Source organism: Alloacidobacterium sp. (assembly GCF_035631355.1).
Taxonomy (GTDB): Bacteria; Acidobacteriota; Terriglobia; order Terriglobales; family Acidobacteriaceae; genus Alloacidobacterium.
Map to the genome: position 1 here is coordinate 1 of NZ_DASQIX010000076.1, position 57,671 is coordinate 57,671.

49 protein-coding genes and 2 pseudogenes (1 of these 51 running past the window's edge) are annotated in these 57,671 nt (G+C 56.5%); 23 read left to right on the forward strand and 28 right to left on the reverse strand.

Features of this window, described 5'->3' with window-relative positions; genetic code table 11:
* Positions 1–625 (forward strand): TIGR00730 family Rossman fold protein (locus tag VEV40_RS14190; RefSeq protein ID WP_324833225.1); only part of this gene is annotated, 625 nt, incomplete at its 5' end.
* A gap of 165 nt (positions 626–790) precedes the next feature.
* A complete protein-coding gene (locus tag VEV40_RS14195) occupies positions 791–1,537 on the forward strand; it encodes an FkbM family methyltransferase (protein ID WP_324833227.1) in 747 nt (248 codons plus the stop codon).
* Between the two features lie 19 nt (positions 1,538–1,556).
* On the opposite strand, the gene VEV40_RS14200 is transcribed toward VEV40_RS14195, so the two are convergent.
* The 4 genes from VEV40_RS14200 to VEV40_RS14215 all read right to left on the reverse strand — a co-directional run bounded on the left by VEV40_RS14200 (position 1,557) and on the right by VEV40_RS14215 (position 3,910).
* Positions 1,557–1,976, reverse strand: a complete 420-nt coding sequence (locus VEV40_RS14200) for a gamma-butyrobetaine hydroxylase-like domain-containing protein (RefSeq protein WP_414637850.1) — start codon at positions 1,974–1,976, stop codon at positions 1,557–1,559.
* Positions 1,973–2,254 carry a SemiSWEET transporter gene (locus tag VEV40_RS14205; RefSeq protein WP_324833229.1) on the reverse strand — a complete coding sequence of 94 codons (282 nt, stop codon included), beginning with the start codon at positions 2,252–2,254 and terminating at the stop codon, positions 1,973–1,975. Before VEV40_RS14205 ends, VEV40_RS14200 begins: the two co-directional genes overlap by 4 nt.
* Before the next feature lie 22 nt (positions 2,255–2,276).
* Positions 2,277–3,059, reverse strand: a complete 783-nt coding sequence (locus VEV40_RS14210) for an ATP-binding cassette domain-containing protein (RefSeq protein ID WP_324833230.1) — start codon at positions 3,057–3,059, stop codon at positions 2,277–2,279.
* 104 nt (positions 3,060–3,163) lie between these two features.
* Complete coding sequence (locus VEV40_RS14215) at positions 3,164–3,910, reverse strand: RNA methyltransferase (protein ID WP_324833231.1); 747 nt, start codon at positions 3,908–3,910, stop codon at positions 3,164–3,166.
* Positions 3,911–3,935: 25 nt separating this feature from the next.
* Between VEV40_RS14215 and VEV40_RS14220 the strand changes: the two genes are divergently transcribed.
* Entirely contained in the window at positions 3,936–4,316 is a 381-nt protein-coding gene (locus VEV40_RS14220) for an RNA-binding S4 domain-containing protein (RefSeq protein ID WP_324833232.1), read from the forward strand.
* Positions 4,317–4,432: 116 nt separating this feature from the next.
* Here the strand turns inward: VEV40_RS14220 and VEV40_RS14225 are convergent, their stop codons facing one another.
* On the reverse strand, positions 4,433–4,873 hold the full coding sequence (locus tag VEV40_RS14225) for an SRPBCC domain-containing protein (protein WP_324833235.1): 441 nt from the start codon (positions 4,871–4,873) through the stop codon (positions 4,433–4,435).
* A gap of 251 nt (positions 4,874–5,124) precedes the next feature.
* Between VEV40_RS14225 and VEV40_RS14230 the strand changes: the two genes are divergently transcribed.
* Both VEV40_RS14230 and clpB read left to right on the forward strand, forming a co-directional pair.
* Positions 5,125–5,619, forward strand: coding sequence for an Hsp20/alpha crystallin family protein (locus VEV40_RS14230; protein WP_324833236.1), 495 nt, complete (start codon positions 5,125–5,127; stop codon positions 5,617–5,619).
* Between the two features lie 168 nt (positions 5,620–5,787).
* Positions 5,788–8,439 (forward strand): ATP-dependent chaperone ClpB, encoded by a 2,652-nt coding sequence (clpB, locus tag VEV40_RS14235; RefSeq protein ID WP_324833237.1) that lies wholly within the window; start codon positions 5,788–5,790, stop codon positions 8,437–8,439.
* A 99-nt stretch (positions 8,440–8,538) separates the two neighbouring features.
* On the opposite strand, the pseudogene VEV40_RS14240 reads toward clpB, so the two are convergent.
* The 3 genes and pseudogenes from VEV40_RS14240 to VEV40_RS14250 all read right to left on the reverse strand — a co-directional run.
* Positions 8,539–8,712, reverse strand: a pseudogene (locus tag VEV40_RS14240) (DDE-type integrase/transposase/recombinase); the annotation flags it as partial.
* Between the two features lie 167 nt (positions 8,713–8,879).
* Complete coding sequence (locus VEV40_RS14245; protein ID WP_324833238.1) at positions 8,880–10,739, reverse strand: amidase; 1,860 nt, start codon at positions 10,737–10,739, stop codon at positions 8,880–8,882.
* Between the two features lie 86 nt (positions 10,740–10,825).
* A complete protein-coding gene (locus VEV40_RS14250; RefSeq protein WP_324833240.1) occupies positions 10,826–12,325 on the reverse strand; it encodes a glycoside hydrolase family 32 protein in 1,500 nt (499 codons plus the stop codon).
* Between the two features lie 37 nt (positions 12,326–12,362).
* On the opposite strand from VEV40_RS14250, the gene VEV40_RS14255 reads away from it, so the two are divergent.
* From VEV40_RS14255 to VEV40_RS14290, 10 genes and pseudogenes are all read left to right on the forward strand, one after another.
* Entirely contained in the window at positions 12,363–12,809 is a 447-nt protein-coding gene (locus tag VEV40_RS14255; protein ID WP_324833241.1) for a GNAT family N-acetyltransferase, read from the forward strand.
* A 333-nt stretch (positions 12,810–13,142) separates the two neighbouring features.
* Positions 13,143–14,537 carry an alkaline phosphatase family protein gene (locus VEV40_RS14260; RefSeq protein WP_324833242.1) on the forward strand — a complete coding sequence of 465 codons (1,395 nt, stop codon included), beginning with the start codon at positions 13,143–13,145 and terminating at the stop codon, positions 14,535–14,537.
* Between the two features lie 307 nt (positions 14,538–14,844).
* Positions 14,845–16,467 (forward strand): PQQ-binding-like beta-propeller repeat protein, encoded by a 1,623-nt coding sequence (locus VEV40_RS14265; protein ID WP_324833244.1) that lies wholly within the window; start codon positions 14,845–14,847, stop codon positions 16,465–16,467.
* Positions 16,468–16,714: 247 nt separating this feature from the next.
* On the forward strand, positions 16,715–18,349 hold the full coding sequence (locus VEV40_RS14270; protein ID WP_324833245.1) for a PQQ-binding-like beta-propeller repeat protein: 1,635 nt from the start codon (positions 16,715–16,717) through the stop codon (positions 18,347–18,349).
* A 9-nt stretch (positions 18,350–18,358) separates the two neighbouring features.
* Positions 18,359–19,978 carry a PQQ-binding-like beta-propeller repeat protein gene (locus VEV40_RS14275; protein WP_324833247.1) on the forward strand — a complete coding sequence of 540 codons (1,620 nt, stop codon included), beginning with the start codon at positions 18,359–18,361 and terminating at the stop codon, positions 19,976–19,978.
* Between the two features lie 58 nt (positions 19,979–20,036).
* On the forward strand, positions 20,037–20,333 hold the full coding sequence (locus VEV40_RS14280) for a hypothetical protein (protein WP_324833249.1): 297 nt from the start codon (positions 20,037–20,039) through the stop codon (positions 20,331–20,333).
* 10 nt (positions 20,334–20,343) lie between these two features.
* A pseudogene (locus tag VEV40_RS20750) lies at positions 20,344–20,487 on the forward strand (PQQ-binding-like beta-propeller repeat protein); the annotation flags it as partial.
* Between the two features lie 16 nt (positions 20,488–20,503).
* Positions 20,504–20,626, forward strand: a complete 123-nt coding sequence (locus tag VEV40_RS20755; protein WP_414637851.1) for a PQQ-binding-like beta-propeller repeat protein — start codon at positions 20,504–20,506, stop codon at positions 20,624–20,626.
* Between the two features lie 510 nt (positions 20,627–21,136).
* Positions 21,137–22,702 carry a PQQ-binding-like beta-propeller repeat protein gene (locus tag VEV40_RS14285; protein ID WP_324833363.1) on the forward strand — a complete coding sequence of 522 codons (1,566 nt, stop codon included), beginning with the start codon at positions 21,137–21,139 and terminating at the stop codon, positions 22,700–22,702.
* 255 nt (positions 22,703–22,957) lie between these two features.
* Positions 22,958–24,607 carry a PQQ-binding-like beta-propeller repeat protein gene (locus VEV40_RS14290; protein ID WP_324833251.1) on the forward strand — a complete coding sequence of 550 codons (1,650 nt, stop codon included), beginning with the start codon at positions 22,958–22,960 and terminating at the stop codon, positions 24,605–24,607.
* A gap of 165 nt (positions 24,608–24,772) precedes the next feature.
* On the opposite strand, the gene gyrB is transcribed toward VEV40_RS14290, so the two are convergent.
* On the reverse strand, positions 24,773–27,430 hold the full coding sequence (gene gyrB, locus VEV40_RS14295) for a DNA topoisomerase (ATP-hydrolyzing) subunit B (protein WP_324833253.1): 2,658 nt from the start codon (positions 27,428–27,430) through the stop codon (positions 24,773–24,775).
* A 527-nt stretch (positions 27,431–27,957) separates the two neighbouring features.
* Here gyrB and VEV40_RS14300 point away from each other — a divergent pair.
* Complete coding sequence (locus VEV40_RS14300; RefSeq protein WP_324833255.1) at positions 27,958–28,812, forward strand: hypothetical protein; 855 nt, start codon at positions 27,958–27,960, stop codon at positions 28,810–28,812.
* A gap of 141 nt (positions 28,813–28,953) precedes the next feature.
* On the opposite strand, the gene VEV40_RS14305 is transcribed toward VEV40_RS14300, so the two are convergent.
* A complete protein-coding gene (locus VEV40_RS14305; RefSeq protein ID WP_324833257.1) occupies positions 28,954–31,377 on the reverse strand; it encodes an ABC transporter permease in 2,424 nt (807 codons plus the stop codon).
* 245 nt (positions 31,378–31,622) lie between these two features.
* A complete protein-coding gene (locus VEV40_RS14310) occupies positions 31,623–32,954 on the reverse strand; it encodes a metallophosphoesterase family protein (protein ID WP_324833259.1) in 1,332 nt (443 codons plus the stop codon).
* Positions 32,955–33,227: 273 nt separating this feature from the next.
* Here VEV40_RS14310 and VEV40_RS14315 point away from each other — a divergent pair, with 273 nt between their 5' ends.
* Entirely contained in the window at positions 33,228–33,779 is a 552-nt protein-coding gene (locus VEV40_RS14315; protein WP_324833261.1) for a hypothetical protein, read from the forward strand.
* 71 nt (positions 33,780–33,850) lie between these two features.
* Here VEV40_RS14315 and frr read toward each other — a convergent pair whose 3' ends face one another.
* The 8 genes from frr to dacB form a co-directional block, all read right to left on the reverse strand.
* A complete protein-coding gene (frr, locus tag VEV40_RS14320) occupies positions 33,851–34,438 on the reverse strand; it encodes a ribosome recycling factor (RefSeq protein ID WP_324833263.1) in 588 nt (195 codons plus the stop codon).
* A 75-nt stretch (positions 34,439–34,513) separates the two neighbouring features.
* Positions 34,514–35,107, reverse strand: a complete 594-nt coding sequence (locus VEV40_RS14325; RefSeq protein ID WP_324833265.1) for a hypothetical protein — start codon at positions 35,105–35,107, stop codon at positions 34,514–34,516.
* Positions 35,108–35,133: 26 nt separating this feature from the next.
* Positions 35,134–37,041: a DUF885 family protein gene (locus tag VEV40_RS14330; RefSeq protein WP_324833267.1), complete on the reverse strand. Its 1,908-nt coding sequence runs from the start codon at positions 37,039–37,041 to the stop codon at positions 35,134–35,136.
* Positions 37,042–37,110: 69 nt separating this feature from the next.
* Positions 37,111–38,028 carry a lipoyl synthase gene (gene lipA, locus VEV40_RS14335; RefSeq protein ID WP_324833268.1) on the reverse strand — a complete coding sequence of 306 codons (918 nt, stop codon included), beginning with the start codon at positions 38,026–38,028 and terminating at the stop codon, positions 37,111–37,113.
* A gap of 9 nt (positions 38,029–38,037) precedes the next feature.
* Positions 38,038–40,296 (reverse strand): CRTAC1 family protein, encoded by a 2,259-nt coding sequence (locus tag VEV40_RS14340; RefSeq protein ID WP_324833269.1) that lies wholly within the window; start codon positions 40,294–40,296, stop codon positions 38,038–38,040.
* Positions 40,297–40,333: 37 nt separating this feature from the next.
* Positions 40,334–40,675, reverse strand: a complete 342-nt coding sequence (locus VEV40_RS14345) for a DUF2127 domain-containing protein (protein ID WP_324833270.1) — start codon at positions 40,673–40,675, stop codon at positions 40,334–40,336.
* Positions 40,672–41,055 carry a cytochrome c gene (locus VEV40_RS14350; protein ID WP_324833272.1) on the reverse strand — a complete coding sequence of 128 codons (384 nt, stop codon included), beginning with the start codon at positions 41,053–41,055 and terminating at the stop codon, positions 40,672–40,674. The genes VEV40_RS14345 and VEV40_RS14350 overlap by 4 nt, the downstream gene beginning before the upstream one ends.
* 53 nt (positions 41,056–41,108) lie before the next feature.
* Complete coding sequence (gene dacB, locus VEV40_RS14355) at positions 41,109–42,716, reverse strand: D-alanyl-D-alanine carboxypeptidase/D-alanyl-D-alanine endopeptidase (RefSeq protein WP_324833273.1); 1,608 nt, start codon at positions 42,714–42,716, stop codon at positions 41,109–41,111.
* A gap of 36 nt (positions 42,717–42,752) precedes the next feature.
* On the opposite strand from dacB, the gene folP reads away from it, so the two are divergent.
* Positions 42,753–43,655 (forward strand): dihydropteroate synthase, encoded by a 903-nt coding sequence (gene folP, locus VEV40_RS14360; protein ID WP_324833275.1) that lies wholly within the window; start codon positions 42,753–42,755, stop codon positions 43,653–43,655.
* A gap of 11 nt (positions 43,656–43,666) precedes the next feature.
* Here the strand turns inward: folP and VEV40_RS14365 are convergent, their stop codons facing one another.
* Both VEV40_RS14365 and VEV40_RS14370 read right to left on the reverse strand, forming a co-directional pair.
* Positions 43,667–44,254, reverse strand: a complete 588-nt coding sequence (locus tag VEV40_RS14365; RefSeq protein WP_324833276.1) for a nuclear transport factor 2 family protein — start codon at positions 44,252–44,254, stop codon at positions 43,667–43,669.
* 92 nt (positions 44,255–44,346) lie between these two features.
* Entirely contained in the window at positions 44,347–44,613 is a 267-nt protein-coding gene (locus tag VEV40_RS14370; protein WP_324833277.1) for a putative quinol monooxygenase, read from the reverse strand.
* Here VEV40_RS14370 and VEV40_RS14375 point away from each other — a divergent pair.
* A complete protein-coding gene (locus VEV40_RS14375; protein WP_324833278.1) occupies positions 44,612–44,962 on the forward strand; it encodes a hypothetical protein in 351 nt (116 codons plus the stop codon). The genes VEV40_RS14370 and VEV40_RS14375 overlap by 2 nt on opposite strands.
* A gap of 68 nt (positions 44,963–45,030) precedes the next feature.
* Here the strand turns inward: VEV40_RS14375 and VEV40_RS14380 are convergent, their stop codons facing one another.
* From VEV40_RS14380 to VEV40_RS14390, 3 genes are all read right to left on the reverse strand, one after another.
* Positions 45,031–45,441 carry an ester cyclase gene (locus VEV40_RS14380; RefSeq protein ID WP_324833279.1) on the reverse strand — a complete coding sequence of 137 codons (411 nt, stop codon included), beginning with the start codon at positions 45,439–45,441 and terminating at the stop codon, positions 45,031–45,033.
* Positions 45,442–45,450: 9 nt separating this feature from the next.
* The gene (locus tag VEV40_RS14385; protein WP_324833280.1) at positions 45,451–46,629 is read right to left on the reverse strand and encodes a glycoside hydrolase family 27 protein; all 1,179 of its coding nucleotides are present in this window, start codon (positions 46,627–46,629) and stop codon (positions 45,451–45,453) included.
* Between the two features lie 69 nt (positions 46,630–46,698).
* Positions 46,699–47,886 carry a glycoside hydrolase family 5 protein gene (locus tag VEV40_RS14390; RefSeq protein WP_324833281.1) on the reverse strand — a complete coding sequence of 396 codons (1,188 nt, stop codon included), beginning with the start codon at positions 47,884–47,886 and terminating at the stop codon, positions 46,699–46,701.
* A 227-nt stretch (positions 47,887–48,113) separates the two neighbouring features.
* On the opposite strand from VEV40_RS14390, the gene VEV40_RS14395 reads away from it, so the two are divergent.
* The gene (locus VEV40_RS14395) at positions 48,114–50,537 is read left to right on the forward strand and encodes an ABC transporter permease (RefSeq protein ID WP_324833282.1); all 2,424 of its coding nucleotides are present in this window, start codon (positions 48,114–48,116) and stop codon (positions 50,535–50,537) included.
* A 7-nt stretch (positions 50,538–50,544) separates the two neighbouring features.
* Here the strand turns inward: VEV40_RS14395 and VEV40_RS14400 are convergent, their stop codons facing one another.
* Positions 50,545–51,861: an adenylosuccinate synthase gene (locus VEV40_RS14400; RefSeq protein WP_324833283.1), complete on the reverse strand. Its 1,317-nt coding sequence runs from the start codon at positions 51,859–51,861 to the stop codon at positions 50,545–50,547.
* 265 nt (positions 51,862–52,126) lie between these two features.
* Entirely contained in the window at positions 52,127–53,326 is a 1,200-nt protein-coding gene (locus VEV40_RS14405; RefSeq protein ID WP_324833284.1) for a hypothetical protein, read from the reverse strand.
* A gap of 159 nt (positions 53,327–53,485) precedes the next feature.
* Between VEV40_RS14405 and VEV40_RS14410 the strand changes: the two genes are divergently transcribed.
* On the forward strand, positions 53,486–54,019 hold the full coding sequence (locus tag VEV40_RS14410) for a DinB family protein (RefSeq protein ID WP_324833285.1): 534 nt from the start codon (positions 53,486–53,488) through the stop codon (positions 54,017–54,019).
* Positions 54,020–54,157: 138 nt separating this feature from the next.
* On the opposite strand, the gene VEV40_RS14415 is transcribed toward VEV40_RS14410, so the two are convergent.
* Entirely contained in the window at positions 54,158–54,433 is a 276-nt protein-coding gene (locus VEV40_RS14415; protein WP_324833287.1) for a hypothetical protein, read from the reverse strand.
* A gap of 335 nt (positions 54,434–54,768) precedes the next feature.
* On the opposite strand from VEV40_RS14415, the gene VEV40_RS14420 reads away from it, so the two are divergent.
* Complete coding sequence (locus VEV40_RS14420; protein ID WP_324833289.1) at positions 54,769–54,981, forward strand: hypothetical protein; 213 nt, start codon at positions 54,769–54,771, stop codon at positions 54,979–54,981.
* 445 nt (positions 54,982–55,426) lie between these two features.
* Positions 55,427–55,897 (forward strand): hypothetical protein, encoded by a 471-nt coding sequence (locus VEV40_RS14425; RefSeq protein WP_324833291.1) that lies wholly within the window; start codon positions 55,427–55,429, stop codon positions 55,895–55,897.
* 253 nt (positions 55,898–56,150) lie between these two features.
* On the opposite strand, the gene VEV40_RS14430 is transcribed toward VEV40_RS14425, so the two are convergent.
* Positions 56,151–57,671 carry the 3' portion of a beta-galactosidase gene (locus VEV40_RS14430; protein WP_324833293.1) on the reverse strand. The gene runs 651 nt beyond the window's last position, so the window shows 1,521 of its 2,172 coding nt (coding positions 652–2,172); its start codon lies beyond the right edge, outside the window; the stop codon is at positions 56,151–56,153.

Sequence of the window (57,671 nt, forward strand, 5' to 3'; positions counted from 1 at the left end):
CCCAGTAAACTTACCCTGCATGCCAAATCAATTACACATCTGCGTTTTCTGCGGATCAGCCGATGGCGCTGATCCCGTCTATTTAGAGACGGCAAAAGAACTCGGCCGGCGCATCGCCGCAGCCGACATGGGCCTCGTCTACGGCGGGGCCACTGTAGGACTCATGGGGGCGCTTGCCGATGCGGCCATCGCTGGAGGAGCGGAAGTCATCGGCGTCATGCCTGAGGTCCTCATGGATCGCGAAATCGCTAACCGCGGCATCACGCACTTTCATGTTGTCAAGACTATGCATGAGCGAAAAGCCCTCATGTATGAGCACGCTGACGCCTTTATCGCTCTTCCCGGCGGCTACGGCACGCTCGATGAATTCATCGAGATCGTTACCTGGGCCCAGCTTAAGATCCACCAGAAGCCCTGCATTCTTCTTAACGTGAACAGCTTTTACGACGGCTGCCTGAGCTTTCTCGACCATGCAGTCACGCAGGGCTTCATCAAGCTGGAAAACCGCAAGATTATTCAGGTGGCGACAGACGCGGAAGCCGCCTTGAGAATTTCGGCATCCTGCTGGAAATCCCAGGTGGCGCACCTCAACGTTGATCGTATGAATATATTGATAGAAGGTTAAAAAGACGACTCGCCTATTCCCCGTTCTTGCCTTAGCGGGCCTGCATCGCGCTTTAATGGATAAGCGGTATAGTGGCTAAGTGAGGTATTCATGCTACGGTTCGGCGATGTAACTCGAAAAATATCCACGACGTGTCATGTCTTCCACGAGCAAGGCTTCAGCGGAATGGCATCTTTCGTCAGGCGCCGTTTCGACTTCCACATGCAGATGTATGCTGCACAGCAGGTAAGGTTAGTAAATCTGGATGGTTGCGTCATTGATATGAAGCGGCTTCCGGACAGCCAGACGAAAATCGATCTGGCGAAAAAGGCTTACGAGGTTGCGGAACGCACTCTAATTCCAAAGTATCTCGACAGGCGGCTGCCAGTCATCGAGTTCGGTGGATGCATTGGCGTCATAGCATGCATTACGAATCGACTGCTGGAGAATCCAGAGCGTCACGTCGTGGTTGAAGCCAATCCGCTAGCACTGCCATTGCTGAAGGAAACCAGAGAAGGCAACCAGTGCACGTTTGAAATATTGAATAAAGCAATCGCTTATGGCGTGCCCGTCGTCACATTTCGACCCACATCAAATCTGTGCGCGAATTCACTTCGCGAAAATGGCGGTGAGGAGTCTTATGTCCATATTCCTGCCACTACACTGCGCAAAATTGTAGATGAAAGAAAATTTGAGTCTTTCAATCTGATCTGTGACATAGAGGGTCATGAATACGATCTTGTTCTAAACGAGCCGAACGTGCTGCAAAAGGCAACCACCATCATCCTTGAAACTCATGCCCGTTTAATTGGTGACGCCAAGAACGCTCAATTGCTGGATAATCTGGCCAATCTGGGTTTTGAGATCATTAATCGAGAGGAGACGGTGGTCGTTCTGAAGCAATCGCGAGAATTGAATTTACAGATCAACTGAGTTAGAAGTGTGCCTACTTTCAACACTCTCCGCATTCGCAGTGCCGCCGCAAGTAGTCCCACGAATAAATCCCGCTCTGGTGCCCATCATTCCAGTGAAAGCTGATGGCGTATCGCCCAACAGGTGTTACAGATTCAGGCCGAGGGGGGGCCTGATACATCGGCAGCAATGCCTGCGGTTTTGGCTTTGGCTCGCCCGGCTTGCGGCCTGATTTCTCCCGTTCGTCATGGCACGTCGCGCATGGGCAGGCATCGCGGAGCCAGGCAAAGGTCCAGCGGCTGCGATGCCCGTCCTTCCAGTCGATCTCGATGCCACTGCCGCCGCTCTTGTCCACGCGCACTTTTGCCGGTGTCTTCGCGTCGGCGGGCAGATCATGCTCCCCCGTCTGTGCGCGTCGTGCCTCTTCCTCGCTGACAAAGCGGATACCTTCGTGGCTCATCTCTTCCAGTGTAGCGCCCATTCATATTTGAGCTTCGGGGCCAGAATTGCCAATGCCAGGCCCAGCGTCACCACGTTCGCCAGAATCACAGGTGGCGAGTGGAAGAGCAATCCATACAGCAGCCACATGGCTTCGCCAAAGGAGAACAGCAGAAACATGTACAGCGATATGTCGCGGGCGCTCTTCAATCTCGATACGCGAACCAGTTGTGGAACGAAAGCAGTCATAGTGGAGAAAGCAGCGACGTGTCCGATCGTATTGATTACAGGCAGGGTCATGAGAGTGGTACTTAAGTATTGCTCAGGCCAGCCGAAGCTCAGGAGTCGCGGAAATCAGTGACCGCGTGTATTCTTCGCGCGGAGCGTCGCAGATCGCATCGCGCGCCCCGAATTCCACCAGCCGCCCGCACCGCAACACGGCAATGTTCGTCGAGAGATATCGCACCAGCGGCATGGAATGGGAGATGAACAGATAGGTCAGGTGAAATTCATGCTGCAGGTCACGCAGCAGGTTCACGATCTGCGCGCCCACGCTCACATCGAGCGCCGACACTGGCTCGTCAAGAACGAGAAGGTCCGGCCGCAGGGCAAGCGCGCGCGCAATGTTGATGCGCTGCCTTTGTCCTCCGGAAAATTCATGTGGATACCGCCCAAGCGCCGACTCATCAAGTCCCACCGCGCGCATCAGCTCCGCGCATTTCGACCGCAGTTCTTTCCGGGCTACTGCGCCATGAATTACCAGGGGCTCGGCGACAATCTCCGCCACCCGCATCCGTGGATTGAGCGCCGCAAACGGGTCCTGGAAGACGGGCTGCACCCGCCGCCGCATCGCACGCAATCTGCGCTGCGGAACTTCAGTTACCGGCTGCCCGTCGAAGAACACGCTGCCCGACGTCGGTTCAATCAGCCCTAGCACCATACGCGCAATCGTGCTCTTGCCGGAGCCGGATTCGCCCACCAGTCCTAGTGTTTCTCCGCGATGAATCGTGAACGAAACGTCGTCAACGACCAGAGCCTCTTCCGTTCGCAAACCATTATGGCGCGGATAGCTTTTCGCGAGATGCTCAACTTCAACGAGAGCCATAGGAGCTAGTCAGCAAGTTAGCAGGTCGCCTGGCAAGCCGTAAACGCTGAGTGCCCCATCCCTGCGTGCAGTTTGCGATAGGATGGGAAAGCACCACCCTGGACTTATCTCTCTCGAATTTTCCAGAGTGCCTGTCGCAAAATTCCCATCCACATTGCCGCATCTGCTGAATTGAGTTGTATCCGCCGTATCAGTCTCCGCAACGCCGCTTCATCGCTGCTCGCCGGATGCCGCCGCGTGTACTCGCTCTCGTCCAGCAATTCGGCTAGCAGCGCAGTCAGGCGATCGAGGTCGCCCGAAGCCGAATCGGGCAAAGCTGTAGACGCAGACGAATCCCCGCTGCGTACAAGTTCATACAGACAAACAGCCGCTGCCTGCCCTAGATTCATCGACGGACGCCGCACGCCCTCACGCTCAAACATGGGAATGGTCATCGTCCAGTTGCAATAGCTCAGTTCTTCGCGGCTCAGACCCGTCTTCTCCGACCCGAAAAGGACCGCAACTCGGTTGCTATCTGCTGAAGCCAGATGCTCCAGGGCCAACGCACCGCCTTCAGTCAGCGGATACAGCGGATGCTCCTTCACTCGCTTCCCGCCCGCCGTAGTTCCAATCACCAGAGTGCAATCGGCAACAGCATCAGCCACGCTTGAAAACTCTCGCGCCGCGGCCAGAAGCTCCGACGCATCGACCGCCGATCGCGCCTCCGCGAATGCCACGGCATACTCGCTCACCACCCGCAGGTCTTCAAAGCCGAAACCATATATCGCCCGCGCCACCGCGCCAATGTTGTTCGGATTCCGCGCTCGCACCAGCACGACCGAGACGCGATCAAGTTGTTCCCGGGTAAGCATTCCTCGCTATTCTATGAAACAAGTTATGACAACGGTACGCATCGACAAATGGCTCTGGGCAGCGCGCTTCTTCAAGACCCGCGCTCTTGCTTCCCGCGCCTGCGATCTAGGCAGAATTCAGTCCAACGGCCGGCTCGCCAAGCCCTCCCGCGACGTCCGCATCGGCGACATGCTGCAGGTCAAAAACGAAGGTGGCGACTTCCAGATCGAAGTCCTGTTCCTGAGCGAAGTGCGCGGCCCCGCCGCAGTCGCTCAGACTCTCTACCGTGAAACCGAGGCCAGCCGCGAGGCACGCCAGAAGCTCGCCGAAGAACGAAAAGCCCCGCAGCAATTCGAAACTCTACCGGAAGGTCGACCCTCAAAACGCGACCGCCGTCTCATCAACCGCTTCCGCGGCAGAAGCTAGAGTCAGAGAGCCCAATATCTAATAGTGTCATCCTGAGTGGGGCGAAGGATCTGTTTTAAGGATGCCGGTTAGTGTTGCGAAATCTTTAGACTCGATAAACCGTCGCAACACACGCATCAATGCGGCTTAAAGGTCTTACCCGTTTCGATCAGCGTCTTGAGGCGCGAAAGAATACGAGGCCAGCCATCGGCAGTCGGAGCGTACCCGGCATCGTCCTCCGCCCATTCATCGTGCGTAACGGAAACCTTGGTCGCCTCCGTCTCCGGCACGAGTTCTAACGTGACGCGGGAAGCCTTGTCTGAAGAACCCATCGAGAACTTGTATTGCAGCAGCTTAGGCGCCTCGACCCGAAGCACCTCCCCGCGAACATAGACCATACGCTGACCGTCTGGCCCCGGACCAGCCCAACTCATCGCCCCGCCTGGCCTCAGGTCAGCCTCAAACTCCGCACCCATAAAGAGGATGCGGTTGGACTCGGGTGAAACGAAACCTTCCCAGACCCTTTCTGGAGGTGCGGCGAAGTAGAAAATAAAATGCAATGGAGTTTGCTGGGCCATGTGCTCTCCTCATTGTCTGGCGCGGGACTACCTGGAATTATGCCACTGAACATGATCGGCCCAAGCGCAACAGCCATTTGAAATTGCTAATCCAGCATTCGATTGATAATAAAGGGCTTATTCAACACCATAAGATTGATAATAAATCACTCATATTTTATGCAACCATTGTGCTATAGTTTGAATCAGATTATTTGTAAGGCCGAATACCCTCGGTCTCATATTTCTTAAGAAGCAAATTGGAGGAATCTATGGCTATAACTCGTTGGGACCCATTTCGCGACGTACTTGCTCTGCAAAACCGTATGAACTCGCTCTTTCAGGACTTCACCCGCGGACAAGGCGAGTCGGACGCACTGACGACAGCCGCCTTCGTCCCTCCGGTCGACATCTATGAGGATGAGCACAAAGTTGTCCTCAAGCTGGAGGTCCCGGGCATGAAGCAGGACGACTTCGACATCCGCGTCGAGAACAACACGCTGACCATCCGCGGCGAGCGTAAGTTCGAAAAAGAAGAGAAGGAAGAGAACTTTCATCGCATCGAGCGCCGCTATGGCAGTTTCTATCGCGCCTTTACCGTACCCAACACCGTCAATACGGAAAATGTGAAGGCCGATTACGATGCGGGCGTCCTGAAGGTCGAACTGCAGAAGCGCGCAGAAGCCAAGCCGAAGCAGATTAAGGTCGGCGTTGGCCCTGCCAAGCCGATCGAAGCCCCGAAGGCGGAATCCAAGCCAGCGGCCTAAGAGCTGAAGCAGAAAAAGAAATGAAGGTTTATAAAAAAGGCGGGGCCGCAAAGCTCCGCCGCTTTGTTAGAGAAGCGGATTACCTGGACAGCCCCGCCCGGAGCAAGACTGAAGGGGCCAGTTTCTTCCGCTTACTACATCCGAAGAATTGGAAAGCTGAGAAAACACATGGCAATCCGTTGGGACAAGTTCACTGTCAAATCGCAGGAAGCGATTCAAAGCGCGGGCAATCTCGCGACTGAGCACGGCAACCCTGAGCTGTTGCCGCTGCATCTGCTTTCTGCGCTGCTTGAGGATAAGGAAAGCATCATCGTTCCTGTCCTGCAAAAGGTCGGAGTAGCAACCGACCAGCTCATTGCAAAAACAACCGAGGCCTTGAGCAAGCTGCCTAAAGTTTCCGGAGGCACCCAGCCTGGCATGTCAACCGCGCTCCAGAAGGTCCTCGACCAGGCATCCAAGGAAGCCGACAACTTCAAGGACGAATACGTCTCGACTGAACATTTATTGCTCTCACTCGCCCAGCAGAAGAACGATGGAGCACAGTTGCTGCTCGCCTCCTATGGCGCAACGCATGATGCGATCCTGAAGAGCCTGAGCACAGTTCGCGGCTCGCAGCGCGTCACAGACCAAAATCCCGAGGCCAAGTTCCAGGCTCTCGAAAAATACGCGAAAGATCTCACAGAGCTCGCCCGTCGCGGCAAACTAGATCCCGTCATAGGCCGCGACGAAGAGATTCGCCGCCTCATCCAGGTGCTCTCGCGCCGCACCAAGAACAACCCGGTGCTTATCGGCGAACCCGGCGTCGGCAAGACCGCCATCGTCGAAGGCCTTGCTCGCCGCATCGTCTCCGGCGATGTGCCCGAGATTCTGCGCAACAAGCGCGTCATCTCGCTTGATCTCGGTTCCATGCTCGCTGGCGCAAAGTATCGTGGTGAGTTCGAAGACCGTCTGAAGGCCGTCTTGAAGGAAATCGAAGAGTCGAATGGACAAATCATTCTCTTCATCGATGAGCTGCACACCCTCGTCGGCGCAGGCGCGGCTGAAGGCGCCATCGACGCCTCGAATATGCTCAAGCCGGCACTCGCGCGCGGCGATCTGCGCGCCATCGGCGCAACCACGCTGAACGAGTACCGCAAGTACATCGAAAAGGACGCAGCTCTCGAGCGTCGTTTCCAGATCGTCTTCGTCGGCGAACCAAACGTCGAAGACACTATAGCGATTCTGCGTGGCCTGAAAGAACGCTACGAGGCGCATCACAACGTCCGCATCAAAGACTCTGCCATCGTCGCCGCAGCCGAGCTTTCGCACCGCTATATCTCCGACCGCTTCCTGCCCGATAAAGCTATCGATCTCGTCGACGAAGCTGCCGCCTCGCTGGCCATCCAAATCGGGTCTGTGCCGACAGAAATAGACCAGCTCGAGCGTCAGGCCACCTCGCTCGAAATCGAGAAGGCCGCCCTGAAGCGCGAAAGTGACGAGAACTCGAAGCAGCGGCTTGAAGTCGTCGATCGCGAACTGGCCGCCCTGCGCGAGAAGGCCACCGGTCTGCGCGCGCGCTGGCAAAAAGAGCGCGAAGCCATCACCCGCCTCGCCGACCTCAAGAAGAAAGTCGAAGCTCTGCGCTTTGAAGCCGAAGAGCAGACCCGCCTCGGCAACCTCGAACGCGCAGCGCAGATCCAGTACGGTGACCTGCCCCGGCTCGAAACCGAGCTGAAGCAGCTCAACGCCGCACAGGATGGCGCAGCTAACGCCCAACGCATGTTGAAAGAAGAAGTGGACGAAGAAGACGTGGCCCGCATCGTTTCGAAATGGACGGGTATCCCCGTCTCGAAAATGCTGGAAGGCGAAGTACGCAAGCTCGTCCAGATGGAAGCGCGTCTGCGCGAGCGAGTGGTCGGCCAGGACGAGGCCTTGTCCATTGTCGCCAACGCCATCCGCCGTTCACGCGCTGGCCTCAGTGACCCCAAACGCCCGATTGGCTCGTTCATCTTCCTCGGACCGACCGGTGTCGGCAAAACCGAGACTGCCCGTGCGCTCGCAGAATTCCTCTTTGACGACGAGCAGGCAATGATTCGCATCGACATGTCCGAATATATGGAGAAGCACGCCGTGGCGCGCTTGATCGGTGCGCCTCCGGGCTATATCGGCTTTGACGAGGGCGGTCAACTGACAGAAGCCATCCGCCGCCGACCGTACTCGGTCGTGTTGTTCGATGAGATCGAAAAGGCGCACCCGGATGTCTTCAACGTGCTCCTGCAGGTGCTCGACGACGGCCGGCTGACCGACTCGAAAGGCCGCACCGTGGACTTCAAAAACACGGTCATCATCATGACCTCGAATCTTGGCGCGCAGGCCCTCAATGCAGACTTGATTTCGAGCGAAGTCGGCTTTGAGAAGGCGCGCCAGCAGGTGATGGAAGTGCTGCGCCAGAACTTCCGTCCCGAGTTCCTGAACCGCGTCGATGACATCGTCATCTTCCGTCCGCTGGGCGAAGATCAGCTCACGCATATCATCGATCTGCGCCTAGCTGATCTCAAAAAACTGCTCGCAGACCGCAAGATCACGATCAACCTGACCGACGCGGCCAAGCACATGCTCTTTACGCAAGGCTATGACCGCGCGTACGGAGCGCGTCCGCTGAAGCGTGCGATGCAGAAGCTCATTCAGGACCCTCTGGCGATGAAGATCCTCGACGGCGAAATCCTACACGGCGACGAAGTGAAAATTGACGCCGACAAGCGCAACAACAGCCTGACCTTCGAAGTGACGAGTCGCGCCGGCATCCCGCTCGAAAGCCATGTAGCCATAGGCCGAGCATAACGGGTGGGTGTAGAAGATCAAGAGGTTGTACCAGGCTCGGAGCGCTGATGGGCAGCATGTAGTTGAGGCTATCCATAGGGATCGTTCCAGGTTGCAGTAATCGGCCTTACCGTTGGTTCTCGGGGTGTAGGGTCTAATGCGGCTGTGTTGGATGGCCATCTGCTGGCAGGCGTGGCGAAACTGTCGAGAGCGGTAGCTGGCGCCGTTGTCAGTCAGCAGCGCATGTATGCCGATGCCGTGTCTGGCGAAGAACTCCATGGCCGAGCACAGGAAGGCGGTGACGCTCTCGACTCACAGCCGTCCATGGGGCATTCTTGGGATAGTCCATTCAGTCTCCAGAGTGACTACTTGCTCGTCACAAACAGCTTCTCTGGTCCAACCGAATGGATAACCTCTTGAAAGCTCACAGGTGACCTATCCTTGCGCAGCAAGGGCGGGATTCAAAGCTTGGGATGCAGTTTCTGAAATCCCGTCGCATCCTGATAAGCCTTGGCGAACGCGCACAGCTTCGCATCCTGATAATGCCCACTAAGAAACGTGATGCTCACCGGCGTCCCTGGCCCTCCAATGGAATCATCCTCACCGGTATCTACTTTCGGAGGTACCGGGGCATCGCTGCCTCGCAGGCCATTTGGCACAATCATCGCCGGGTGCCCGGTCAGGTTGGTGACGGAAAGCTGCCTGCTGCTGGTGGAAGCGACTATGACGTCCACTTGCTCGAACAGCTTTGACACATCGCGAATCGCAAGCGTGCGCGCCCGGTTTGCCTGAATGTATTCCACCGCCGGATAGAATCGCGCCACGCGAAAGATATTCGGCCAGTCCTCCGCGCTTTGCTCGGTCAGCAGCTTGTCGCGCCCGGTTCTTGTCAGCTCGTCAAAAGCCGCAGCAGCCTCAGCCTCCAGCAGCGGCGTCATCGCCCCATACGGCAGATCGGGCAACTCCAGCGGAACCAGATTCAAGCCCATGCCGCGCAGCTTGTCCAGAGTGGCCATGTCATATTTCAAGTCATAAACACGGCGCTCGTGCCAGGCGGCAGCTTCCCGTTGTTCCTTCTCGCGCCGCTTCTTTTCCTCGTCGGTCAGGCCATCAGGAGGTTTTTCCTCTGATGCCTCCGGCTTTTTCGACGTCTCGAAATCTTTCTTTAGATAACCCACCCGCATCGACTTCCAGTCAAACTCCGCATTCCAATTGAAGGCCGCATCGCGTGTAGCCAGGTCCTCGCCATCGGGGCCGTAGATGGCCTGCAGCACAATCGCGCAGTCTTCCACCGCTCGGCAGATCGGCCCCAGCTTGTCCATCGTCCAGCTCAACGCCATCGCGCCGGTGCGCGGAACAAAGCCAAAAGTAGGGCGCAATCCTGTCGCGCCGCAGCGCGTAGAAGGTGATGCGATTGACCCCAGCGTCTCTGATCCAATGGCGAAGGCCACGCAACCGGCCGCTGTCGTCGATGCCGAACCAGCCGAAGATCCGCTTGACCCCTGCTTCGGGTTCCACGGATTGCGCGTGCGTCCGCCGAACCACTTGTCGCCCATCGCCAGCGCGCCCAATGTTGTTTTAGCTACAAGGACAGCCCCAGCAGCATCCAGCCGCTTTACGACCGTTGCGTCTTCGTCGAAGCTCTGCTTCTCGAACCCGCCCGCACCCCACGTTGTTGGATAACCTTTGACCGCGAGCAAGTCCTTCGCGCCCCAGGGCAGTCCATGCAGAGGCCCGCGATATTTTCCTGCCGCAATCTCCGCATCAGCCTCTTTCGCCTTGGCTAGTGCGCGCTCTTCTGTGACCGTGACGACAAAATGCAGTAGGGGATCATAGCGTTTGATCCGCGCAATATACATCTCGGTCAAATTTGTCGACGAAACTTTTTTGCGTCGCACCAGGTCACCCAGTTCCACGACAGAAGCAAACGCCAGTTCTTCAAGATTGGCAGGCAGCGTGGCCATCGCAGGCACTTTGCTGTATCGCGGCTCATGCTTTTCCGTGCTGACCTTCGCGCCCGGCGGCAGCGGATCGAAAACATACGCTGGAGGTATGCTGTTCGGCAGATGCAGCTTGCGAATCGCGTCGTAGGCGTTTCGCTCCCCGTTCAGCCCGTCGATCATCATCTGTTTCTGCTCGGCAGTGAACGTAAGCCCAGCTAAGGCAGCCGCCGCGTCGATCATCTCCGGCGTGATCTTCGTCTTCGCATCCGGGCTGGTCGTTTGTTGAGCGGCCAGCGTGTACAACGCTCCGGGAAAGAGCGTGGATGCCAAGCCGAATCGGCTGCATGTAGACAGAAATGCCCGTCGATCCAAAGCCATGGTGGACAGTGCCTCCAGAAAACAAGTGAAACGGCAGTATACAGACCACGCTTCGCGAAGAAGAGTGTTTCGTGCGCGGTATCAAATTATGTTGTGAGCCGATTGGAAGAGATAGGCCGCATCTGCCAAAGCGCAGCGTCGGCAACTGCATGGCCGGGGTCAAGAATCGTCAGTGTCGTGTGCTCCGAGTGAAGATCATAGACTCGGCTCGTATGGGCGAGCCGGTCATTCACAATTACTTCGATAACCGATCCATCGAGATAGAGCAAGAGCCGCATTTCACCCTGAGGCAAGCTTAGGCCCGCTGTCTGCGCGTTGAATGTCAGCGTGCCATGTGTGGCGTCGAGTTCGAAGTGTGTGGCAGGCTGTTTTTCTGTGCCGATCACAATGTGCACCGGCCCATGCAGCGGCTGCGCCGTCATTTCCAGTGACGCGCTCGATCCCTTTACCGGCCATGCCACGCGGTCCGCGCCGCTCTGCCATCGCACAGGATCGCCGCTGCGCAATTCCTGGACGCGCGGCAAAACGCGCATCTCCAATTGCCCAGCATTCACTGTAAGAACGCGCGGCAAAGACATCAGCCCCGCCCAACCGGCGCGGGAATACTCAGCCTCGGGGCGCGTCTCCGGTATCCATCCCCACAAAATGCGGTTGCCATCCTTGTCGATCATGGATTTCGGCGCATAGTAAGCGCGCGGTCCATAATCAAGCTCGCCTTTCTGCTGCGGATGAAAGAGCTGTTCCTTGGTGTCGTACTCGCCCACTGCCCAGAAAACCTTGCGCTCGGTCGAATAAAGCAGCACATGCTTGCCGCCCAACGCAAAGAAATCCGGGCACTCCCACATCTCCCCGCTGTCCACCGGATCGCTGCCTGCCTTGCCGTTCCATTCACCGCTGGCGAGTGGATGCAGATACTCCCAGCGCCGCAGACCATGCGAGCGATACAGCAATACGCAACCGCCATTGTTACGAATACCGGAACCGACCCCCATGTACCAGACATCGCCATCGCGCCACGGACAGGGGTCGCGAAAGCCTGTAATCTCCATCCCCGGCGGAGGCGCAGGCAGCACCGGTTGCGGCAGCTTCCTCCACGTCCGCAACTCCGGGTCAGAAGAAGTCGCCAGGCACTGCGTCTCGCACAGCGGATTGTGCGTATCCTTGATTGTCGCTTCCATAATCGGCACGTGCTTCACGCCCGTATAAAGAAAAGTTGGGACGCCGTTGAACACAACCGCGCTCCCGCTGAAACATCCATCCGCATCCGGGCCGCCTTTCGTAGGAGCCAGCGCAATTGGAAGATGCTGCCAATGCACCATGTCCTCGCTCATAGCATGTGCCCAATGCATGTCACCCCACACCGCCGCGTGCGGATTGTACTGGTGGAACATGTGATACTTGCCCTTCCAGAAAATCGGCCCATTCGGATCGTTCATCCAGTTCGCAGCAGGCAGCAGATGAAACTGTGGACGATTCGTGTCATTCGCCAAGCCGCCAGCCGCAAATGCAGTTTCCCGCAGCACTGAAACGGCAGTTACACCAGCGCAACCCTGAATGAATCTCCGGCGTGAAATTTCTTTCGTCATCGGCAGAAGTATAGTTCACTGGCGCTATCCTCAATCCATGAGCGACATCCTTTTTCGCGAAGCAGTCGAGGATGACCTTCCAGTGATCCTGCAGCTCTACGCGTCCACTCAGATCAATGACGAATCCGCCTTCGCCCTCGACGAAGCGCGCCAGCATCTACACGTCTTTAAGCGTTATCCCTCATATCGCATCTTCGTCGCACTCATCGACGACACTGTCGTTGGAACATACGAGTTGCTCATCATGGACAATCTGGCCAAGCACGGCAAAAAATCCGGCGTGGTGGAAGACGTGGTGGTCGATCCCGCGCATCAGGGCCGCGGCATTGGACGCGCTATGATGCAGCACGCGCGCGAGCAATGCCGCTGTGCCGGGTGCTATAAATTCGTGCTTTCAAGTAACCTGAAGCGCGAAGACGCACACCGCTTCTATGACGCGCTCGGCTTCGAGCGCCACGGCTACAGCTTTCGCGTTGACCTTTAGCCGAATCGGCTCGTATCTATGCGCCCTAATCTTCTAGAAGAGGTCTCATGGTGTTTTGGTAGAAGCACCGGAGCTTTAGCCCTTCGAATCTCATGCAAAATCAAACTGCTTTAACACTGCTTTAACGCCGGTTCGTCATAAATGTAATGGCTTGACATATTTGAGGTTGTTTTTAGCAATGTTGCTAGTCGCAAAAAAGCGAAGCCGGATTGAATTCCTGGCGCCGGTCTTTGAAATCCTCCACCCATCAGCGTCTAAGACAGCGCAACCCGAAGTTGCGGAAGCCACAGATGTGAAAGTAGCTCTTGACTGAGCGTCAAAGTTACGAGCAAGATGGGCGATATTAAGCTTGGCCTGTTAGGTGAGGCCATATACATGCTCCTTCCCCAGAGAATTACCTTGCGGCAAGGGTCGTTAGCCGCCGTGCTTCTTGTGTTGCTGGCCGGGACGGTCGGCTCGAATTCGATAGCTGGTTCTGAATTGAGCGCGGGCGAGACGTCTTCGACCGCTACCCAGGAACAACATGTCTTCATCGTGATGCTGGAAAATCACTCCTATTCGGAAGTGATTGGCAACGCCAGCATGCCCTATCTGAACGGACTGGCCCACAAGTATGCCTATGCGAATTCCTACTATGCGAATACGCATCCTTCCATCGGCAACTATTTCGAGCTCACCACCGGCCAGCTCATTACCAACGATGATAGTTACAGTCAGACAGTGACCGTGGACAATATTGTCCGCCACCTGAACGCTGCGGGAAAGACCTGGAAGGAGTATTCCGAAGGTCTGCCGTCTGTCGGTTATATCGGTGGAGACAGCGGGGAGTACACGGAGCACCACAATCCCCTCTCGTTCTTTTCCGATGTGCGGGACAGCAAGACCCAGCAGCAGAATCTGGTGCCATTTACGCAGTTCTCCGCCGACCTTGCCAACCACACTCTGCCGCAATATTCATTCATCGTTCCTGACAACGACGACAATGGCCATGATTGTCCTGACGCCATTCCCAACTGCACAGGTGATGAGGCGCTGGCCGCCGTGGATACATGGCTGAAAACGAACATCGATCCATTGGTTCTCAGCCCGGACTTTAACGCGCCTCATGGAGGCCTGCTCGTGATTGTCTTTGACGAGACGGACTCGGACAACACCCATGGGGGCGGGAATGTGCCGTGGATCGTCGTTGGGCCCGACGTGAAGCGCGGTTATGTCTCCAATACTTTTTATCAGCACCCCAGTACCCTGAGGTTTCTGTCCGAGGCCCTTGGGCTGACCACATTTCCCGGTACTGCCGCTACTGCCCCCGACATGCAGGAGTTCATTTCCAGTGCCGATCTCTTCCTGCGGATATGGCCTTCTACGACCACTATTCATCAGGGAGACCTGCTCACCTATCTCTTTCCAGTCTGGAACCGGGGCCCTGACAACGCTGCTCTCGAAGTGCTGAACACGCAAGTCCCTCCTGGCACTACCTTTGATTACATCCGCATCTCCGGCACGCCGGGACTAGGTACTTGCACGCATCCACCCTATGAGGGAACCGGTCAAATCGTCTGTCACGAGAACAGCAGCATGGCACCAAACACAACATGGACGGTGAGTCTGACAGTGAAGGTTACTGCGCCCTCAGGCACGGTCATCACCGCAAGTGCGGCTGCCATGTCAGATACGTTTGATCCCAACCTGGCCAATAACACTGCGACGGTGAGCCTCACAGTGCAGTAAGCGGGGACGCTGGCAGATCTCTGATAGCGCAGTTGTTCGTCATCCAGTCTTTTGCTCAGATGACGGTCGAAAGAATCTTCTTGTCCACAGGACCTCGGGCAGAGTAGAGTGCTGGGCGTTGGGCGTACCGAACCGGAAGGCCGACGCCGCCTCGCTCATTTTCTTCAGGAGGCCAGAACCCAACGCCTCCATCCCACGCGCCGTCCCGCTCCCTGCCAATCTGAAAGATCTCCGGAGAACTACTATGAAATCCCCCCTCTGTGTAGTTAACGGGAAGCGTTCCGTCTCTTTGAGGACTGTGAGCCTGATGCTTACAATCGCTCCGCTATGCCTGGTGCTGACCGCAGCCGCAGGTATGATGTCCGCATACGCGCAGACGTCCAACGATGCTGCCAGCGCGACGACCAGCACATCGTCTCCCGCGGACTGGACCGAGTTCCACCGGGATAACATGCAGCGCTGGAATCCGTATGAAACGGTGCTTGGCGTCAACAATGTCGGGAATCTGAAGCTGAAGTGGAAGAATCCCATCGGCGCCGACACCGGCGGCTCTGGCTTCAGTTCCTCACCCGCAGTGGTGAATGGGGTGATTTATTTCGGCTCAACCGATGGTACCGTATACGCGCTGAGTGCAAGCACGGGGGCCAAACTGTGGGGCGCTATCATTGGCACACCGGTGCGATCCTCGCCCGCCGTAGCGAACGGGGTGGTGTATATCGCGTCCGCTGGCGCCATGTTGGTATCCCCTTACGTGTATGCACTGAACGCCAACACCGGTGCCGTGCTTTGGTTCTATTCGACCGCCCAGAATGTGGTTTCCTCTCCCGTGGTAGTGAATGGGGTGGTTTATATCGCGTCCGGCGAATTCGATATCAGCTCGGGTACGGTGTATGCACTGAACGCCAGCACCGGCGCACTGCTTTGGAGCTTTTCTCGCCCGAAAGCTGTGGAATCCTCGCCCGCAGTGGCGAATGGGGTGGTCTATTTTAGCGACGAAGACGGCCAAGTGTATGCGCTGAATGCTAACGCCGGCACCCTGCTGTGGAGCTATTACACAGGAGGCCGTGTGGAATCCTCGCCCGCAGTAGCAAACGGGGTGGTATATGTTGGCTCGGAGAACGGCGATGTGTTTGCATTGAACGCCAGCACAGGCGCCAAGCTGTGGAGCTATGCCACCGGAAATGTAGTGGATTCCTCGCCTGCCGTGGCGAACGGGGTGGTCTATATCGGCTCCGCAGACGGCAATGTCTATGCGCTGAACGCCAGCACCGGCGCCAAACTGTGGAGCTATGCCGCCGGAGGCAATGTGGATTCCTCGCCCGCCGTAGCGAATGGGGTGGTTTATGTCGGCTCTTCTGACAACAACATATATGCGCTGGACGCAGGCACCGGCGCCAACTTGTGGAACTTTGATACAGGCGGGGCGGTGGACTCCTCGCCTGCCGTTGTGAATGGGGTGGTTTACGTTCGTGCCGGAGATACAACTGGAAATCATCAGAGTATTTCCGCCTTCAGCGTGGGAGCCGATCTTTTTCTGCGCGTGAGTGCGGCGCCGACACCATACCAAAATGGTCAGCTGCTCACGTATACCTTCCCGGTATGGAATCTGGGTCCAGACGATGCTGACCACGAGGTGCTGAACACGCAGATTCCGTATCCCTTTGTCTTCGATTACATCCGCATTTCTGGAACGCCGGGGCTGGGCACGTGCACACATCCGCCTCACGGGGGATCCGGGGCAATCGTCTGCCACGAAAACAGCAGCATGGCGCCGAACACCACGTGGACGGTACGTCTGACTGTAATGCTGCCCCCGGGAATCAGAATCATACGAGGCAGCACCATCATCGAGAGCGGGACGGTGACGGCGGATACGCCTGATCCGAACCCGGCCAACAATACTGCGACGGTGAGCCTCACCGTGCAGTAACGCGGATGTTGGCGGTTCCCCGATGGATGGCACGCGGCGCGCCATCTGTCTTTTGCTCAGAGATGACGGTCGAAAGAATCCTCTTGTCCACCGGACTGCTAAGGAGTAGAGTGCTCGGCGTTGGGCGCACCGAACCCGAACGCCGACGCCGCCTCGTTCACTTCTTCAGGAGGCCGAACCCAACGCCTCCAAACCACGCGCCGTCCCCGCTTCGCAACAACCTAAAAGTTCTCTGGAGGGCTGCGCTATGAAAACCGCCATCTCTCTCCTCAAGAAAAAGCAGACTGCTGCTTTCAGGATTGTAGGCTTGATGCTTACGATCGCGCCGCTGTGGTTGATGCTGACCGTAGCCAACATGTCTGTGTATGGTCAAACGACCGATGATGTTCCAAACTCCAGCACGGCCACGACGAATCCCTCACTCGCCGACTGGACCGAGTTCCCCCGCGACAACATGCAGCGCTGGAATCCTTATGAGACGGTGCTGGGCGTCGGCAACGTTGGCAATCTGAACTTAAAGTGGAAGGCTCCCAATGGCTTGCTCTCCTCGTCTTCGCCTGTGGTGGTGAACGGAGTGGTTTATGTGGGTTCGCTTGACAACAATGTGTATGCCCTGGATGCGAGCACCGGCGCCAAACTGTGGAGCTACGCTACCGGAAACTATGTGGATACCTCGCCCGCAGTGGCGAATGGGGTAGTCTTTGTCAGCTCTGACGACAACAACCTGTACGCGCTGAACGCCAGCACGGGCGCCCTGCTGTGGAAGTTCTTGCATGGCTCTTCGCTTGGAGAATTTTCCTCTCCCGCGGTAGTGAATGGAGCGGTTTATTTCGGCTCCGCGGACGGCCTCGTGTATGCAGTAAAGGCCAGCACGGGCGCCTTGCTGTGGAGTTATACGACCGGAGGGAATGTATTTTCCTCACCTGCCGTAGTAAATGGCGTGGTGTATGTCGGTTCTGGGGATAACAACGTGTATGCGCTGAACGCCAATACCGGCGCCAGGCTGTGGAGCTATGCAACGGGAAACCTTGTGTTTTCCTCGCCCGCTGTCGCGAATGGGGTAGTCTACGTCGGCTCCGACGACCACAACATGTATGCACTGAACGCCAGCACCGGTGCTAAGCTGTGGAGCTTTAACACCGGGAGTTTTGTGGAATCCTCGCCCGCAGTAACGAATGGGATAGTCTACTTTGGCTCTGGCGATAACAACGTATATGCCCTAAATGCCAATACCGGCGTCAAGCTGTGGAATTACACCGCTGGGTCCCCGGTGGAGTATTCCTCACCTGCAGTGGCAAACGGGGTGGTCTATATCGGCTCAACTGACACCAATATCTACGCGCTCAACGCCAGCACCGGCGCGAAATTGTGGAGCTATTCAATCGGAATTTCCAATACCTCGGCCACCGTTGTGAATGGCGCGGTATACATCCAAGCTGCAAACGAACCATCTGGCAAAAGTAATGTTTACGCCTTTTCGCTGGGAGCGGATCTATTTCTACGAGTGCAGCCGTCTACGACGACAGTGCATCAGGGAGATCTGTTAACCTACGCTTTCCCGGTATGGAATTTGGGACCGGGCGACGCTGTTCACGAAGTATTGAACACGCAGGTGCCCGCAGGAACGACCTTCGACTACATCCGCATCTCCGGTACACCGGGACTGGGCACTTGCACGCATCCTCCATTTGGAGGAACAGGACAAATCGTGTGTAACGAAAACGCGGCTATGGCTCTGAACACCACGTGGACAGTGCGACTGACGGCGAAGGTGACAGCACCGGCAGGAACCGTGATCACAGAAAATGCAGCCACCATGTCGGACACACCTGATCCCAACACGGCCAACAATACAGCGACGGTGAGCCTCACCGTTCAATGAGCCGAAGATATGGAAGATGTAACCATGAACTCCTCGATCCAAGTCGCTGACAGGAAGCAGACTGCTTCCTTCAGAATTGTGCTCTCAATCGTTACAATCGCGCCGTTGTGGCTGATGCTGGCCACAACCGACAGGTCTGGGTATGCGCAGACATCCGATGATGTTTCCAGCTCGACGGCCACCACACCCTCACCCGCGGACTGGACCCAGTTTCACCGCGATAACATGCAGCGCTGGAATCCATATGAGACAGAGCTCGGCGTTACCAACGTCGGCAACCTGAGTTTGAAATGGAGTAGTCCAATTGGCGGATTTTCGAACTCCTCACCAGCAGTGGCGAATGGTGTGGTTTACGTCGGCTCTATCGACAAGAACGTATATGCACTGAACGCAGACACCGGCGCCAGACTATGGAGTTTCACCACTGGAGATGAGGTGGAATCCTCGCCAGCGGTAGCGAATGGGATGGTTTACGTCGGTTCAGATGACAACAAGGTATATGCGCTGAACGCCAGCACCGGCGCCATGGTCTGGAGCTTTATCGCCGGAAATTCCGTGCAGTCCCCGCTTACGGTAGTGAACGGGGTGGTGTATGTCGGGGGTAGTGACTTCAATATATATGCGCTGAACGCCAGCGATGGCGCGAAACTATGGAGCTTTGCTGCTCAATTCCCATTCGCGATGTTCTCTTCGCCCGCCGTGGTGAATGGGGCGGTTTATGTCGGGTCTAATGACAGCAATCTCTACGCGCTGGACGCCAGTACTGGCGCCAAACTCTGGAGTTTCACTGCCGGAAATGCAGTGTCTACGCCCGCAGTGGCGAACGGTGTGGTCTATTTCGGCTCCCAGGACCACAACGTATATGCATTAAACGCCAGCACCGGCGCCAAACTGTGGAGCTTTGTCACCGGAGCGACCATATTGTCCTCTCCTGCAATAGCAAACGGGGTAATCTATATCGGTTCCTACGACCACAACGTATATGCATTGAACGCCAGTACTGGCGTCAAACTGTGGAGCTTCACCACCGGAAACACTGTGACCTCCGCGCCTGCTGTGGCGAATGGGGTAGTGTATGTCGGTTCCGACGACCACAATATGTATGCTCTGAACGCAAGCACCGGCGCCAAACTGTGGAGCCGTGCCGTCGGAAACGTTATATATGCTTCACCTGTAGTGACAAATGGAACGGTCTACGCTGTTTCAAATGGTATTACCGCCTTTTCTCTCGGCGCAGATCTGTTCCTGCGGATATTCCCCTCTACCACGACCGTGCATCAGGGCGACCTGCTGACCTATGCTTTCCCGGTATGGAACCTTGGGCCAGATAACTCCAATCTTGAAGTGCTGAATACGCAGGTTCCGGCGGGCACGACCTTCGACTACATCCGCATCTCCGGCACTCCGGGGCTGGGAACGTGCACACACCCGCCATTTCAGGGAACGGGACAGATTGTCTGCCACGAGGGCGACAGCATGGCCCCCAATACCACATGGACAGTGCGTCTGACCGTGAAGGTGACTGCGCCCGCAGGCACGGTGATCACCGCGAATGCAGCCACCATGTCGGATACTCCTGATCCGAATCTGGCTAATAACACTGCGACGGTGAGTCTCACCGTGCAGTAACGAGGATATGGAGGTGTGCCATCAACTCCTCGATCCGTGTCGTTGATAAGTCAGAATTGTGCTGTCAATAGTTACAATTGCGCCGTTGTGGCTGGTGCCGGCCGCGGCCAACATGTCCGCGTTTGGTCAGGCTTCCGATGACGGTTCCAACTCCAGCGCAACCAGATCCTCGCTCGCCGACTGGACGGAGTTCCACCGCGACAACATGAAGCGCTGGAATCCGTATGAAACTGTGCTCGGCATCAACAATGTTGGCGGCCTGCAAGTGAAGTGGAAGCATTCAGCCAGTATGTTCCAACATACTCCGGTGTCCTCACCCGCGGTGGGTGAATGGTCTGGAATATTTCGGTTCTGATGAGGGTAAGGTGTATGCGCTGAATGCCAGCACCGGCGCCAAACTGTGGAGTTATACCACGGGAAACAGCGTGCTTTGCTCGCCCGCTGTAGCAAATGGCGTAGTTTATATCGGCTCTGACGACGGTTTTCTCTATGCGTTGAACGCAAGTACCGGCGTCTTGCTTTCTAATAGGAACAACAAGCCGTGTTTATTCAGCACCGGCCGTGTCGAATGGGATCGTCTATATTACCTCTGACTTCGGCGGCAATGTGTATGCGGTGAACGCCAGCACCGGCACCGGTGATGGATAACTGATATAGGGGACTATACGGAAGAAGCCTCGCCCGCGGTTGCGAATGGGGTGGTCTATGCCCACGCTTTAATGCGAGTGTGACTGAGGGCAACCTATATGCGCTGAACGCCAGCACTGGTGCCAGCTGTGGACCTATGCCGTCGGTGCTGTTAGTTCGTCACCCACTATTGTGGACGGAGTGCTCTACTTCCGTTCTGGAAATCCCTCCCAAGTCCGTATTGGTAACAGGAGTTATCGCGAAAGGTAAGTCAGACTATGCGGCGACAATCGGAAACACTTATCTAACACGAAAATTCACTTGTCTACCTAACCTCTAAGGAGTACATTGCTCGGCGTTGGGAGTACCGAACCCGAACGTTGGCGTCCGCTATGCTCAGAACCCAACCACTTTCATCCGCGTGACGCCCCAGCCCTGTCAAGGCAAGAAATCGTTGGAGGCTGCGCGATGAAATTCCCTCTCTGCGTTACTCACAGGAGACAGACTGCTTTTTTCAGAATAGTTGGCTTGATGCTTGCGATCACGCTGTGGCTGATGCAGTCCGCAGCCAACACCTATGCCTATGCTCAGACGTCTGCTGATGTTTCCAGTGCGGCAGCTAGCACATCATCTCCCGCGGATTGGACGGAGTTCCACCGCGACAACATGCAGCGTTGGAATCTGAATGAGACGGTACTTGGGGTCAACAATGTTGGCAGCCTGCAACTGAAGTGGAAAAGCCCCGTCTCTCCGGGCTCACTCGGTGTATCCTCCTCTCCCGCGGTGGTCAACGGAGTGGTTTATATCGGCTCCACCGACAACAATGTTTATGCACTGAACGCCGGCACCGGCGCCAAGCTGTGGAACTATGCAACGGGAGGCTTTGTGTTTCCCTCGCCCGCCGTGTCGAATGGGTTGGTTTATTTCGGCTCGTACGACAGTAATGATTATGCTGTGAACGCCAGCACCGGCGCCACAGTGTGGATCTCTACCCCTAATGGAGGAGACGGAGAGTTCGTGATTTGCTCGCCCACCGTGGTAAATGGGGTGATGTATGTCGGCGACACCTTCGGCACTCTTTTTGCGCTTAACGCGAGCACCGGCGCCGTGCTTTGGGGAGGAGGCGTGGGAGGCACGGGCGTGATAGAAGAATCCTCTCCCGCCGTGTCGAATGGGGTGGTCTATGTCGGCTTGACTGACGGCCAACTGGAAGCGTTGAACACCAGCACTGGTACCGTGCTGTGGAGCTATGCCTCCGGAGGCTCCGTAGAATCCTCTCCCGCCGTGTCGAATGGGGTGGTCTATGTCGGTTCCGGTGACCACAGCGTTTATGCACTGAATGCTAGCACCGGTGCCAAGCTGTGGAGCTATACCACGGGAAGCCTCGTGACTTCCTCACCCGCCGTGGCGAATGGGGTCGTCTACATTGGCTCGTATGATAAGAACGTTTATGCGTTGAACGCGAGCACCGGCGCCAAGCTGTGGAGCTTTGCCACAGGAGCTGCTGTGGAATCTTCTCCCGCGGTGGCGAATGGTGTGGTGTATATCGGCTCGGATGACGACAGCGTTTATGCGTTGAACGCGAGCACCGGCGCCAAGCTGTGGAGTTATGCTACCGGAGGCCCCGTGACTTCGTCGCCCACCATCGTAGATGGGGTGCTTTACGTCAGCGCTGGAAATACCTACGCGTTTTCGGTAGGTGCCGATCTGTTCCTGCGGATAAACCCATCCACAACAACGGTCCATCAGGGCGACCTGCTCACCTATGCCTTCCCGGTATGGAACCTTGGTCCGGCTAATGCTGATTTCGAGGTGCTGAACACACAGGTGCCAGCAGGCACAACTTTCGACTACCTCCGCATTTCCGGCACGCCGGGCTTGGGCACATGCACGCATCCGCCATATGGAGGAACAGGGCAGATCATCTGTCACGAGGGTGACGGCATGGCTCCGAACACCACATGGACAGTACGTCTGACAGTGAAAGTGACGGCGCCCGCAGGCACGGTGATCACTGCGAATGCAGCCACGATGGCAGATACGGCAGATCCAAACATGGTGAACAACACTGCGACCGTGAACCTCACGGTGCAATGACGTATTGGTAACAAGGAGTTATCGCGGAAGGTAAAGTCACCCTAAAAACGCTCTTTTCATGTATCGTCTTGCACGGTAGGCAACACCTATCTATCGCGGGAAATTCACTTGTCTGTCTAACCACTAAGGAGTACATTGCTTGGCGTTGGGAGTACCGAACCCGAACGTTGGCGTCCGCTCTGCTCAGAACCCAACCACTTTCATTCGCGTGACGCCCGGCCCCTGTCAAGGCAAGAAATCTCTGGAGGCTGCGCGATGAAATCCCCTCTCTGCGTTACGCATAGGAAACAGACTGCTTCATTCAGGATTGTGGGCTTGATGCTTGCAATCACGCCGCTGTGGCTGATGCTGGCCGCAGCCAACACGCTTGCGTATGCTCAGGCCAAGTCCTCACCCGCGGACTGGACGGAGTTCCACCGCGACAATATGCAGCGCTGGAATCCTTATGAGACGGTGCTTGGCGTCGGCAACGTTGGCAACCTGGAGTTGAAGTGGAAGAACCCTATCGGTGCATACATGACGAGCGGCGGAATATCCTCAACCGTAACGGTAGATGGGGTAGTTTATTTCGGCTCAACCGATGGTGCCGTATACGCGCTGAACGCCACCACAGGCACAAAGCTGTGGAGCTTCACCACTGGATACCTTGTGGACTCCTCACCTGCGGTCGCGAATGGAGTGGTCTATGTCGGCTCGTGGGATGGCAACCTGTATGCTCTGAACGCAAGTACCGGCGCCAAGCTCTGGAAATACGCCACTGAAAGCGAGTGCACCGGCGCCACCTTGTGCGGGAGCGGCTTGGTGGGAACCTCACCTACGGTCGCGAATGGAGTGGTTTATTTCGCCGCTTTCGACGGCAACGTCTTTGCGCTCAATGCCAGCACCGGCGCCCTGCTCTGGAAATACACCACTGGACTCCACGTATATGCCTCGCCAGCCGTCGCTAATGGTGTGGTTTATGTCGGCTCCCAAGACGGCAACGAGTATGCGCTGAATGCCAGCACCGGCGCCAAGCTGTGGAGCTATGCTACCACAGTAAACAATGTGTTCTCCTCCGCCGCCGTGGCATATGGGGTGGTATATATCGGCGCCAGTGACGGCAATGTGTATGCGCTGAACGCCAGCACCGGCTCGCTGCTGTGGAGCCATTACTACGGAGATGATCTTATCGACTCCTCGCCTGCCGTGGCGAATGGTGTGGTTTATATCAGTGGGACCGGCAAGTTCTATGCAGTGAAGGCCAGCACCGGCGACCTACTATGGAACTTTACCACTGGAGGTGGATACGAGTCGTCCTCGCCTGCCGTGGCGAATGGTGTGGTTTATATCGGCTCTGTAGACGGCAACGTGTATGCGCTCAATGCCAGCACCGGCGCCCTGCTATGGAGCTATCGGGCAGGAGAACCGGGATTATTTTCCTCGCCCATCATTGTGGATGGCACGCTTTACATCATTTATGCAAATCAATCGAACACGGGGAATACTTACGCGTTTTCGGTAGGAGTAGATGCCGATCTGTTCCTGCGGATAAACCCGTCTACGACTACAGTCCATCAGGGCGATCTGATCACCTATGCCTTCCCGGTCTGGAACCTCGGGCCAGACAATGCTGATAATGAAGTGCTGACCACTCAGGTGCCTGAAGGAACAACGTTCGACTACATCCGCATCTCCGGCACTCCGGCTCTGGGTACATGCACCCATCCGCCATATCAGGGAACGGGACAGATCGTCTGCCACGAGGGCGCCAGCATGGCTCCGAACACCACATGGACCGTGCGCTTGACAGTGAAGCTGACAGCGCCCGCAGGCACCGTGATCACCGCGAATGCAGCCACTATGTCAGACACACCCGATCCAAACATGGCGAACAACACTGCGACGGTGAGCCTCACGGTGCAATGAAGTATGGGGCGTAAATAGTTCTTGCCGAATGACGGGGCCAGACGAATCGTCACGTTTGAGATGTGGCTGGGAAAAAATCTCAACGACTTTGGTATCGCGTTCATTGAAGTTTTTAGATATAGAAAGGCGGCTGGAAGCCGCCCCACAATATGTCGGGATTGAATCTTAAATATCCAGGTTCTTCACATCCAGCGCATTGTCTTCGATGAACTTGCGACGCGCCTCGACATCTTCGCCCATCAGCGTCGTGAAGATGGTCTCCGTCTCGGCAATGTCTTCAAGCTTCACGGTGAGTAGAGTGCGATGCTCCGGATCCATCGTCGTTTCCCAAAGCTGCGCTGCCGTCATCTCGCCCAAGCCTTTATAGCGCTGCACCTGATACTCGCGCCGTCCCTGCTCGATGACGTACTCGAACAGGTCGTGCGGCGTCTGCTTCTCGACTGGTTCATGTGACGCGCGCCCAATGCGCTTCGGAGCGGGTTTGCCCGCTTCGGCTTCGCCGGTCGTTTCGCCTTCACTCTCCTCGGGATCGGGTTCGGCTGCGGCAGCTACTGCTTTGCTCGCGTATTCAATCAGGAACGGAGGCTCCAGCATGTCCTTGATCAGCGAATATTTCGCGAGCATCTGACGGGTTTCCGGGGTGGACGCAAAGACCCAGTCAATCTTCCGCTCCGCGCCTTGTGCGTCATGGAAAATCAGAGACCAAGTCTGGTGCTCCTCGTCATAAACCGGCTTGTCCAGACCCTTGAACTGATACTGTTTCTCAATTTTCTTCAGCTCGTTGTACAGTTCGGTCAGTTTTGCCGGAGCGCTTGACGCGTCGCCTTCGAAGTCCGCGCGCTTTGCAGGCTCCTTGCCTTCGTGCGCGAAGAGCTTCGCGAACAGCCCGGTGACTTCCTCATTACGAAAGCGCTTGTTAACCTTGTCGAAGAAGCCGAGATACTCATTCAGCTGTCCCATGAATTTAGTGAGCGCCGCACCTTCGAGCTTCGTGGCGTTCTCGCCGTGGCGGACGATCATGCCGTCGGAGGCGCGCTTCACCATGACCTTCACGAACTCGCGATCGTCCTTGATGTACTGCTCGAACTTACCCTTCTTGATGCGATAGAGCGGCGGCTGCGCAATGTACACATGCCCACGCTTAATCAACTCATTCATGTGACGGAAGAAGAACGTGAGCAGCAGCGTGCGAATGTGCGAGCCGTCAACGTCGGCATCCGTCATGAGGATGATCTTGCCGTAGCGCAGCTTCGCCGGATCGAAATCGTCCTTGCCGATGCTCGTGCCCAGCGCCGTAATCATGGCGCGGATTTCTTCATGGCCCAGCATCTTGTCGTAGCGGGCCTTCTCGACATTCAGGATTTTTCCCTTGAGCGGGAGAATCGCCTGGAATCGACGGTCACGCCCCTGCTTCGCCGTTCCACCTGCAGACTCGCCCTCAACCAGATATAGCTCGCAGCGTTCCGGCTGGCGCTCGCTGCAATCAGCCAGCTTGCCCGGCAGACCACCGCCGTCCAGCGCACCCTTACGGCGTGTGAGGTCGCGTGCCTTGCGCGCAGCTTCACGAGCGCGTGCCGCGTCAATTGCCTTGTTGATGATCTTGCGTGCGACCGGCGGGTTCTGTTCGAGGAACATGCCCAGTTTCTCGTTGACCAGCGCCTGCACCGTTCCCGCAATGTCTGAATTCAGCTTGCCCTTGGTCTGCCCTTCAAACTGCGGCTGCGGCAGCTTCACGCTCACGACCGCGACCAGTCCTTCGCGCACGTCGTCGCCGGAGAGGTTCTCCTTCACATCCTTGAAGAGGCCCATCTGCTGGCCAATGGCGTTGATGGTGCGCGTGAGTGCTGTCTTAAAGCCCGACAGATGCGAGCCGCCGTCAACCGTGTTGATGTTGTTGGCGAAGGTAAAGACCGTATCTGAGTAGCCGTCGTTGTACTGGAGCGCGATCTCCATATCGACGCCGTCGCGCATCGCTTCCATCACGATGGGCTTGTCGTGCAATGCCTGCTTGCCGCGGTTCAGGTGCTTGATGAATTCGGCAATGCCGCCTACATACTTGAACTCAGCGCGCTTTGAATCGCCCGACTTCGGATCGGTTGTGCGCTCGTCGGTGAGCGTGATTTCGAGGCCCTTGTTCAGAAAAGCCAATTCGCGCAAGCGCTGCGCCAGGGTGTCCCAGCTATACTCAGTGACGGCAAAGATCGTCTTGTCGGGCAGGAAGTGGACCTTAGTGCCGCGCTTCTTCGACGTGCCCGTCTGCCGCAGCTTTGACACTGGATGGCCACGCTCGTAATCCTGCTCGAAGGTATGTCCGTCGCGCCAGATCTCTACTTCGAATTCTTCGCTCAGCGCGTTGACGCACGACACGCCTACGCCATGCAGTCCGCCCGAAACTTTGTAAGTGGATGAATCGAACTTTCCGCCTGCGTGCAGCTTGGTCAGAACAACCTGTACCGCCGGCATCGTCTCGCCATTGTCCAGCGTCTTTTCGTCAACAGGAATGCCGCGGCCATCATCGATTACTGTGATCGAGTTATCAACGTGGATGATGACGTCAATCTTCTTCGCATATCCGGCGAGCGCTTCGTCAACGGAATTGTCCACCACCTCATACACCAGATGATGCAGACCCATCTCGCCCGTCGAACCGATGTACATTGCCGGACGCAGGCGCACCGCTTCGAGGCCCTCAAGCACCTTGATGTTGTCGCCCGTGTAGCCATTATCCTGACCGTTCATCTTTTTCTGGCCATTGGTTCTGGGGGAGGAAGGTTCAATCTCGTCGGGGGAAAGTGTTGAAACGGCAAGTTCTTTGGTGGACATGAAACTCCGGCAAGGCAAAGCCTTCAATCGCCTTTGGGCCGGGTTGGCCAAAACAGGACTAACAGATTGAAAGCGAAGAGGTTTTTGCCTCGATTCTCTGGTCTATTATAGCACGCGAAAAGTGCTGAATTTTGGTATCTGGAAGGGGTGGAAAACGCGGCTGAATCATGCCTGAATGCAGCCTTCTGCCGCTCTGCGAATTCAACTTGAGAAGTAAACTTGGGAAGTCATTCTAAAATAATAGACCTAGGGAATGGTTATATCTTGAATAACCACGAGAAAGCACATCAACCTCAATCATTAAGACAACAAATTATTGATATAGCTTGTTTTATTGAATTATTTTAGACACTCAAGGCAACGTTCGTCGCAGATTCCGGCGTCTCAGAGTCCACAGTTCCCGCTGCTGCTATCCATCAGACAATACTGGCTTTAGTAACTTTTTGGCGGTTACTACTTAGCAGAAAGTCAGTCTTGTGGACAACCCTCTGTGGGTCTATTGTCAATTACAACCACAGGGAAACAGCATGGCGTTGGTGTCCATCTCGAACCTGCTTGCATACGCTGAGCCATTTCTCTGGCTCGCGGCGCTCCTGGCTTTTTTCCGGGTCAGGAAACACGCCGCATTGTCGGCGTTCGGGGTTTTCCTGGGTATCCGCATGGTTCGGGCCTTCCTGCTCCTTGGGATGTCGCATTCTCAGTTTGTGCTGGGCGGAGGCCATTCGATCTACTTCTATACCAAGTGGATTACATATCTGGCGAGCTGCATCGCCTTGTTTTTCGCGTTACAGGAACTTTTTATAAACATGATGGCCCCGCTCCCCGGACTCAAGCGTCTTGGGGTGGCAATCTTCCGCTGGGCCGCGGCCGCGTCCTTGGTTCTCGCGTTGTCTTCTGTTGTCACTCTGGCGTCGGCCAGTTCCATTCATGACCATCTCTCAGCGGTCTTCACCGAGATAGCCGTCAGCTTCAGCGTGCTGGCGCTCTGTCTGCTGGCATTCCTGGTCGTTTCCGTCCATGCGCTTGGCCTTTCCTATCGCAATCGCGTATTTGGCCTCTGCCTGGGACTCGGCCTGCTAGTCGCAATGAGCCTGATGGTGAATGGCCTTCACTTCTCCACCGCCGGCGCTTGGCCCGGCTATGTCGCCCAGATCGTCGTTGCGGTTGCTCTTTTAACATGGATAGCTTTTCTGGCATTTCCGGAGCCGGTACAGGAGCAGGCAGCGGCAGCGATCCGGTCTTCGGCGTTGCTCTGGAACGACCTCGCCCAGGAACTCGGACCTTCCGCTCCGCAGCAGCCTATCCCGCAGCAGAGCGGCTTCCTGCAGAACGTCGAAAGCGTTGTGGACCGCGTACTCGCGAAAAACTCACTGACCGGCTGACAAACAAAGTTTTGGAAACGAACGAGCCTCGAGAAGTTCCGAGGCTCATTTTTTTCAATACCTAAATGGGTATTTTGCAGCCGGATGCTCCATCTTTTCGCGCAGTTTGCAAAAAGGTGGGATAGCAGGAAATCTTCGCTTTTACTCCATCCGCAACAATTGCATAGGCTCTACGGAAGCTGCACGTCGCGCCGGCAGATAACAAGCCAGGAGTGCTGCGACTAGCAACACTAGACCCACTACTCCAAAAGCCGATAAATCCATAGCACCGACGCCATACAGAGTGCTTCGCATAGCCCGCCCCACAAAGTAGGCCCCCACCAGCCCAAGCCCCAGTCCGGCAAATGCAAGAATCACACCCTCTTTTAGGATCAGCGTGACCACGCGGTTTCGCGTCGCGCCCAGCGCCATGCGCAGAGCAATTTCATGCGAGCGCTGCGCCACGGAAAACGCCATCACGCCGTAGATGCCGAGTGCCGCCAGCAACAACGCGACGGCCGCAAAGCTGGCGAACAGGATCAGGGTGAAGCGATCGTTGGCCAGCACATCATCGTGTACCTGCTCCATCGTCTTCGGATCTGCCAGGGCAATCTGCGGGTCTACAGAATGCACAGCCGTGGCAATACTCTTCAACATCGACGCTGGGTCCTCCTGTGTCCGTGCGCCCATCCCCGCGCTCGGCCAAGGAATCTGCCAGAACGGTATCTCCATCTCGGGATAATCCTCGCGGAAGCCGCGCGAGCGCACGTTATGGAAGACGCCCACGATTTGCCACTCCTGATAAGGACCCAGCTTCGTCACGCCGGGAATCAGCTGCTCCACCAGAACGCGCTTTTGCAGCGGATCAGAACCTTTCAGATATTTTTTGACAAACTCTTCATTCACCACCGCCACCTTCACGCTGGTGGCCGTGTCCTGATCGTTGAAAAACCGCCCCTTCACCAGCTTGATGCCGAAGGTCTGAAAATAATCCGGCGTCACCATTCCGAACGACGTATTCGGCCTTTGCGACGGATCGGCGTAGGTAGGCTTGTCGGCCAGCACGAATGGCATACCGAAACCAGAGCCTTCCAATGGCAATCCCGTCTCGGCCGAAGCGTGCATGACCCCAGGCACGCCCTGGATTGCCGACAGTATCTGGCGGTAATAAGCAACGATGCGCTCCGGGTCCTTGGGCCGCGAGTCGGGAACCGAGAGAAAGAACGTCATCACATGATCGGTCTTTACGCCGAGATCGACGCGCTGCAGATTCAAGAAGCTGTGGATCGCCAGCCCCGCACCCGCAAGCAGAGCCAGTGCCAGCGTAAATTCGCCAATCACCAGTGCCCGGCGCAGCCGATGCCGTCCCACGCTCGTCCCTGTTCTTCCGCTCTCCTTCAGCGTCTCTGCCGGATTGACGCGTGAAGCAATCCATGCCGGAATGCAGCCAAACAGCAGCCCGGCGAGCGTAGTTGCACCCAGTGTGAAGAGCAGAATCGGGAAGTTCAGGCTCAGGTCCGCCTCGCTCGGAAGCGTACCTTCCGGCATCACGGCGATCAGCCCGTGCAACATCGCATAGCCTACGCCGACACCAAGCACGCCGCCGCAGAGCGCCAGCAGCAGGCTCTCAGTAATCAGCTGCGCGAAGATCTTGCTCGGTGTAGCGCCCAGCGAACTGCGCACGGCGATCTCCTTCTGCCGCGTCATGCTCTTTGCCAGCAACAGGTTCGCCACATTCACGCAAGCAATCAGCAGCACGAATCCAACCGCCCCCAGAAGCAGCCACAGGGTTAGAATGCGCTCGCTCGGCAGAAAGTCATTTTTGAGCGGCTCTACAAACGAACCCCAGCCCTTGTTGCTCTTTGGATAGACCTGCGCAATATGGTCCGTCACCGCATTCATGTCCGCCTGCGCCTGCATGATCGTTACGCCGGGCTTCAAGCGGCCCATCACCAGCAGCCAGTGAAAGTCGTGATTGATCTGTTCCGGCTTGAAAACGAGGGGCACCGTCAATTGCGCAGGCAGACGATCCTGAAATCCCGCGGGCTCCACGCCCACCACGATGTATGGAGTGCCATCCAACTGCATCGTCTTGCCGATGATCTTCATGTTGCTGCCCAGCTTCAGCCAGAGCTTGTGCGAGAGGATGACAACGTGGTCCTTACCGTCCTGCCCTTCTTCAGGGAGAAAGCCGCGCCCGAGAAAAAACGGTAAACGTTGCATGCTGAAGAAGTCAGCCGTCACCCTGTTTCCAGGGACAAACTCGGGCTGGTCTTTCGTCGCGATGTTGAACGAACCGCCCGTCCACGCGTTCAGGTCTTGAAACGACTTGCTCTGTTGTTTCCAGTCAAGGTAGTCGCCTGCGGAAACGCCGTTGTGGAAGCCCTGAATCTTCGACCACACCATGACCACTTGATTTGGTTCCGGATAGGGCAGCGGCGCCAGCAGCGTCGCGTAATCGACAGTAAAGATGGCCGTATTTGCGCCAATCCCCAGGGCTAGGGTGAGCAGGACGGTAATTGTCAAGCCGGGATTCTTGAACAGCATGCGCAGGCTGAAGCGGAGATTTTGAAGCAGGTTCCGCATAACCCTCCTCGAACAAACGCGACTGCAACTTGAATGACGGTGGACTCGGATGACTCGCTTGAGAAATTTGGACGGGCAACTTCCCCGACAAGGCATCTACGAATAGGTTCGTAGCAATTGCCAGGCCATTGTTAGGTTTCTGACTAAATTCAAATGAAACATGTACTTGAGCGTGATGCGGCCGTTGAGGAGATCACATAAAACCGTCCGCGGATGGACGCTCGTGTGCGTTATTGGACAAGGCGCTATGACACTGTACGCGCCACGAGGTTTACCGTCACCACATCGTCCGGTGTCTTGGTAGTCGAGCTATCGGAGGCCGGGTGATACTCGATCCGCATGGTCTGCGCATTGACGACAACCCGCAGATAGCCATAGTCGGTATCGTCATAGCTGTTCAGCGTCAGTTCGCTGTCGATGGGATACGGTGTCCGGATGGGATTGCCGCTCGAATCCTTCTGCATAGCCGCAAGCGGCGAATGCCCACCGCATCCGGCGACCAGATACGGAATTGACATGCCGTTCACCGTTCGAGTAAACCGCTGGTAGTTGTGTGAATGTCCGGAAAAGACGGCATGAGGCCAGAAGCCGGCGGCCTGGGCGCAACTGTCGATGTCCGCAGACAGGTTTGGGCTGGGAAAATGGATGCTACCGCCTGTGAACGGAGGGTGGTGTACGGCCACAATCACCGCGCCCGTGTAGTTTTCTGATTTACACCGCGCCAGCGCGGTCTTGAGAAAGGTTAGCTGAACATCTGTGACGTTAGCGCGCGTTCCGCCTTCACTCGATATGACACCTGGATCTTCCAGAACATTGGAATAAACGCCGAGAATGCGCACGAAAGGGGCGTCCAGGGTGAAATACACGCCCGGCGCAGTCATGGTCGTGCGCGCCAGGCCGCCTGCTTCAGGCGTGGTGGTCACTGTAGCTGAACAGAAATTGCGCAGGAAGGCGTCGAGTGTCGGGGCCGCGTCGCCGGAATACACCAGGCCGTCGTGGTTGCCGGGAATGGCAATGATGGGCGCGGCATACTCGCGGTATTGCTCATAAAACTGGTCATAGTAATACATGGCCTCGCCGAAGCTGTAGACCACGTCGCCGAGATGGAAGAAGAACGACGGCGCATCTGCCGGGTCGCTCTCGTTGAAATCGGCCACCATCTTGTCGGCCACCTTGTTCTGGGTTGTCGGCGCTCTTGTGCTGCCGGTATCGCCGGACGAGTGAAAGACAATCTGTCCGGCCTGCTGGATCGCCGCAACCTTGGACGCGCCCAGGCTGCCGTAAACATCGGCCAACGTCAGGACCGGTTCAGCAGCGCCGCCGCGTGGCGCTGGGATTGGCTGCAGCAGCTTGTTGTTGACCTTGTTGTAGAGCCCCGTGTCGGAAGGGTGCGGGACCTTGAACGATGTTGGATCAGGCGTCGGCTGTGGCTGCGCGAAGACGGGAGTGTCGCCGGTTGTTGACGGTGGTGTGGGCGAAGGAGGTGTGGGCGCAGGAGTCGGCTGCGGGGTGGGATGATGCTTTTTTGCGGGATGAGATGGCTTGTGCGGATGTTTTGAGGAAGACTGCTTCGCCATAAGCTGTGTCCTTCCACTGAAGATGCGCAACTCATCATACGCCCATTTCTATGGTGGGAAATCTGAAGAAAGCGTGACACGCAGATTTCCGTTAGATGCTCGCAGTTTGGCACTGCGACTGCTAACTATTTGGGTGGAACCAAAGAAGTCTCTTGTCTTATGAAACGAATTCATTCATTTGTAATCCATAGGGTGTAAGGGCTTCGTCAAGCAAGCGCATCAGAATGAGCAGCGTTTCCCCAGGCGCTGGCCGGGCAAGGAGGCCGATACGATATGATTTCCCAGGACCACGCGTTGCGTCAGTTTTTTCACGATGTAGTCGCCGAATGCTACAACGAGCACGTCGGCATCTGTGACCGCGAGGTCACGAGCTACATCGCTGATCTTTTGACTGACTTTTGCATCTCAGACCGCCTTTATCCAATCCGGGACAGCGATGGACGCCCAGTGAAGGAAGTAGGAGAAATGCTGCTGGCATCCGACCCCGTGCACGGCAGCGCTCCATCTTTTGACGCAGAGCGTGAGATCCGCAAACACATAGGTGACTATGCCCTCTTCTGCACGGGCATGTATCCGGAATCAGTGCACAAATGGCGCGAGAATGAAAATGCCAATCTCTACGACATGATTCGCGCTGGCAAGGAAAGCTACTATATTGTCTCTACATTTGATCTGTTTGAATATGCCGCGGAAGCGGCGCTCTTCGGGCGTCTTTCAGAGAGTTTTGAAAGCTGCATGTTCGGCCTGAACCAGGTGCGCTGCGAACTGGAGCGCAAGTTGCCGGGCAGAATGCCGCCAGATAAAGCGCAGAAGTTTTTGATGTAGGCGATTGAACGTAAAAGGCGCTGCATATCTGCAGCGCCTTTCTTCTTCTTGCACCAAATGCAGTCAGATTCCTAAACCTGCATGATCTCCGCTTCTTTTTTCTTGCTCATCTCGTCCATGCGCTTGATCTCTTCGTCGGTCAGCTTCTGAATCTCTTCGAGGGAACGCTTCTCCTCGTCTTCAGAGATTTTTTTGTCCTTGGCTGCCTTCTTGATCAGATCGTTGCCGTCGCGGCGAATGTTGCGCACCGCGGTTTTGTGCTCTTCGAGCACTTTGTTCAAGTGCTTGACCACCTCTCTGCGGCGCTCCTCTGTCATGGGTGGAACCGGGACGCGCAGAATCTTCCCGTCGTTCTGCGGATTGAATCCCAGGTCGGAAACGCGCAGCGCTTTTTCAATCTCGCCAATTACGCTTGCGTCCCACGGCTGAATGACAATCATGTTTGCGTCAGGCGTGGTGAGCTGCGCCAACTGGTTGATGGGCGTGTGCGTGCCGTAGTAGTCCACCTTTACCTGGTCGAGCATGGCGACGGAAGCGCGTCCTGTGCGCGTCGAAGCGAGGTTCGTCTGAAAATCATGCACGGCCTTCTCCATGCGGGACCTGAGCTGGCTGTGCGTGTCCTTGAGCGCCGGAATGCCGGCCATTACTGAGACTGCCATAGTTGTCTCCCTTGATCGCAGTACAAAAGCCGTATTTTACTGCGTTGGAGAGGTCGCGTCATCTGCGCAGGGCCCTTACATGCGGCTATAGGGGGCATTGATGCCGAAGGCGCTCGATACATGGTCCAGTTCGGTGCGGATCTTCTCCCATTGAGAGATGGTCTTCTGATCGAGATGAAGATTGTAGATGAGCTTTTCGATCTGCTGGGCGCTGCTGATAGTGGTTTCGACCGCGACATCGCCGCGTTTGGTCTTCTTGAAGTCGCTGAACATCGAATCTGTCTGCTTCTCAAAACCGGCCACCAGATCTTTCGCGTCCTTTTCTTGACTGGTACGGCGAATGGCGCTCTTCTTGAGGGCAGCATCAAAATTGTCCCTGAACGACTTGGAGTCCTCCTTCAGGTTTTTCATCAGCGCTTCCACGTCTTTATCGCTCACTCGCTTCTGCGCGTGGACAGAAATCGGGGCAAAGCTCATGAATCCCGCAAGCACGACAATACAACAGTAAAATAGCGCACAATGTTTCTTCATCAATACCTTCGTACCTAGATGCAAATGAATTGGGGATTGAGATTCGCTGAAATCAGCCCGACGGCTGTAACCAACCCCCTTTAGCCAGAATAGTTGTTTCTGCAAATCGACGCCATACGCAGCAGTGGCGATGAGCATTGAAGCCAGCTCAATGTCGTCGAATATTAAGCCCCGGCGGCTGTCACCTCGCCATAGAACTTCCATTGCGTGTGAAAATCGCGGGGCAGGTTTTGCCGCGTCAGGCCGGCGCGAATCATCTCGATAGAAATGTTGTTCTGTCGGAGCACAGCATCGTGGAATTGCCGATTAGTCATTTTCCCGGAACCAACCAGTTCCCGATGCAGCGCATAAATCTGCATGCCGCCCAGCAGATACGCCGCTTGATAGAGCGGACCATATTCGCCGCCCAGCGAGCGGCGCACCTCGCCAATCGCGGCCTGCCGCTCAAAACCCACACGGTCTACCAGCAGGTCAATACATTGCTGCGGCGTCCACTTCCCCAGATGGAAATTAAGCGAAAAGACAATGCGCCCGCAGCGATGGCGTCGCCAGGCGAGCGCGCCGACGCGTTCCTCCGGCGTGCGGTCAAAACCCAGGTCCCAGAAAAGCATCTCCCAGTAGAGGGCCCAGCCTTCAATGAGAAAGGGTGTCCCCCCGAAGGCCAGACGATAGGCGCGATAGCGATGTTCCATAAAGCCCTGCAGTTCGTGCCCTGGCATCATTTCATGGAACACTGTCGCGTGCGACATGGCCATATTATTCGCGCGCATCGTGGTGATGCGCTGGTCATAAGTCATCGTGTTCGTCGGATACGAAATCTCCAGCACCTCGCCGCCCAGGAAGAAGGGCGACACCAGTTGCTGCTGCGGAGGAATCATGCGCATGCGCCATGTCTCACGCGCCAGCGGCGGCACAGTGACTAGATCATGCTGATCGATGAATGCGAGCGCCTCAAGAACATACTTGTGCGCCAGTTCCGTCTGTTTGCCAGGATCAACATAGTCGTTCTTTACTTTTTCGAGCGCTTTCTTCCAATCGTCGCCGAAGCCCATATTGCGCGATGCTTTGACCATCTCGGCGTCATTCCAGGCGAATTCCTTTTCGGCGATAGCAATCAGTTCTTCCGGAGTGTAAGGAACCATGGCAAATTGAAGCTCGCGGATCAGCGCGTCGCGGCCAATGGCGTGACCGATGATGTCGCTCGTGTCATCAGCGTGAGCGGTCGCCACTGACTGCGCGTAAGCGTCCCCTCCCTCTTCCTCCCCGTGAGGCGAGGGCTGTTTCTGTTCTGTCGGGGGCGGCTTGATTCCGGCGATTTTTTCGGAGAGAAATTTGCCATACCCATCAAGCGCCGCGTCCGCCGTCTTGTAAGGCTCCTCGGCCCACCATGTAAACATGGGGTCATAGCCGTCATAAAACTGGAACCAGCGCTGCAGCACTAGTCGCAGAGTCTTCACATGCTCTGCCGCGCGGTTCGCCGCCTCGCGCCGCCGCTGCGCGGCGATGCTCTTGGGGTCTTCTTTTTGAGCGGCCAGCTTTGCCGTCAGGTCCTTCTGCGAGTCGATGCAAGACTGCTGGATCTCGGACAGAGCAGCTGCAGACTGTTTACCGTCAATTGGTTCTATCTCGCGTTGCGCCATAAACAGGGCGATAATTTTATCGGCGAAAGGTACATAAGGCGCAACGTCGCTCTCGAATTGCACGTCTTCATCGAGATGGCTGGTCTGGCGGTCGAGGTAGTTGCGGAAGAGAATGTGGTCGATACGCGCATCCTCGCTCAACTTGTCGAAATCGATGCCTGTAAGCGTTGCTTGCCACTCGGCGTAGAATTTTCGCAGGCGGTCGCGCGTTTGCGGCGCGAAAGGGATGCTATAGAAGCGGCGCAACAGCTCCTGATCCGCGGAAAAGCGATCGATGTAGGGCCGCATTTCACTCGTTGACGTGTCGATGCTGGTGTCGGGAGCAGGCGCTGTTTTTGATTCGGCGGAGGCAAAGGCAAAGTTCGGTATAGAAAGGCTGAGGGCCGCAGCAGAAGACGCGCTGCTGAAAAGAAACGCGCGGCGAGTGGTCATCCATCACTCCAATCAGGGGAATTCTTCGAGTGGAGTAATTGTATACAATTTTTAATCCAAAATCCGGCGCTACATCAGCATGGTGACGCCGGACGAGTTCGCCTGCTCGTGAGCGTGATAGGACGAGCGCACCAGCGGGCCGGATTCGACATGGCGGAAGCCCATCTTCAGCGCTTCCTGCTTCATAAAGGTGAACTCGTCAGGGGTATAGTAGCGCGCCATCGGCAGGTGGTCTTTCGATGGGCGCAGATACTGCCCAATGGTGAGCACGTCTGTTCCTACGGAGGCGAGATCGCGATAGACCTGCAGCAGTTCGTCCATCTCTTCGCCGAGGCCAACCATCACGCCGGATTTGGTGGTGACGGTAGAGTCGAGTTCCTTCGCGTATTCGAGCAGACGCAACGTACGTTCATAGCGCGCGCCCGAGCGGACAGCGCGATAGAGGCGCGGCACCGATTCCGTGTTGTGGTTCAGGATTTCCGGACGCGCTTCGACGACCGTGCGAATGGCCGCTTCGTTGCCCTGAAAATCGGGGATCAGCACTTCCACCTGACAGCCGGGCGCCTGCTTGCGAATCTCATCGATGACCATGGCGAAGGCGCGCGCGCCGCCTAGAACGTCGTCGTCGCGATTGACACTGGTAATGACAGCAAACTTCAGTCCCAGCGTGGCGACTGCCTCGGCCACGCGGCGCGGCTCGTCGAAATCAATGGCGTCTGGACGACCTTTGGGCACGGCGCAAAAGCCGCAGCGTCGCGTGCAGGTGTTGCCCAGCATCATGAAGGTGGCTGTGCGGTGGTTCCAGCACTCGCCGATGTTGGGACAGTGCGCCGATTCGCACACCGTATGCAGATTGAGGTCGCGCGCCAGCTTCTTCAGATTGTGGTAGTTGTCGCCCACCGGGGCGCGGGCCTTCAGCCAGTCCGGCTTGGGCATTGGTTTACGCGGGGCGAGATCGATCTGTATCAGTTCGGCAGCGGTAGCCATGGCAACCCTTTATTGTACGGGATTGGCCGGCATGACCATGCTGTTGGCCATAGGGATGGTGCTGAAGGCAAATCGCTTGTAGCTTCTGGGTTCGAGCTTCGACGCGTCCTCCTTCACATGAAAGGCGCGATCTATTGCAACATTCGTGAAGACTTGGGTTGTTTTTGAGACCGGCCAGTAAATTTCGACCTTCTGAATCGAATCCGCTTTGCCTACGCCTATATGTTGTCGGAGCGGATTCCCTCCAAAACTGGAGCCATAGCCAACGGTACGGTAAACATGTCGGACCATGCCCTGGTCTTTGAAAGCGAGCGCGATGCGTGCGCCAAATGCGGCGCGATTGGTCTGGACGCCTTCGAGTTCCAGCGTGATCCAGTGATTGCCGTGTCCGGGATTACGATAGAGCACGGGCTGATAGGTATCGCCTGGAAAGGCGCCACCCATCTCCTCAAAAACGTCTTCATTGCCGTTGTTTTCAAAGTCGGCAAAGGCGACGCTGTGGCCCTTCTGCAGATGGCCGAAGCCGCCGGATGTGGTCACATCCTGAAAGTTCCTGCCGTTGTTATTGCGAAACATGAGATTGGGTAGAAGAGCCTCGTAGGCCGGCTCGCCGGTGCCGAGATAGATATCGAGCCAGCCGTCGTTGTCCAGGTCGCCGAAGTTCGCGCCCATGACCAGAATCGCGCGGTCCAAATGCACAGCCTTTGTCACATCCGTAAAGGTGCCGTCGTGGTTGTTGTGGTAGAGGCGCGGCGTTTCTGCGTTGTAGGCATCGCCGATTTCGAACGCGCCAACGTCGTTTACGCTCTGCATGGAGTAGCCGGCGCAGAAGATGTCCGGCCAGCCGTCATTGTCATAATCGAAAAACCATGTCGGGAAGCTTTCGCGCTGCTCGGCAACGTGCGCCTGCTCGGTTACGTCAGTGAACATCCACTGGTCGGGGCGCGGATGCTGCGGATCGCGTGGGCCGTCATTGCGGAAGAGGTGGTTTGGTCCGTATTTCACTGAGACATAAAGGTCCGGGCGGCCATCATTGTTGAAATCGCTCCAGGCAACGCCCTTTACATAGCCCAGATTCGCCAGTCCGTTCGCTGCACCAACTTCGGTGAATGTCCCGTCGTGGTTGTTATGGAAGAGCTGCGACGGGTAAGGATCTTCATTTGAAGATTCATGTCCGACGAAAAGATCAAGCCAGCCGTCGTTGTCGAAGTCAGCCCATGCGGCCGTCTGCGTTGGGTGCGCGGAGAGCAGTCCCGCTTCTTCTGTCACATCATCAAATGTTCCATTGCCATTGTTCCTGAGCAGCGACATGGGGTACTGGCCGAACTTGCCCCACCATCCGCCGCGCAGCACCAGCACGTCAGGATGGCCGTCATTGTTGTAGTCGGTCTCAACGATGTTGAGGCCGCCCAGTTCGCCTGTCAGCCCTGCCTTGCGCGTGCGGTCGCTGAAGGTTCCATCGCCGTTGTTGTGATAAAAGCGCATCTGATCGAGCGGCCCGGAGGAGGAAATCATCACGTCGAGCAGGCCATCGCCATCAAAGTCATCAACGATGACACCGCCGGAGTGTTCCGTAGCGAGAAGGTTTGCCTGCGTTGCAACATCAGGAAAATCGCCGATGTTGTATTCCGATGCGAAGCGGCTTTCCGGAATCAGCCACTCTTTCGGCACCTGCGCCGGATACTGCCCCAGCTGCATGTAGGCAATATTCAGCAGCCAGCGTGAAATGTCGTCCTGCGGGTTCGCCTTGAGCAGCACAGTCAGCTCCCGGACTGCGCCTTGCGCTCCGCGAGGCCGCGTATGCACGCCAGAGCCTTTGATGGGAAAGATGCAGGACATCTGCCCGTGCATGTCATTGCAGTTCTCCTGCTCACCCAACCGCAGATAGGCAATGGCGAGGCTTTTGTGCCAGTTGGTTTCCACATCCGGCGGCAACTGGAGGTTGCTATCGCTGACAAACCTGCCAAGCTGCTCCAACTCGTCGACAGAAGCGGCGCTGTCGCCCGCCCGCAGCAGTTCCTTGCCGATTTCCATTCGTACCGTGACCTGCTGCGCCGGAGTCAGATTTTCCTTCAGCAGCGCGCGGTAATAGGGGACGCGGTCGGCGGGTTTATTGGGGTCGGCTTTCCAGTCAGTTCCGGCGTAAATCTTCCGCAGCCGCGCTTCCATCCTAGCTGTACCTGCGGATTGATAGAAGCTGCCATCGTGCGCCCGCTGCGCAAAGGCAGCCGTCGCCAGGATGAGAACGAAAAACAGCCGGTAGAGCATCGATGGAAACTTTAGCACTAGGACGCAATGATTGGCCTTATCGCAGCCGTTCAATCACTTGTGGACGCACAAGGTAAAGAAAGAAAATCAGATTGACCGCGATGGTCACCAAAAGCGACGGCTCGTGGAAGCGAAGCAGCATGTAGCCTCCGTAGCACATGGAGAGAAACGCGGAAGCAAGTGAAAGCGCCCATCCCCAGCGGCGCTGGCGTAGAAGGCCGCTGGCGGCGGCAGCAAAGAAGACGCACAGCGCAAGGACCGCAATCGGCAGCTTGTGCGTTATAACTCCATACACGCCCACGCCGCAGAGCATATACATCCAGAGCGCGACGGCCGCCATGCCGGGCAGCGGACCGGTGATTTGTTTCAGGTTCGTCATAGTGTGTGCAGATAGGCGAGCAGCGCTTGCAGTTGTTCGTCGTTTATCGAATTACCCATGGCCGGCATCATGCCGCGCCCATGCTCAATTACATCGGTTACGCGCTCATCATTCGCGGGGGCGCCGTTGCGCAGGTATTTTCTGCGGAAGAGCCCGAACAGTCCCGGCCCGTGCAGCGCCGAGTCACTGTTCGCATAATGGCAGCGCGCGCAATGCCCGGCGAAGATCTGCTGCCCCAGGGCTTCTTCAGGGCTCAGCTCATTCAAAGGCTTTGATGGAGGCAGTGATGGGCCGCATCCGGCTGCCAAGACTCCCCCTACTGCGATCAGCATCACGATGCCCAAAAGATGTTTGTGTTTGTGCGACAAGGCTAAGGCCATGATAGCAGCGCACCCCAGGTCTCAAAATCAACCTCCGGGACACCCACATCTTTTCAATTTGTAGCTGCAATTGCGGTAACGATGTTGTCCATTGCGCCGCGAGTGGTGTCGGTGACAGGCGAGTGATCATTGCAAAGAATCGAGAACACCAGCGTACGTCCGCTGGCCGTCGTCAGATAGCCGCTCAATGTGTGCACGCCCGAAATTGTTCCCGTCTTGGCGAAGACTTTGCCTTTCATTGACGGCTGCATGAAGCGGTTGTCCAGCGTGCCGTCGACGCCGCCCACAGGCAGAGAAGCACGATACACGTTACCCCACGGCTGTCGCGCGGCATAGCGCAGCAGCGTGGTCGTCGCGCGCGGGGTTATATCGTCTTGCGGCGATAGGCCGGAGCCATCATAGAAGAAGAACCCATCTGGAGAGACGCCGGCGGAGATGAGGAACTGCCGGACTACCCTCGCGCCCTGTGCTACAGAGCCATCATCGCCCCCGGCCTTGCCCAGCAGCCGCAGCAGCATTTCCGCATGAAGGTTCTGGCTGACTTTGTTGACTACGGTCACGATCTGGCTCAACGGCGGCGAGGTGCGCTCTGCGACGATACGCGCATTCGGCGGCAGGGTGAACGGAAGCTGCGTGGATGTGAGCGGTTTGAGAGCGAGCGGCTGCTCCGACTCTTTGTCAAAGTCCTGCGTATCGCCGGAAAGACGGTGGCTCACCTGCACTGCTGGATTTCCTGTGATTCCATGGCTGGCGAGCGCCTGCGCGAAGCCCTCGCCAGCAAACTTTGCTGAGTCTTGCACGGCGATGCCGAAGTTACCAGGCTTGCTGCCTGCTGGTATGGTTCCATAAGCGCGCAGGAATGACTGGTCAGGCTGGCGGTCAAGGCCGAGATGCTCCTCCGATCCCGCCGGAGAAGTGGTGGCTTCGTTCTTCAGGAGAGCAGCGTCGTCCGGAAGCGGCGGATTCCAGCTGGCCGTGATGGCATCGCCTGCTTGCACGCCCGGCGTAAGGGTGAGATTACGAAAGTTGTCGCCGACCGTCAGAGCAGAGACAGGCGCGCCGTAATCCCACATCAGGTCGTCCTGTCCCCAGCCTGAACCGTAGCGCTCAAAAGCGAAGAGTGTGTCGTCGGCGACGATGGTCCCGTCAATGGACTTAATGCCACTCGCGGCCACCTGCGCGGCAAGATCGTCGAGCGCCTTGAATGGTGGGTCTGAGTGTTCAGTGTGGCCACTGTAGGGATAGGCGCGCCCGGAGAGCGTGGGATCACCGCCGCCGATAAGGCGCAGCGAGCCGCGTAGGCGTCCGTCAGACGAAACCGGGCCTTCGGCAACGACGTAGGTCTTCATGGTGAAGCCAGGTCCGAGCAGCGCGAGCGCGGCGGCAGTGGTGAAGAGCTTGGCGTTCGAGGCGGGCTTGAAGTATTGCAGGTCGTTCAGCGCATAGATGGGTGCGCCGTCGAGCGTCGTCACCGAAATGCCCCAATGCGCCCGCGCCACTGCCGGATCGCTGAGGATGACGGAGATAATTTTTTCCAGGCTCGCTGGCTTTGCCGGTATGTGATGTCGCGTTTTGGCAAAGCCATTCGAAGCGCAACAGTGAGCGATAAGGCAGAGTAAAAGTGAGCGCGTCAGCGCTTGAGTCCGAGGTCTAGTCAGCATGAGTGTCTCTGGGGCGAAGTGTAGCATTGACCTCGTATGTCCTTCACCCAGCGAAGCGAATTCTTCTGGCGTCTGCGCACGCGCTCGCTCGCGCTGGGCGCAAAGACGCTGATGATGGGCGTACTCAACGTTACGCCGGATTCGTTCTCCGACGGCGGGCTTTACCACGATGCGAACGATGCTGTTGAACATGCCTTGCGGATGCTCGACGAAGGTGCGGATATTCTCGATATCGGCGGCGAATCTACGCGTCCAGGCCAGCAGGAACGCGTATCCGCGGCGGCGGAGCAGGAGCGCGTGCTGCCGGTGATTGCCGGGATTCTCAAAGTGCGCCCGGATACTGTCATCTCAATCGATACATACAAGGCTTCTACCGCAGCAGCAGCCGTGAATGCAGGCGCGGAGATCGTCAACGATGTCAGCGGCTTCCTCTGGGATAGAGAAATGGCCGCGGTCTGCGCCAGCCTTGGCTGCGGAGTAGTGCTAATGCACACGCGCGGGCGCCCCGATGAATGGAAGTCGCTGCCGCGCCTCGCTGCCAGTGAAGTCCTGCCGCTGGTCAAGCGCGAGTTGGGCGAGCGCCTTCAGGCCGCAATGGACGCCGGAACTAGCCGCGAAAAAATTGTGCTTGATCCCGGCTATGGATTCGGAAAGCGCTTCGATGAAAACTATCCGCTGCTGGCTCGTCAAGCGGAGCTGCGTGAGTTGGGGCAGCCGCTTCTGGCCGGCGTGTCACGGAAGTCATTTCTGGCGCGAACGCTACGTCCGTTGTACGGTGGCAGCGATGCACCTATGGGCGCGCGGCTCCATGCCACGTTGTCGGCCACCACAGCGGCTATTCTTGGCGGAGCCAGCATCATTCGTGTACACGACGTGCGCCCGGCGGTCGACGCTGCCCGGATCGCCGATGCGCTATTGGCGTCTGTGCCCCGCAGCTAAATTCTTAATAATTAGTGTTTCTCGCGCTCGTTTGTATCGTGGATACGACTGGCCTCAAAGCTCACGATCTTCCATTGGCCATAGCGCTTGTTGTAGACGCGGGTATAACGGTATTTGCCGCTGATATCGCTTGCGCCATTGGTGCCGGCGAGATCAGCGCGTGAAGTCACAACAGCGGTATCGCCATAGATGCGGACTTTGAGGTCATTGAGGTCGAGCTGAGTAATATGCAGGGTCCCCGCGCGGCGCAAGGCGAGCGCTTCAGCCTTAGTCTCAATGATGCCGCTCGCGCTGATGCCGACGTAGTCGTCAGCTAAAAGACGGTCCATAACTGACACGTCATTATCAAGTTGGGCCTGACGCCACTGCATTTCCAGGGCCTCAATCTCCTTGTGCAGCTCTTTGCCGGGACGGTGGGGGGCTGCTAAGGCCGGCGGGGTAAGCGCCCAGAGGACAAAGCACAGCATGAGAAGGCATACGCCGGGAGGCGCCGAGAATGCGTTCCGTCCGTAGAAGTGCCTGCTCATGCGTGTATCGGATGGTAGTCCGCCGCAAAAGTACGAGTCAAAAAGAGTGGTCAAACGGGCAGGTTTCGCCATTGAAGGGCGCATTCGCCGGACTGGATGGACAGGCATGCTGTTGTTTGCGATGCAGCGAGTGTCGGGGAATGTTGGGCGTTGTTCCAAGAGATTTAGACGACAGCGGTCAGGTTTTCGACACTGCGCTCGCGCATGAGCTGGTAAAGTCCAGCGACGGCATATTGCTTGAAGTGAGATGTGGCGCGGTGCGCCTCAAGTGACTTGCGGTCCCTGTACTGCTCATAAATGAGGACCGTACATGGATCGTCCTCGACCCAGTGCGGGACATAGGAGACACAGCCCGGTTCCTGTCGCGACGCGGTGGCCAGCTTTTCCAGCATCTCGGATATCTGCGGGCGGTCTTCGTCGGCAAAACGCATGCGTACGGTAAAGCTGACCATAATTGAAAGGCTCAAGGAAGAAAGTACGATAAAAAGTGTGGCTAGGGAAGTGTGGAAATTATTTCCGCTCTGGAAGACAGCGGACGCGGGCAGTATTCTAGAATCCATGCCGTTTTCTATCAAAGTCTGTGCCGTCTGCTCGGAAGAGTTTGAACTAAAACCAGACAAGCCCGGTTTCGCTAATCGATGTCCGGCTTGCAGCGAGGCCGAAGCGTCTGAAGAGACATCCAAGCCCAAAATGGATGCCCTCGAGCGTAAGAGCGTGAAAGAAGCGAACGAAGCACGGCGCCAGGCCATGCGCAATTTGCTCTATCGCAAGGATGCATAAATCCAGGTAACAACCACAAATGACAATTACAGTCGGTGACGCCATAGGAAAATCCGGGAACTTCCGGCTTAAGAAGCTGGCACGACACCTAGTTGCTGCATCATGCTCATAGTGTCCATGAGAATGCGGCTGTCGGCCATTTTGCCTGCTTCCAAGCGGTCGATGACGACGCCCTTGACGACGATGTTTCGATTTGTCGGCGGAATACCGAGGAATGAACCTCTATGAGTACCCGTCCATGTGAAGCGGCTCGCGACTTTGTTATCTTCGGCGATCATTTCATCGAGCATCCAATGGATATCAGGAAACGCAGTGCGGATGGCTCCGATGATTTCTTTCAAGCCTTCTCTGCCCTGCCTTTGACCGGGTAGTGGGTCGAGTTCCACAAAATCTTCTGCGACCAGGTCGTTCGCTCGCTCTAATCGCCCCTGATTGATCACTTCTTCGACAAACAGGCTGACGACAGTTTTGTTGTCCATGGTCTTCCTTTACTTGCTGACGATGAGCAGGGTCACCCCGTGCTTGGGGATAGTGTCAGTAAAGACACCCTTGCGATGACCAAGGTCCTGCTGCTTCCAGACATCGCGCAGATTGGCCCCATTTTTAAAGCCGATATCAGCAAGGTTGACGGAGACATCGCGGTTGTCCCAACTGCGATTGAAGAGTCCGACCGCTACACGTCCGCCACTGAGGGGCTTTGTCCAGACGTCGAGGTCGCCGCTCTGATAAAGTCGGTCGCCCTGCTTGCCGAGCAGATCCTGATCGATGGCAATGGCATCCTTGTTCATCAAAATGCTCTTGTCCGTGTCCGTCATTTTGCTGAGATCGTTGCCTGCAAGCAGGGGCGCAGCCAGCAGCACCCAGAGACTCATGTGTGTCTTGTACTCGTCCTCCGTCATTTTGCCGTTGCCGACTTCCAGCATGTCAGGGTCGTTCCAATGTCCGGGCCCCGCATACTTTGAAAGACCAGCCTGGCTGAAGCCGATGGTGACCATGCGGCCATAGGAGTCGTCGATATCGTCAGTCGTGCGCCACATCTGCGCACCAACGCTTGGGCCCCACTTCCACGGCTGATCTACGCCGTACTGGCAAAGGCTGTAGACGATGGGGCGGCCAGTTGCTTTGAGCGCGTCGCCCATTTTTTTGTATGCGGCAATCATGAGGTCGCGAGCCGCGTTCGGATCATTGGGATGATCGGCCTTGGCCTTGTTCATGTTGCTCTGAAAGGAGCAGAGGTCATATTTCAGAAAATCGACGCCCCATGCGGCATACATCTTAGCGTCCTCCGCCTCGTGGTCGAGACTGCCGGCATATCCGCCGCAGGTCTTTGCACCGGGCGAGGAGTAGATGCCGAACTTCAGTCCCTTGGTGTGGACGTAATCGGCGAGTGCCTTCATGTCGGGAAAGCGGTCGTTGGGATGCAGTACTCCCTGCGCATCGCGTTGTCCCTGCCAGGTGTCGTCTACATTCACATAGATGTAGCCTGCGTCGCGCATTCCCGTGTTGACCAGCGTGTCGGCGGCAGAGCGGACATCTTCATCGGTGACGTGGCCGGCAAAGTGGTTCCAACTGTTCCAGCCCATGGGCGGGGTTGCGGCAAGCTGTTGGCTGAACGCAGGCGCAGCGGCAAGAACAATGGAACAGGCGAGTGTAGCTAATATACGCATCGAAACGAAGCTCCGAGGAAAGCGATTACACAGCGCGATAATCATACAGCGTCAGCGCAATTTTCAAGACTAATGGCTGGCGGGTGTCAGACCCAGTGCTTGTACATATCCAGGATTGACGCGCGTATTGGCGAACTGAATTTTCTTCAGTAGATCATCGAAGGCCGTCTGAATGTCTTCTTGCGACGGGCGCGCGGCGATACGCTTCTCCGCGTTAGCTGCTCCGGTGGGCAGTTTGGCGAATGCGAGAATTTCATCCCAGTGCGTAGGCTGGTCGAAGGTTACGACAGACGAAGTCGCATCCATTTTTTTATAGGGCCAGAAGCACCAGCCCACATGGTTGGCTTCGAGTGTTTTGGTGAAGGCAGCGATCCACTCGTCCTTGTTTTCGCCCGATTCGCCGAGCCAGATCGGAACATGGTACTTGTCGCGGAAGTCGAGGTATTCCTGAATGACGCTGGTGTCAGTGGCAGTCCAGTATTTGTGGAAGGTGTACATCACGTTGGAATCGAAGGGCGGGCCGAAAACCTTGAAGTTCGAGTCCCATTGCGCTCCGCCAAGAATGACGACATGGTTCGGGTCGACCTGGCGAACTGCTGCGACAAGATTGCGGTATACCGGTTCGAGATCTTTGTTGTACTGCTGCAGCCGCGGAAAATGCGGGATAGGCTCGTTCAGCAAATCGTAGCCCAGAACGATGGGTTCGTTCTCGTAGCGTGCCGCGAGCCTGCGCCAGATAGCAATAGTGTGCGCCTGTGCCTGAGGGCTGTCATAGAGCCAGGGATAGCCGAGGCTGTCGTCGATGTTGGCGCCCGTCTGCCCACCCGGAGCGCAGTGAAGATCCAGGATGACGTAGATGTTATCTTTGCGCGCCCACTGAATGAGGCGGTCGAGGTAGTGGAAGCCCTCGGCGTTGTCGCTATCGAAGAACTTCCAGTGCAGCGGGACACGGACAGAGTTGAAGCCGTTCTTTTTGAGCAGGTCGATGTCGGCTTCAGTGATGTAATCCTGGCGCCACTGCTTCCAGAAGGCTTCGGATTTGTCAGGGCCGAGCAGCTCCGCGACGAGGTTCTCAATCTCTGTCGTCGATTGCGGATTGCCGTCGAAGTGGAACATGTAGCCTTCCGGCTCAAACCAATTGCCGAGATTGATGCCGCGCAGCATCAGTGGCTGGCCTTTGGCGTCGACAAGGTTTGAACCTTTGGTGTGAACAAAACCGCGCTGCGCAAAAAGAGTAGGTGACAGAAGAAGGAGCAAGAGCGACAGCCAGACAATAGGGCGCTTATTGGGTGAGTTCATGGTGGCGACAAAAGCATATAGGAACAGACAAGCGATTGTCTTATTTATCGACGTGAAACCAGTTTGAGCTATCTGCCTGCGATCCGGTTGCTATGGCTTAAGCCTCTCAGAATTGTGACGAATCACTATGGAAATGCCGTGGATGCGCGGTGATAATCTCCGTGTCTATTTGTAGAGGCGAAAAGATGCACACAATGTTGCGGGACCTTCGTTACGCGCTACGCCAGTTATTCAAATCTCCCGGATTTGCTTTGACCGCGATTCTCACGCTGGCCCTCGGAGTGGGCGCGAATACGGCTATCTTCAGCGTCATTTATGGGCTGCTGCTCCGCACGCTTCCCTTTCACGATGCCGGCCGCCTTGTAGCGATTCTCGAGACGCACCCGCAGGTTCCGGGCGGCGCAGAAGCTACATATCCCGATTATCTTGACTGGCGCGGGCAACAGAAGAGCTTTGAGCAGGTTGCGGCTTACTCAGTCGTTAACCCGGGTACTGTGTCGCTGGTAACCGGTGGCGAAAGCGAGCAGGTGCATCGGGTGCTTGCATCGGGAAACTTCTTTTCTGTGCTTGGTGTCTCCCCGCTGCTGGGGCGTTTGTTGAACGAACAAGATGAGAAAGCTGGGAGCGATCATGTTGCTGTGTTGAGCACGACAGCATGGCGGCGCTACTTCGGCGGTGAAGCAAATGTTGTAGGTCGCAGCATCGATCTGAATGGAACAAGCTACACCGTGATTGGTGTGCTGCCATCAGGCGCGACGTATCCCGCAGAGGGTGAGGTTTGGTTGCCGCTTTCTCTTCTTGATCAGCCGACACAAGCCTCGCGCGTATGGCACTCAGTGAACGTGCTGGGGCGACTGAAGGGGGGAGTCAGTTTGGCCGACGCAAAAACGGACATGCAGACCATTGCAGCGCGCATCTCGGCCGCATATCCCGCGACCAACCGCCTGGAAGGTGTGGCACTTAAGCCTCTGCGCGAGCAGTTGATCGGAACTCTGCGGCCCGCGATTCTTTGCCTGATGGGTGCCGTGCTTTTGGTCCTGCTGATTGCGTGTGCGAATGTCGCCAACCTTATTCTGGTGCGTGCGACTGCGAACCAGCGCGAGGTTGCCATTCGCCAGGCGCTGGGCGCAGATCGTGCCCGGCTCTTTTCACAGTTCCTGACACAAACAATGATTCTCTGCCTGATGGGAGGTTGGCTGGGAACGGCGCTGGCATGGCTCGCCTTGCCTCTGCTGCGCCTTGCGCTATCGCACACGGCAGGTGTCGATCTTGCTCTCGTACAAACAATTGGTCTGAATATTCCTGTGCTGCTGCTTACCTTAAGCTCATGTGTGTTGACGGCGATGGTCTTCGGATTGCTGCCGGTCACAAAGACGTTTTCGAGTCTGGCAGAGGCCTTTCGGCCTGGCGACCGCGCCAGCGCTGGAGGAAATCAGCGTAGCCGCGGCGTGTTGATTTCCGGAGAGATTGCCATTGCAGTAATCGTGTTGTTTCTGGGAACGCTCGTTGTCCGGAGTTTTCAGAAGCTGGTTGCTGTCGATCCGGGATTTCGCATCGATCATCTTCTGAGTTTTGAAATGACGCTGCCTGAGCCGCGCTACTCAGACAGCAGTCCGGCGGCGACGCAGTTCTATGAGTTGTTGCTCGACAAAATCCGGCAGATGCCGGGTGTGATATCTGCGGGAAGCACTACGGCGGTGCCGCTGAATCCGTCGCTGCTTATGACGCGGTTTTTGATTGAAGGCGCGCCGCCGCTGGCTCCGGGGTCGTTTCCTTATGCGCAGATCCGATATGTCAGTCCTGACTTCTTTCGGACTATGGGAGTTGGCTTGCGGCAGGGGCGCGTGTTTGACAAGAAAGATGTGGATTCGCCGACGGGGTTCTTTGTCGTCAATCAGACGTTTGCGCAGAAGCATCTGGCGGGAAGGGATCCGATTGGCGCTCATATTTTGATCGGCGTGATGAGTCCGCAGCCGTCAAGCATTCCAGTCATCGGTGTGGTTGCAAATGCGCGCGATCTCGGTGTGGAGACAGAGCCGCAGCCGGAAATCTATCTTCCTGGATATGGTCTTCATGCGGTGCTGCTTGTACGGACGGGCGCGTCGCCGGAGAGCATCGTTCCGCAGGTTCGAAATGCAGTGCATAAGTTAGATCCAAACCTTGCTATCTACAATGTTCAGGCTGTCGATGATGTGCTTTCCGATTCACTGGCTCGGCAGAAGATGACGGCTGTGCTGCTCGGGATTTTTGCGATCGTAGCGGTGGCGTTGGCGGCTATCGGGATTTATGGTGTGCTGGCTTATTCCGTTGAGCAGCGGACGCGCGAGATTGGCGTGCGCATGGCCGTCGGAGCGCGACGCGAGGACATTCTCAGTCTGGTGCTGAAGCAGGCGTCTATGTTTGTTGCGGCTGGCATCGTGGTCGGACTTGCTGTTGGATTCGCCGGCGCGCGGCTGTTGAGTGGGCTGCTTTTCAAGACGAGCACGGCTGATCCGCTTTCTGTTTCTGTCACGATTGGAGCTTTGGTGATAATTGCCGCTCTGGCTGTGAGCCTGCCAGCCCGGCGGGCAGCCTCGGTTGAACCAACCGAGGCTTTGCGAACCGAGTGATCTTCGCTTAACCGTGCAATTCGTTCAGTGCAGCAGCGAATTCCGGCATGAGCATGGTCTGGTCGCGGTCAGGGCCGGTTGAGATCATTCCGATCTTTGCGCCGGATTCCTTTTCGAGGAAGCGGAGATAATCCTGCGCGATCTTCGGTAGCTTGCCGAATTCCGTAACGCCCTCGGTGGACGATTTCCAGCCTTTCAGCTTGGTATACACGCACTCAATCGATTCCAGACCGCGCACGTCGGCGGGCATGGTGTCGATCAGCTTGCCGTTGACCTTGTAGCCGGTGCAGACGGGGATTTCATCAAGCGTATCGAGCACATCAAGCTTGGTGACGACGAGCCATTCCGTTCCATTGATCTGGTTCGAGTAGCGCAGAAGCGGCAGATCCAGCCATCCGCAGCGGCGCGGGCGTCCTGTAACGGCTCCAAATTCCTGCCCGCGAGCGCGGAGGATTTCACCGGATTCATCGAAAATCTCGGTCGGAAACGGCCCTTCGCCGACGCGGGTGACATAAGCCTTGGTGACACCGATGACTGTGCCGATTCTTGTCGGACCGACTCCGGTTCCGGTGACGGCTCCGCCAGCCGTGGCCGAGGATGATGTCACAAACGGATAGGTTCCGTGGTCGATGTCAAGCATCGTCCCCTGCGCGCCTTCAAACATGATGCTGTGACCCTCGTCGATGGCCTTATTGAGCAGCGAGGCTGTGTCGGTGACGAAAGGCGCAATCTGCTCGGCGGCATGGGCATATTCGTCGTACATCTTTGCCGGGTCGAGCGGCTTGGCGCCGAAGAGCGCGTTGGCAATGGTGTTTTTCTCGTGGCAGGCGTTCTCGATGTGCGTCTTCAGCAGGTTGGTATTGAGCAGATCGATGACGCGGAGGCCGTTACGGGCCATCTTGTCTTCGTAAGCCGGGCCGATGCCGCGGCTGGTGGTGCCGATTTTCTGGCGGCCGGGCGCGCTTTCGGCGGCGAGCTCGATCATGCGGTGGTATTCAAGGATGACCTGGGCACGGTTGGAGACAAAAAGCTGGCCATCGACGTTAACTCCCAAGTCGCGCAGCTTGCTGACTTCCTTGAGGAATGCCAGCGGATCGAGCACGACACCGTTGCCGATGACAGCCTTGCTTGTTGGTCGCAGGATGCCGCAAGGGATGAGTTGGAGCACGAACTTCTTGCCGCCAATGATGACTGTGTGTCCGGCGTTGTGTCCGCCGGCATAGCGCGCCACCACCGCGAAGCGCTCGGAGAGCACGTCTACAATCTTGCCTTTGCCTTCATCGCCCCACTGGGCGCCGAGTACGACTGCTGTTTTTGCTCTCATCTGTATTTCCGTGCACCTGACTCAAAAGAATTTACGCCTGCTTTGCACACGTTGCCCCATGCTGGAGACGTTCCGAAAAACTGAAGCGAGAGACAAACGTGCGAAGGTATGTGCCTGATAGTGGGCGAATGATCAACCCAATTCAATGATATAACGCCGCCCCTTGCAGTCCTGAATGCTCCGAACAAATACAGATCTTCCTCAAAAAGAATCGGCCCTCGCGCAATCGCGCGAAGGCCGGATGGTGATCAGACTGCGTCGAAGATTATCGCGGCGCGGTCTTGCCGTTATGTTTATCGTTGTAAATCTCGCGGCTGGCGCCATTCTGCTCGCGGTTTACCTGCTGATGTTCCTGCTGCGTAAGCTTTCCGCCATTGGCATTGCGGTCGGCTCCTACCTGGTGATTGATGTTTGCCTCACGGTTTTCGGTTCGTGCAGCTTCAGAGGGAGACATCTGCCCATTGCGGATGCCCTGCCCAATACGCTGCTGCTGCTCATCGCGCCGCGCTCCTACCTGGTTATTGCCGTAGCCTGCCGCGGAGGCATTGTGCTTGTCGTCGTAGATGGAGCGGCTCAGATTGTTCTGCTGCCGGTTCACCTGCTGGCGCTCCTGCTGCGTGAGCGCGCCACCATTGGCCTGCCGGTCAGTGCGGACCTCGTGATTCAGGTTTGCCTCGCGGCCTTCGAGATTCCGCGTCTCTCCAGCCGTGAACTGGCCGGAAGCAACGCCATTGGCGATGCGTCCCTGCTGATCATAGCGGCGGCCATTGACGGTATTCATGGCCATGGTTGAAGGCCGCCCGTGATTCACAGATGCTAGCTGGTTTCGGTCCTGGCCGGCGGTTTGCCGGTGCGAAAGCTGCTCGCTCGTCGCCTGGAAGTGCGCTTCATGTATCGCCGCCTGCTCCTGCGCGGTAGGTTGCGCTGCAAGACCGCCTGGGCCGTTAAAACTGGTCCGGTTCACATTGTTAATCGTCACGTTGTTGACCACTGTGCGGTTGATATAGGTGTTGTGAACGATCGTCGTGTTCACATTCATCACTGCCGTGTTGTAGTGAAAAGCTCCACCCTGCCACATTCCACCGACGAAGCCCACGCCGCCATAACCGAAGCCGTAGTTGACACCGCCGTAAAAGCCAACGTGCGGCCCCCAATAACCGGCATGCCATGCATACACGCCTCCAACAAAGCCCCAGTAGCCGGGAGTCCAGAGATACCCAACCTGCGGCGGACGCACCCAAACTCCAGGCACCCAGTAGTAGCCCATGGGGCCATAGGCCCAGTAGCCAGGAGTCCAGAGGTATCCGTCAGCGGGGCAGGGAGGCTGCGCGTAAACGGGCAGCACTGGAGGAGCTGTATGGATCGATATGCCGATGCCGATGGATACCTGGGCAAACGATGCCGCAGGCACAGCGCACAAAAGCAGCGCCAGGAAAAGATTGCGAATTTTGAGAAGATTCTGCATACGAGCTCCGTGGGTTCGATCTGCCTGCACGCATTTTGCTCCAGCGATGCGTGCAGGCTTGCGGCTTACGCCACGGTTACTATCAACTCGCTTTATTTGAAAATGTCTCTGCGGTAGCGAAATTTTCGAGGTGTTAGTCTTGTGTCCGAGGTAACGGTGATGCGAAGAATGACGGTTTATGCATTGGCGTGTTTCGCCGGTCTTCTGAGTCCGGTTGCTGTGTTCGGGCAGGCAGCTGCGACTGCGAGTCCTCTGGCTGCCGAGGCGCAGGGAAGGTACGCGCAGGTGAAAGGATTCATCACTAAAGCTGCTGAGAACATGCCCGCGGAAAATTATAGTTACAAGCCGACGCCCGATATTCGGACATTTGCTCGGGTGGTGAATCATGTAACTGAAGCGCAGTTTCGTGCCTGTGGGGCATTGAACGGGACGAGCGAAGCGAAGCCGGCTCCGCCGGAAACTGCTGACAAGGCAACGATCGTGGATGCATTAAAGGCGTCGTTTGCCGAATGCGACAAGGCGTTCGGTACACTCAGCGACTCCAACGTGACCGAGATGGTGCAGCTGGGGTCGGCGAAACACTCGCGGATCGGGATTGCATGGGGGACGGTCACGCATGACACAGAGCAGTACGCGACTCTGGCCCTCTATATGAGGTTGAAGGGGCTCGTGCCGCCCAGCAGCGAGAAGTAAGGATTTTGCGGCTACCCCACCTAGGCATTTTTTGTAAGTTATTCTTTTTATAATGGCTTACGGGAACATACGGTGACGGCTTGTGCGTACCTTGCGCGGGCAAACTGCCACACCTAAACCAATAGATGTCTCGCGAGGTTAGGCAGCAACCGACCCACTTCGCCTGGACTCCCAGAGCTTGTACTCGTCGTTCATTTGGCCGAGCCGATATGTGGTGTGAAGGGTCTCGACAACACCTCGGTTCAAATCGATGCTGATGATCGTAGAAGTGCAGCTTACGCTTGTTTGCGGGACTCGCTCGTGCCCGAAAACATGCCCTACCAGGCGATTGCCCGACTGCAGGTGTCCGAAGGAGTGAGAGCTGATGCCCTGGACAACACCCCAGTTCTCAATCGTTAGTAATGGTTTCGGCATATTAGCTCCTGAGCGATAGATGAGCGTTTGCGATGCCAAAGTTGCCAGCGAATCAGGTTTCCTCGTTCCTCGGAGGGTTTTTGAGAAAGCTGAGATGACTTCCGGATGGCAAAAGAAAATTTGTAAGGGGGGCACGCGTCCCGGCCTCGCCTGTCCACTTTTGAACACGTCTGACCTTAAACGGACAATTCATTTCTTTAAAGCTGGGTGAATCTGTTGGTTTGGGGAGGGTTGCGGCCCGTCACATTTGGCCCGCTGCGTGCCTCTACTTATTCTCGAAGTTTTGAGGAACTGCCATGACCCAGCCTCCGTATCGTTCTCCAGAGGATCGACCTATGCAACGTTTTGCAATCTTCGTGGCCGTCCTGATTGTGATCGTAGCCATCGGTTCCCGCCCCTCGCATCGCGCCTCTGCGAAAGGATCGTTCTGCGTCTGTGTCCCATCGCGGGCGAAATTGATTCTGAAATCCATGGTTGGCCGATCGACAGTTACGACGGTGCACGCTGCCTCCATCCGGCGGCCAGACAAGTCATCGACGGCCCAGTAAAGCATTCTCTTCGTTCGATGGGGCAACTGCCGACAAACCTCGGTTTCGTAAGGACACGGCTTCAGCCGTGCCGTAATGGCTGAAAATATGTCGGGCTTTAGCCTCTGAGGGGTACTTTCGTTGGTGTGATCCGGGTTTTTCATCAATCCTTCCGTTCGTTCGATGAGTGCTTTCGGGTATGCGTAAGTTGTGACGGCAGATCTGAGAATGCCCGTCTGCAAGGCCACAAGGCTTGAGTGGGCCACCCGCTCTTCATTGCGCTCACAGTCTGCTCAGACGCTTTAAAGCTATAAGTTATAAGTGTCGTACTAAGTGAGTTTCTAAGTTAGCGAGGCTTTACAAAACTTAACTCACCTTAACCAATCTTTATCGCACGCTCTTAGGCACGGTGCTGAAATCGAGTTATTGCGCAGGCATCAATTCACTGCGTATTCGGGAGCACCATATGAATCGTGCAAAGATTACTTCCATGTTCGCCAGGTTAGTGCTAGCAGCCATTACTGTGAGTGGTGTGTTGGCCATGGGCACACCAAACGCCGCAGCCCAGGCGATCATCGTGACAACTCCATTTGCCTTCTCAGCCGGCAGCCAAACCTATCCGGCTGGAACATACGAGTTCACCTTGCTATCAAAGTGGTCTTTGTCCATTCGCAATGTGAATGGAGGAGGCCAGAAATTCTTTACAGTACGTCCTGAAGACAATAGTTTGCCGGGATCAAAAGGAAATTTGATCTTTCGCAATTCCGATGGACAGCAGACCCTCCAGTCGGTCTATGTGCCGGGTACTGGCAGAACTGCCGCCTTGCTTCAGTTAGACGAGATAGGTAACAGGGATAAATCTGACAGGTCATTGGCTTCGCTACATACAGCTTCAGGAAAAGTTACGGCCGGAAAGCAAAATGCGACGGGCCGATGACAAGGTAGTTAGCAACAACAAAAAGCAACCGACGGATGGCCCACATCTCACTGTTCCAGAAAACCATGGTGCCCACGTCTCGCTTTTGAGACGTGGGACTCGTTCGCAGCATGTAACAACTGAAGGTGATGAAATGAAGATTGCCCGATTCTTAATACCGGACTAAGTTGGGTGGCATCCGGTCATCATATGTTCTAGGTCTCAGGCGAGACCTAGGGTATCCATGGATAAGTTCGGTGTCACCTGTCTTCAGTCACTTCTCCTCGAGGACCGCAACATCCCACGGTTGCAGCGTGATCTTTCCTGATGTAGCTACAGCATTGTTGGTCAGCAGGTCGGTGCCGTCCTTATAGGGATAGATGAAAGTCTGCGGCTCACTCGAATAGTTCAGATAGTAGTGCAGCGGTTTTCCCATCTGGTTGACTCCATGCTTTACATGGACCGACGCGGGGAGTTGTTGGTCGGAGCCGGTCAGGTTGGCTTCTTTTAGGACCTGTTCGACCACGGCTTTCTGCAGGGCGTCAGATAAGTAAGTTCCTTCGTAGGTCAGGGTGCCGGAGCCATAGCTGTTCTCGGTAATGGCCGGCCATTTCCCGAAAAACGGGTGGTCATAATACGCGAGAGCTTTCGCGTGTTCGGGCATCAGGAACTCGGCCCAGTAACTGACCTTGTTTGCGTCCGCGCCGACGTGATACGGGTCGTCTTTGAGGGCGAGCGGCTTTTCGAGGTTGGAGAATTCCTGATAGCTGAATCCTGCGGCCTGGCGCAGCGGTCCCGGCGCGCGCACCCACCGAACCGCGGAATCTTGATTTGCGAATCCGCTCTTGAAGGTCATGAGCACGTGGCCACCGTTCTTTACGAAATCAGAAATTTTCTGAAGCAGCGCATCGTCGGAGATGTAAAGCGCCGGAACGATGAGGACTTTGTACTGCGAGAAGTCCGGGTTCTCGGGGAAGACGAAGTCTGTACCCACGTTGAGGTCGTAGAGAGCGCGGTGCATCTGATCGACGAGGCTCCTGTACCCGGCTTTCTGCGGCGCGAAAGACCACTGCGGGCCGCTGCTGGTGAAGGGCATGAAGCTGATGGCGTTGTCCGAATCGACGCTCCAGAGAATGGCGACATTGTTTTTGATCTTGAGGTCGACGAGGTGCGGACCGATCTTCTGGAGTTCGTGTGCAGTCTTTGATACCTCGGCATAGGCCCGGTTGGGTTCAAGGTCATGCGAGAGGACGCCTTTCCAGTACGTCTCTTGGCCGGCGTGTATGGAGGCCCAGTGCCAGTACTCGACCATATTGGCGCCGCTGGAGAGATGGGTGTAGACATCGAGGCGGAGCTGGCCGTCATAGGGCGGATACTGGAAGGCCGAGGTCCAGTCCGTGGTCTGCGCGTTGGTTTCAGTGATGAGGTAGTTGCTGTGCTTGAGCGAGCGGGTGAAGTCGCCGGCCTCGGCTTCAGACTCGCCGTCCATGTGGTCCTGCGTGCCGTGGTAGTTGTTCATGGCGGGGATGTCGAGGGCTTTGGCGATTTCGAATTCGTTAACGTCGGCTTTCATCTGGCCGCCGAAGTCAGTGGTAACGAATTGGTGCGATCCGCGGTTCTCGCGGACGAGCTGGGCCTGCCAGTCGAGGAAGTTGGTGACGCGCATCTGCGACCAGCGGGACCACTCGAGCTTGTAGCCGGTGCTGGTGGCGCTGTCGCGGGTGGGCATGTCTTCCCAACTGTTGACGTCTTCGCCCCAGTAATTCAGGAACCAGGCTTTGTTAAGGTTGTCGGT

What these genes read in the sequence shown, in the direction of transcription:
- VEV40_RS14195 (WP_324833227.1), top strand. Translation starts at nt 791, where the DNA reads ATGGCATCTTTCGTCAGGCGCCGTTTCGACTTCCACATGCAGATGTAT.
- VEV40_RS14200 (WP_414637850.1), bottom strand. Translation starts at nt 1,976, where the DNA reads ATGAGCCACGAAGGTATCCGCTTTGTCAGCGAGGAAGAGGCACGACGC.
- VEV40_RS14205 (WP_324833229.1), bottom strand. Translation starts at nt 2,254, where the DNA reads ATGACCCTGCCTGTAATCAATACGATCGGACACGTCGCTGCTTTCTCC.
- VEV40_RS14210 (WP_324833230.1), bottom strand. Translation starts at nt 3,059, where the DNA reads ATGGCTCTCGTTGAAGTTGAGCATCTCGCGAAAAGCTATCCGCGCCAT.
- VEV40_RS14215 (WP_324833231.1), bottom strand. Translation starts at nt 3,910, where the DNA reads ATGCTTACCCGGGAACAACTTGATCGCGTCTCGGTCGTGCTGGTGCGA.
- VEV40_RS14220 (WP_324833232.1), top strand. Translation starts at nt 3,936, where the DNA reads ATGACAACGGTACGCATCGACAAATGGCTCTGGGCAGCGCGCTTCTTC.
- VEV40_RS14225 (WP_324833235.1), bottom strand. Translation starts at nt 4,873, where the DNA reads ATGGCCCAGCAAACTCCATTGCATTTTATTTTCTACTTCGCCGCACCT.
- VEV40_RS14230 (WP_324833236.1), top strand. Translation starts at nt 5,125, where the DNA reads ATGGCTATAACTCGTTGGGACCCATTTCGCGACGTACTTGCTCTGCAA.
- clpB (WP_324833237.1), top strand. Translation starts at nt 5,788, where the DNA reads ATGGCAATCCGTTGGGACAAGTTCACTGTCAAATCGCAGGAAGCGATT.
- VEV40_RS14245 (WP_324833238.1), bottom strand. Translation starts at nt 10,739, where the DNA reads ATGGCTTTGGATCGACGGGCATTTCTGTCTACATGCAGCCGATTCGGC.
- VEV40_RS14250 (WP_324833240.1), bottom strand. Translation starts at nt 12,325, where the DNA reads ATGACGAAAGAAATTTCACGCCGGAGATTCATTCAGGGTTGCGCTGGT.
- VEV40_RS14255 (WP_324833241.1), top strand. Translation starts at nt 12,363, where the DNA reads ATGAGCGACATCCTTTTTCGCGAAGCAGTCGAGGATGACCTTCCAGTG.
- VEV40_RS14260 (WP_324833242.1), top strand. Translation starts at nt 13,143, where the DNA reads ATGGGCGATATTAAGCTTGGCCTGTTAGGTGAGGCCATATACATGCTC.
- VEV40_RS14265 (WP_324833244.1), top strand. Translation starts at nt 14,845, where the DNA reads ATGCTTACAATCGCTCCGCTATGCCTGGTGCTGACCGCAGCCGCAGGT.
- VEV40_RS14270 (WP_324833245.1), top strand. Translation starts at nt 16,715, where the DNA reads ATGAAAACCGCCATCTCTCTCCTCAAGAAAAAGCAGACTGCTGCTTTC.
- VEV40_RS14275 (WP_324833247.1), top strand. Translation starts at nt 18,359, where the DNA reads ATGGAAGATGTAACCATGAACTCCTCGATCCAAGTCGCTGACAGGAAG.
- VEV40_RS14285 (WP_324833363.1), top strand. Translation starts at nt 21,137, where the DNA reads ATGCTTGCGATCACGCTGTGGCTGATGCAGTCCGCAGCCAACACCTAT.
- VEV40_RS14290 (WP_324833251.1), top strand. Translation starts at nt 22,958, where the DNA reads ATGAAATCCCCTCTCTGCGTTACGCATAGGAAACAGACTGCTTCATTC.
- gyrB (WP_324833253.1), bottom strand. Translation starts at nt 27,430, where the DNA reads ATGTCCACCAAAGAACTTGCCGTTTCAACACTTTCCCCCGACGAGATT.
- VEV40_RS14300 (WP_324833255.1), top strand. Translation starts at nt 27,958, where the DNA reads ATGGCGTTGGTGTCCATCTCGAACCTGCTTGCATACGCTGAGCCATTT.
- VEV40_RS14305 (WP_324833257.1), bottom strand. Translation starts at nt 31,377, where the DNA reads ATGCGGAACCTGCTTCAAAATCTCCGCTTCAGCCTGCGCATGCTGTTC.
- VEV40_RS14310 (WP_324833259.1), bottom strand. Translation starts at nt 32,954, where the DNA reads ATGGCGAAGCAGTCTTCCTCAAAACATCCGCACAAGCCATCTCATCCC.
- VEV40_RS14315 (WP_324833261.1), top strand. Translation starts at nt 33,228, where the DNA reads ATGATTTCCCAGGACCACGCGTTGCGTCAGTTTTTTCACGATGTAGTC.
- frr (WP_324833263.1), bottom strand. Translation starts at nt 34,438, where the DNA reads ATGGCAGTCTCAGTAATGGCCGGCATTCCGGCGCTCAAGGACACGCAC.
- VEV40_RS14325 (WP_324833265.1), bottom strand. Translation starts at nt 35,107, where the DNA reads ATGCTCATCGCCACTGCTGCGTATGGCGTCGATTTGCAGAAACAACTA.
- VEV40_RS14330 (WP_324833267.1), bottom strand. Translation starts at nt 37,041, where the DNA reads ATGACCACTCGCCGCGCGTTTCTTTTCAGCAGCGCGTCTTCTGCTGCG.
- lipA (WP_324833268.1), bottom strand. Translation starts at nt 38,028, where the DNA reads ATGGCTACCGCTGCCGAACTGATACAGATCGATCTCGCCCCGCGTAAA.
- VEV40_RS14340 (WP_324833269.1), bottom strand. Translation starts at nt 40,296, where the DNA reads ATGCTCTACCGGCTGTTTTTCGTTCTCATCCTGGCGACGGCTGCCTTT.
- VEV40_RS14345 (WP_324833270.1), bottom strand. Translation starts at nt 40,675, where the DNA reads ATGACGAACCTGAAACAAATCACCGGTCCGCTGCCCGGCATGGCGGCC.
- VEV40_RS14350 (WP_324833272.1), bottom strand. Translation starts at nt 41,055, where the DNA reads ATGGCCTTAGCCTTGTCGCACAAACACAAACATCTTTTGGGCATCGTG.
- dacB (WP_324833273.1), bottom strand. Translation starts at nt 42,716, where the DNA reads ATGCTGACTAGACCTCGGACTCAAGCGCTGACGCGCTCACTTTTACTC.
- folP (WP_324833275.1), top strand. Translation starts at nt 42,753, where the DNA reads ATGTCCTTCACCCAGCGAAGCGAATTCTTCTGGCGTCTGCGCACGCGC.
- VEV40_RS14365 (WP_324833276.1), bottom strand. Translation starts at nt 44,254, where the DNA reads ATGGCGAAACCTGCCCGTTTGACCACTCTTTTTGACTCGTACTTTTGC.
- VEV40_RS14375 (WP_324833278.1), top strand. Translation starts at nt 44,612, where the DNA reads ATGCGTACGGTAAAGCTGACCATAATTGAAAGGCTCAAGGAAGAAAGT.
- VEV40_RS14370 (WP_324833277.1), bottom strand. Translation starts at nt 44,613, where the DNA reads ATGCGTTTTGCCGACGAAGACCGCCCGCAGATATCCGAGATGCTGGAA.
- VEV40_RS14380 (WP_324833279.1), bottom strand. Translation starts at nt 45,441, where the DNA reads ATGGACAACAAAACTGTCGTCAGCCTGTTTGTCGAAGAAGTGATCAAT.
- VEV40_RS14385 (WP_324833280.1), bottom strand. Translation starts at nt 46,629, where the DNA reads ATGCGTATATTAGCTACACTCGCCTGTTCCATTGTTCTTGCCGCTGCG.
- VEV40_RS14395 (WP_324833282.1), top strand. Translation starts at nt 48,114, where the DNA reads ATGCACACAATGTTGCGGGACCTTCGTTACGCGCTACGCCAGTTATTC.
- VEV40_RS14400 (WP_324833283.1), bottom strand. Translation starts at nt 51,861, where the DNA reads ATGAGAGCAAAAACAGCAGTCGTACTCGGCGCCCAGTGGGGCGATGAA.
- VEV40_RS14405 (WP_324833284.1), bottom strand. Translation starts at nt 53,326, where the DNA reads ATGCAGAATCTTCTCAAAATTCGCAATCTTTTCCTGGCGCTGCTTTTG.
- VEV40_RS14410 (WP_324833285.1), top strand. Translation starts at nt 53,486, where the DNA reads ATGCGAAGAATGACGGTTTATGCATTGGCGTGTTTCGCCGGTCTTCTG.
- VEV40_RS14415 (WP_324833287.1), bottom strand. Translation starts at nt 54,433, where the DNA reads ATGCCGAAACCATTACTAACGATTGAGAACTGGGGTGTTGTCCAGGGC.
- VEV40_RS14420 (WP_324833289.1), top strand. Translation starts at nt 54,769, where the DNA reads ATGCAACGTTTTGCAATCTTCGTGGCCGTCCTGATTGTGATCGTAGCC.
- VEV40_RS14425 (WP_324833291.1), top strand. Translation starts at nt 55,427, where the DNA reads ATGAATCGTGCAAAGATTACTTCCATGTTCGCCAGGTTAGTGCTAGCA.